At 64.1% G+C, this 52152-nt stretch carries 64 protein-coding genes and 1 riboswitch (1 of these 65 only partly in view); of the genes, 29 read left to right on the top strand and 35 right to left on the bottom strand.

Annotated features, from left to right (window positions below; translation table 11 throughout):
* Positions 1-1790: the 5' portion of a molybdopterin-containing oxidoreductase family protein gene (locus tag RFN28_RS18440; protein WP_320288753.1), read on the bottom strand. The gene continues 319 nt to the left of window position 1, outside the view; 1790 of the gene's 2109 nt are visible here — the first part of the coding sequence; the start codon lies at positions 1788-1790; its stop codon lies beyond the left edge, outside the window.
* A gap of 251 nt (positions 1791-2041) precedes the next feature.
* Positions 2042-3919 (bottom strand): ABC-F family ATP-binding cassette domain-containing protein, encoded by a 1878-nt coding sequence (locus tag RFN28_RS18435; RefSeq protein ID WP_320288752.1) that lies wholly within the window; start codon positions 3917-3919, stop codon positions 2042-2044.
* Between the two features lie 137 nt (positions 3920-4056).
* Here RFN28_RS18435 and RFN28_RS18430 point away from each other — a divergent pair, with 137 nt between their 5' ends.
* The 3 genes from RFN28_RS18430 to RFN28_RS18420 all read left to right on the top strand — a co-directional run bounded on the left by RFN28_RS18430 (position 4057) and on the right by RFN28_RS18420 (position 5709).
* The gene (locus RFN28_RS18430; RefSeq protein WP_320288751.1) at positions 4057-4287 is read left to right on the top strand and encodes a hypothetical protein; all 231 of its coding nucleotides are present in this window, start codon (positions 4057-4059) and stop codon (positions 4285-4287) included.
* A 226-nt stretch (positions 4288-4513) separates the two neighbouring features.
* Positions 4514-5221, top strand: coding sequence for a lysozyme inhibitor LprI family protein (locus tag RFN28_RS18425; RefSeq protein ID WP_320288750.1), 708 nt, complete (start codon positions 4514-4516; stop codon positions 5219-5221).
* Between the two features lie 296 nt (positions 5222-5517).
* The gene (locus RFN28_RS18420; protein ID WP_320288749.1) at positions 5518-5709 is read left to right on the top strand and encodes a hypothetical protein; all 192 of its coding nucleotides are present in this window, start codon (positions 5518-5520) and stop codon (positions 5707-5709) included.
* Positions 5710-5930: 221 nt separating this feature from the next.
* On the opposite strand, the gene RFN28_RS18415 is transcribed toward RFN28_RS18420, so the two are convergent.
* The 5 genes from RFN28_RS18415 to RFN28_RS18395 form a co-directional block, all read right to left on the bottom strand.
* Complete coding sequence (locus tag RFN28_RS18415; RefSeq protein WP_320288748.1) at positions 5931-6098, bottom strand: hypothetical protein; 168 nt, start codon at positions 6096-6098, stop codon at positions 5931-5933.
* A 129-nt stretch (positions 6099-6227) separates the two neighbouring features.
* Positions 6228-6668, bottom strand: coding sequence for a Ros/MucR family transcriptional regulator (locus RFN28_RS18410; RefSeq protein WP_320288747.1), 441 nt, complete (start codon positions 6666-6668; stop codon positions 6228-6230).
* A 350-nt stretch (positions 6669-7018) separates the two neighbouring features.
* Positions 7019-7225, bottom strand: a complete 207-nt coding sequence (locus tag RFN28_RS18405; RefSeq protein WP_320288833.1) for a hypothetical protein — start codon at positions 7223-7225, stop codon at positions 7019-7021.
* 17 nt (positions 7226-7242) lie between these two features.
* The gene (locus tag RFN28_RS18400; RefSeq protein ID WP_320288832.1) at positions 7243-8256 is read right to left on the bottom strand and encodes a DMT family transporter; all 1014 of its coding nucleotides are present in this window, start codon (positions 8254-8256) and stop codon (positions 7243-7245) included.
* A gap of 98 nt (positions 8257-8354) precedes the next feature.
* A complete protein-coding gene (locus RFN28_RS18395) occupies positions 8355-9188 on the bottom strand; it encodes a hypothetical protein (RefSeq protein WP_320288746.1) in 834 nt (277 codons plus the stop codon).
* Between the two features lie 111 nt (positions 9189-9299).
* On the opposite strand from RFN28_RS18395, the gene RFN28_RS18390 reads away from it, so the two are divergent.
* Positions 9300-10268 carry a LysR substrate-binding domain-containing protein gene (locus RFN28_RS18390; RefSeq protein WP_320288745.1) on the top strand — a complete coding sequence of 323 codons (969 nt, stop codon included), beginning with the start codon at positions 9300-9302 and terminating at the stop codon, positions 10266-10268.
* A 209-nt stretch (positions 10269-10477) separates the two neighbouring features.
* Here RFN28_RS18390 and RFN28_RS18385 read toward each other — a convergent pair whose 3' ends face one another.
* Positions 10478-10651 (bottom strand): hypothetical protein, encoded by a 174-nt coding sequence (locus RFN28_RS18385; protein WP_320288744.1) that lies wholly within the window; start codon positions 10649-10651, stop codon positions 10478-10480.
* A gap of 114 nt (positions 10652-10765) precedes the next feature.
* Between RFN28_RS18385 and RFN28_RS18380 the strand changes: the two genes are divergently transcribed.
* From RFN28_RS18380 to RFN28_RS18355, 6 genes are all read left to right on the top strand, one after another.
* A complete protein-coding gene (locus RFN28_RS18380) occupies positions 10766-10921 on the top strand; it encodes a hypothetical protein (protein ID WP_320288743.1) in 156 nt (51 codons plus the stop codon).
* Between the two features lie 228 nt (positions 10922-11149).
* The gene (locus tag RFN28_RS18375) at positions 11150-13231 is read left to right on the top strand and encodes an ATP-dependent helicase (RefSeq protein WP_320288742.1); all 2082 of its coding nucleotides are present in this window, start codon (positions 11150-11152) and stop codon (positions 13229-13231) included.
* A 126-nt stretch (positions 13232-13357) separates the two neighbouring features.
* Entirely contained in the window at positions 13358-13696 is a 339-nt protein-coding gene (locus RFN28_RS18370) for a hypothetical protein (RefSeq protein WP_320288741.1), read from the top strand.
* Positions 13697-13793: 97 nt separating this feature from the next.
* Positions 13794-13976 carry a hypothetical protein gene (locus tag RFN28_RS18365; protein ID WP_320288740.1) on the top strand — a complete coding sequence of 61 codons (183 nt, stop codon included), beginning with the start codon at positions 13794-13796 and terminating at the stop codon, positions 13974-13976.
* A gap of 174 nt (positions 13977-14150) precedes the next feature.
* Positions 14151-14870: an NAD(P)H-dependent oxidoreductase gene (locus RFN28_RS18360; RefSeq protein WP_320288739.1), complete on the top strand. Its 720-nt coding sequence runs from the start codon at positions 14151-14153 to the stop codon at positions 14868-14870.
* 146 nt (positions 14871-15016) lie between these two features.
* Positions 15017-15319 (top strand): DUF982 domain-containing protein, encoded by a 303-nt coding sequence (locus tag RFN28_RS18355; protein WP_320288738.1) that lies wholly within the window; start codon positions 15017-15019, stop codon positions 15317-15319.
* 69 nt (positions 15320-15388) lie between these two features.
* On the opposite strand, the gene RFN28_RS18350 is transcribed toward RFN28_RS18355, so the two are convergent.
* The 4 genes from RFN28_RS18350 to RFN28_RS18335 form a co-directional block, all read right to left on the bottom strand.
* Positions 15389-16210: a sterol desaturase family protein gene (locus RFN28_RS18350; RefSeq protein WP_320288737.1), complete on the bottom strand. Its 822-nt coding sequence runs from the start codon at positions 16208-16210 to the stop codon at positions 15389-15391.
* 116 nt (positions 16211-16326) lie between these two features.
* Positions 16327-17112 (bottom strand): GGDEF domain-containing protein, encoded by a 786-nt coding sequence (locus tag RFN28_RS18345; RefSeq protein WP_320288736.1) that lies wholly within the window; start codon positions 17110-17112, stop codon positions 16327-16329.
* A gap of 273 nt (positions 17113-17385) precedes the next feature.
* Positions 17386-17859, bottom strand: a complete 474-nt coding sequence (locus RFN28_RS18340; protein WP_320288735.1) for a hypothetical protein — start codon at positions 17857-17859, stop codon at positions 17386-17388.
* A gap of 226 nt (positions 17860-18085) precedes the next feature.
* Complete coding sequence (locus RFN28_RS18335) at positions 18086-18595, bottom strand: DinB family protein (RefSeq protein WP_320288734.1); 510 nt, start codon at positions 18593-18595, stop codon at positions 18086-18088.
* A gap of 60 nt (positions 18596-18655) precedes the next feature.
* Here RFN28_RS18335 and RFN28_RS18330 point away from each other — a divergent pair, with 60 nt between their 5' ends.
* Together RFN28_RS18330 and RFN28_RS18325 are read left to right on the top strand one after the other, a co-directional pair.
* A complete protein-coding gene (locus tag RFN28_RS18330) occupies positions 18656-19348 on the top strand; it encodes a glutathione S-transferase family protein (protein WP_320288733.1) in 693 nt (230 codons plus the stop codon).
* A 37-nt stretch (positions 19349-19385) separates the two neighbouring features.
* On the top strand, positions 19386-19682 hold the full coding sequence (locus RFN28_RS18325) for a DUF1905 domain-containing protein (RefSeq protein WP_320288732.1): 297 nt from the start codon (positions 19386-19388) through the stop codon (positions 19680-19682).
* 107 nt (positions 19683-19789) lie between these two features.
* On the opposite strand, the gene RFN28_RS18320 is transcribed toward RFN28_RS18325, so the two are convergent.
* On the bottom strand, positions 19790-20023 hold the full coding sequence (locus RFN28_RS18320; RefSeq protein ID WP_320288731.1) for a hypothetical protein: 234 nt from the start codon (positions 20021-20023) through the stop codon (positions 19790-19792).
* Between the two features lie 175 nt (positions 20024-20198).
* Here RFN28_RS18320 and ndk point away from each other — a divergent pair, with 175 nt between their 5' ends.
* Both ndk and RFN28_RS18310 read left to right on the top strand, forming a co-directional pair.
* Positions 20199-20621 (top strand): nucleoside-diphosphate kinase, encoded by a 423-nt coding sequence (ndk, locus tag RFN28_RS18315; protein WP_320288730.1) that lies wholly within the window; start codon positions 20199-20201, stop codon positions 20619-20621.
* Positions 20622-20789: 168 nt separating this feature from the next.
* Entirely contained in the window at positions 20790-20996 is a 207-nt protein-coding gene (locus tag RFN28_RS18310) for a hypothetical protein (RefSeq protein ID WP_320288729.1), read from the top strand.
* Positions 20997-21014: 18 nt separating this feature from the next.
* Here RFN28_RS18310 and RFN28_RS18305 read toward each other — a convergent pair whose 3' ends face one another.
* Genes RFN28_RS18305 through crcB (RFN28_RS18295) form a run of 3 tightly spaced genes read right to left on the bottom strand, consistent with a single transcriptional unit; the run spans position 21015 to position 22181 of the window.
* On the bottom strand, positions 21015-21353 hold the full coding sequence (locus tag RFN28_RS18305) for a DUF190 domain-containing protein (RefSeq protein ID WP_320288728.1): 339 nt from the start codon (positions 21351-21353) through the stop codon (positions 21015-21017).
* A gap of 14 nt (positions 21354-21367) precedes the next feature.
* The gene (crcB, locus tag RFN28_RS18300) at positions 21368-21784 is read right to left on the bottom strand and encodes a fluoride efflux transporter CrcB (protein WP_320288727.1); all 417 of its coding nucleotides are present in this window, start codon (positions 21782-21784) and stop codon (positions 21368-21370) included.
* A gap of 4 nt (positions 21785-21788) precedes the next feature.
* Positions 21789-22181: a fluoride efflux transporter CrcB gene (gene crcB, locus RFN28_RS18295; RefSeq protein ID WP_320288831.1), complete on the bottom strand. Its 393-nt coding sequence runs from the start codon at positions 22179-22181 to the stop codon at positions 21789-21791.
* A gap of 100 nt (positions 22182-22281) precedes the next feature.
* A riboswitch (Fluoride riboswitch) is annotated at positions 22282-22354 on the bottom strand.
* 244 nt (positions 22355-22598) lie between these two features.
* On the opposite strand from crcB (RFN28_RS18295), the gene RFN28_RS18290 reads away from it, so the two are divergent.
* Entirely contained in the window at positions 22599-23741 is a 1143-nt protein-coding gene (locus RFN28_RS18290; protein ID WP_320288726.1) for a helix-turn-helix transcriptional regulator, read from the top strand.
* Positions 23742-23826: 85 nt separating this feature from the next.
* Positions 23827-24675, top strand: a complete 849-nt coding sequence (locus tag RFN28_RS18285) for a DUF1194 domain-containing protein (RefSeq protein WP_320288725.1) — start codon at positions 23827-23829, stop codon at positions 24673-24675.
* Between the two features lie 54 nt (positions 24676-24729).
* Here the strand turns inward: RFN28_RS18285 and RFN28_RS18280 are convergent, their stop codons facing one another.
* The 7 genes from RFN28_RS18280 to RFN28_RS18250 all read right to left on the bottom strand — a co-directional run bounded on the left by RFN28_RS18280 (position 24730) and on the right by RFN28_RS18250 (position 30542).
* Complete coding sequence (locus RFN28_RS18280) at positions 24730-25227, bottom strand: sulfocyanin-like copper-binding protein (RefSeq protein ID WP_320288724.1); 498 nt, start codon at positions 25225-25227, stop codon at positions 24730-24732.
* A gap of 200 nt (positions 25228-25427) precedes the next feature.
* Positions 25428-25697 (bottom strand): hypothetical protein, encoded by a 270-nt coding sequence (locus RFN28_RS18275; RefSeq protein ID WP_320288722.1) that lies wholly within the window; start codon positions 25695-25697, stop codon positions 25428-25430.
* Positions 25698-26010: 313 nt separating this feature from the next.
* Positions 26011-26490 carry a molybdenum cofactor biosynthesis protein MoaE gene (locus RFN28_RS18270; protein ID WP_320288720.1) on the bottom strand — a complete coding sequence of 160 codons (480 nt, stop codon included), beginning with the start codon at positions 26488-26490 and terminating at the stop codon, positions 26011-26013.
* Position 26491: 1 nt separating this feature from the next.
* Positions 26492-26749, bottom strand: a complete 258-nt coding sequence (moaD, locus tag RFN28_RS18265) for a molybdopterin converting factor subunit 1 (RefSeq protein WP_040972157.1) — start codon at positions 26747-26749, stop codon at positions 26492-26494.
* Position 26750: 1 nt separating this feature from the next.
* The gene (gene pgsA, locus RFN28_RS18260) at positions 26751-27347 is read right to left on the bottom strand and encodes a CDP-diacylglycerol--glycerol-3-phosphate 3-phosphatidyltransferase (protein ID WP_040972156.1); all 597 of its coding nucleotides are present in this window, start codon (positions 27345-27347) and stop codon (positions 26751-26753) included.
* A gap of 334 nt (positions 27348-27681) precedes the next feature.
* Positions 27682-29781 carry an excinuclease ABC subunit UvrC gene (gene uvrC / locus RFN28_RS18255; protein ID WP_320288719.1) on the bottom strand — a complete coding sequence of 700 codons (2100 nt, stop codon included), beginning with the start codon at positions 29779-29781 and terminating at the stop codon, positions 27682-27684.
* Positions 29778-30542 carry an SDR family oxidoreductase gene (locus RFN28_RS18250; protein ID WP_320288718.1) on the bottom strand — a complete coding sequence of 255 codons (765 nt, stop codon included), beginning with the start codon at positions 30540-30542 and terminating at the stop codon, positions 29778-29780. The genes uvrC and RFN28_RS18250 overlap by 4 nt, the downstream gene beginning before the upstream one ends.
* A gap of 410 nt (positions 30543-30952) precedes the next feature.
* Between RFN28_RS18250 and RFN28_RS18245 the strand changes: the two genes are divergently transcribed.
* A complete protein-coding gene (locus RFN28_RS18245; protein ID WP_320288716.1) occupies positions 30953-31603 on the top strand; it encodes an outer membrane protein in 651 nt (216 codons plus the stop codon).
* A 174-nt stretch (positions 31604-31777) separates the two neighbouring features.
* Here RFN28_RS18245 and RFN28_RS18240 read toward each other — a convergent pair whose 3' ends face one another.
* The 5 genes from RFN28_RS18240 to RFN28_RS18220 form a co-directional block, all read right to left on the bottom strand.
* Positions 31778-32203, bottom strand: coding sequence for a GFA family protein (locus tag RFN28_RS18240; RefSeq protein WP_320288715.1), 426 nt, complete (start codon positions 32201-32203; stop codon positions 31778-31780).
* Between the two features lie 85 nt (positions 32204-32288).
* Positions 32289-32666, bottom strand: coding sequence for a TfoX/Sxy family protein (locus RFN28_RS18235; protein ID WP_320288713.1), 378 nt, complete (start codon positions 32664-32666; stop codon positions 32289-32291).
* Between the two features lie 260 nt (positions 32667-32926).
* Positions 32927-33523: a glutathione S-transferase gene (locus RFN28_RS18230; protein WP_320288712.1), complete on the bottom strand. Its 597-nt coding sequence runs from the start codon at positions 33521-33523 to the stop codon at positions 32927-32929.
* Positions 33524-33775: 252 nt separating this feature from the next.
* Positions 33776-34183 carry a hypothetical protein gene (locus RFN28_RS18225; RefSeq protein ID WP_320288711.1) on the bottom strand — a complete coding sequence of 136 codons (408 nt, stop codon included), beginning with the start codon at positions 34181-34183 and terminating at the stop codon, positions 33776-33778.
* A gap of 411 nt (positions 34184-34594) precedes the next feature.
* Positions 34595-35137, bottom strand: a complete 543-nt coding sequence (locus RFN28_RS18220; RefSeq protein WP_320288710.1) for a DinB family protein — start codon at positions 35135-35137, stop codon at positions 34595-34597.
* 70 nt (positions 35138-35207) lie between these two features.
* Between RFN28_RS18220 and RFN28_RS18215 the strand changes: the two genes are divergently transcribed.
* From RFN28_RS18215 to RFN28_RS18205, 3 genes are all read left to right on the top strand, one after another.
* On the top strand, positions 35208-35831 hold the full coding sequence (locus RFN28_RS18215) for a TetR/AcrR family transcriptional regulator (protein WP_430678326.1): 624 nt from the start codon (positions 35208-35210) through the stop codon (positions 35829-35831).
* Between the two features lie 158 nt (positions 35832-35989).
* A complete protein-coding gene (locus RFN28_RS18210) occupies positions 35990-36394 on the top strand; it encodes a YciI family protein (RefSeq protein ID WP_320288708.1) in 405 nt (134 codons plus the stop codon).
* Positions 36391-37638: an RNA polymerase sigma factor gene (locus RFN28_RS18205; protein WP_320288706.1), complete on the top strand. Its 1248-nt coding sequence runs from the start codon at positions 36391-36393 to the stop codon at positions 37636-37638. The genes RFN28_RS18210 and RFN28_RS18205 overlap by 4 nt, the downstream gene beginning before the upstream one ends.
* Positions 37639-37706: 68 nt before the next feature.
* On the opposite strand, the gene RFN28_RS18200 is transcribed toward RFN28_RS18205, so the two are convergent.
* The 3 genes from RFN28_RS18200 to RFN28_RS18190 all read right to left on the bottom strand — a co-directional run bounded on the left by RFN28_RS18200 (position 37707) and on the right by RFN28_RS18190 (position 39081).
* Entirely contained in the window at positions 37707-38159 is a 453-nt protein-coding gene (locus tag RFN28_RS18200) for a hypothetical protein (RefSeq protein WP_320288705.1), read from the bottom strand.
* Between the two features lie 110 nt (positions 38160-38269).
* Positions 38270-38632 carry a DoxX family membrane protein gene (locus RFN28_RS18195; protein WP_320288703.1) on the bottom strand — a complete coding sequence of 121 codons (363 nt, stop codon included), beginning with the start codon at positions 38630-38632 and terminating at the stop codon, positions 38270-38272.
* A gap of 26 nt (positions 38633-38658) precedes the next feature.
* Positions 38659-39081 carry a VOC family protein gene (locus RFN28_RS18190; protein WP_320288702.1) on the bottom strand — a complete coding sequence of 141 codons (423 nt, stop codon included), beginning with the start codon at positions 39079-39081 and terminating at the stop codon, positions 38659-38661.
* Positions 39082-39265: 184 nt separating this feature from the next.
* On the opposite strand from RFN28_RS18190, the gene RFN28_RS18185 reads away from it, so the two are divergent.
* On the top strand, positions 39266-40024 hold the full coding sequence (locus RFN28_RS18185; RefSeq protein ID WP_320288701.1) for an AraC family transcriptional regulator: 759 nt from the start codon (positions 39266-39268) through the stop codon (positions 40022-40024).
* 24 nt (positions 40025-40048) lie between these two features.
* On the opposite strand, the gene RFN28_RS18180 is transcribed toward RFN28_RS18185, so the two are convergent.
* From RFN28_RS18180 to RFN28_RS18170, 3 genes are read right to left on the bottom strand one after another with little or no spacing between them, the layout of a single operon-like run.
* Positions 40049-40897, bottom strand: a complete 849-nt coding sequence (locus tag RFN28_RS18180; protein WP_320288700.1) for a 23S rRNA (adenine(2030)-N(6))-methyltransferase RlmJ — start codon at positions 40895-40897, stop codon at positions 40049-40051.
* 7 nt (positions 40898-40904) lie between these two features.
* Positions 40905-41528: a hypothetical protein gene (locus RFN28_RS18175; protein WP_320288698.1), complete on the bottom strand. Its 624-nt coding sequence runs from the start codon at positions 41526-41528 to the stop codon at positions 40905-40907.
* A 12-nt stretch (positions 41529-41540) separates the two neighbouring features.
* Positions 41541-42188, bottom strand: a complete 648-nt coding sequence (locus RFN28_RS18170) for a TetR/AcrR family transcriptional regulator (RefSeq protein ID WP_320288696.1) — start codon at positions 42186-42188, stop codon at positions 41541-41543.
* Positions 42189-42324: 136 nt separating this feature from the next.
* Between RFN28_RS18170 and RFN28_RS18165 the strand changes: the two genes are divergently transcribed.
* The 4 genes from RFN28_RS18165 to galE all read left to right on the top strand — a co-directional run bounded on the left by RFN28_RS18165 (position 42325) and on the right by galE (position 46140).
* The gene (locus tag RFN28_RS18165; RefSeq protein ID WP_320288694.1) at positions 42325-42798 is read left to right on the top strand and encodes a carboxymuconolactone decarboxylase family protein; all 474 of its coding nucleotides are present in this window, start codon (positions 42325-42327) and stop codon (positions 42796-42798) included.
* A 279-nt stretch (positions 42799-43077) separates the two neighbouring features.
* Positions 43078-43434: a hypothetical protein gene (locus tag RFN28_RS18160; RefSeq protein ID WP_320288692.1), complete on the top strand. Its 357-nt coding sequence runs from the start codon at positions 43078-43080 to the stop codon at positions 43432-43434.
* Between the two features lie 547 nt (positions 43435-43981).
* Positions 43982-45046: a UDP-glucuronic acid decarboxylase family protein gene (locus tag RFN28_RS18155; protein WP_320288691.1), complete on the top strand. Its 1065-nt coding sequence runs from the start codon at positions 43982-43984 to the stop codon at positions 45044-45046.
* Positions 45043-46140: a UDP-glucose 4-epimerase GalE gene (galE, locus tag RFN28_RS18150; RefSeq protein ID WP_320288689.1), complete on the top strand. Its 1098-nt coding sequence runs from the start codon at positions 45043-45045 to the stop codon at positions 46138-46140. Before RFN28_RS18155 ends, galE begins: the two co-directional genes overlap by 4 nt.
* Positions 46141-46269: 129 nt before the next feature.
* On the opposite strand, the gene RFN28_RS18145 is transcribed toward galE, so the two are convergent.
* Complete coding sequence (locus RFN28_RS18145; RefSeq protein WP_320288688.1) at positions 46270-46866, bottom strand: DUF995 domain-containing protein; 597 nt, start codon at positions 46864-46866, stop codon at positions 46270-46272.
* Positions 46867-47162: 296 nt separating this feature from the next.
* Between RFN28_RS18145 and RFN28_RS18140 the strand changes: the two genes are divergently transcribed.
* From RFN28_RS18140 to RFN28_RS18125, 4 genes are all read left to right on the top strand, one after another.
* Positions 47163-48776: an ArnT family glycosyltransferase gene (locus tag RFN28_RS18140; RefSeq protein WP_320288687.1), complete on the top strand. Its 1614-nt coding sequence runs from the start codon at positions 47163-47165 to the stop codon at positions 48774-48776.
* A 142-nt stretch (positions 48777-48918) separates the two neighbouring features.
* Positions 48919-49836, top strand: coding sequence for a lysylphosphatidylglycerol synthase domain-containing protein (locus RFN28_RS18135; protein ID WP_320288686.1), 918 nt, complete (start codon positions 48919-48921; stop codon positions 49834-49836).
* A gap of 5 nt (positions 49837-49841) precedes the next feature.
* Positions 49842-50918: a glycosyltransferase family 2 protein gene (locus RFN28_RS18130; protein WP_320288685.1), complete on the top strand. Its 1077-nt coding sequence runs from the start codon at positions 49842-49844 to the stop codon at positions 50916-50918.
* 37 nt (positions 50919-50955) lie between these two features.
* Positions 50956-51939: an NAD-dependent epimerase/dehydratase family protein gene (locus RFN28_RS18125; protein ID WP_320288684.1), complete on the top strand. Its 984-nt coding sequence runs from the start codon at positions 50956-50958 to the stop codon at positions 51937-51939.
* Positions 51940-52152: the final 213 nt, after the last annotated feature.

The following is a 52152-nucleotide window of genomic DNA, read 5'->3' as shown; positions in this document are numbered from 1 at the left end:
TTGAGGAAGTTGCGCGCCGGCGAGGTTGTCAGCCGGAACGGATGCTCTTCATCCGCCACCTCGATCAGGTCGACATGGTCGGGAAATTCCGGCAGCCGCTCGACCGGCCCGAACAGGCCCATGCTTTTCGGCGGCCGGTTGGGCGCCGACTGTCCGGTCCAGTTGGCGCGGAAGTGGAACTTCTTGTCCGCGTGGCCGAAGCCGCTGATGAAATGCGCGTCGTCGAAATCCGGCTGAAGGTCGACCCACTTCTGTTCCTTCAGGCTGTCGAAACTGCCGAGCCCGCGCTTGCCGAGGATAATGTCGATATGCTCCTTCTCGGTCAGGCCGAAGCCCGGCCGGTCGGCGACGCCGAGCCGCTTCGCCAGTTCCTCGATGACGTAATGGTTGGTGCGCGGCCCTTCCGGCGGCTCGATCAGCTTCGGGCCGAGCGTGATGTGCTGGTTGCCGCCGCCCTTGTAGATGTCGTCATGCTCCAGAAACATCGTCGCCGGCAGCACGACATCGGCGAGCTTCGCCGTATCGGTCATGAACTGCTCGTGCACGCAGGTGAACAGGTCCTCGCGCAGGAAGCCTTGCTTCACCAGCCGCTGCTCCGGCGCGACATTGGCGGGGTTGGTGTTCTGGATCAGCATCGCCGTCACCGGCGGGCCGCCATAGAGCGCGTCCGGCGCTCCGGTCAGCACCGGGCCGATGCGCGAATGGTCGAGATAACGGATGTTGGGGTCGCGCATCGCGGTGCCTTCCAGCACATCCTGGTTCAGCTTGAAGATGCCCGAATTGGAGTGGAAGGCGCCGCCGCCCTCATATTGCCAGGCGCCGGTGACGGCTGCGATGCAAGCAGCGGCGTGCATGTTGACCGATCCGTTGCGCTGGCGGGCAAAACCGTAGCCGAGGCGGAAGTAGGTCTTCTTCGTCGTGCCGACGAGATGCGCGAAAGCCTCGATCTCCGCGACGCTCAATCCCGTGATGGCGGCGGCCCATTCCGGCGTGCGCGTCCTGAGGTGTTGTTCCAGTCCGTGCGGGTCGTCGGTGTATTTTTCAAGATAGGCGCGGTCCGCCATGCCGTCGCGGAACAGCACATGCATGACCGCGCAGGCGAGCGCGCCGTCGGTGCCGGGCCTCAAGACCAGGCCGAGATCGGCCTGCTTCATGGTGGCGTTCTCATAGATGTCGATGACGACGATCTTGGCGCCGCGTTCCTTCCGCGCCCTGGTCGCATGGGTCATGACATTGACCTGGGTGACCACGGCATTGGTGCCCCAGATCACCACGCAGTCGGACTTCGCCATCTCGCGCGGATCGGGACCGCGCAAGGCTCCCGCCCCCATCATCCAGCCCGTCCAGGCGAGATTGGTGCAGATCGAGCCGAAGAAGCCGGAATATTTCTTGGCGTGCCGCAGCCGCTCGATGCCGTCGCGCTGCACCAGCCCCATGGTGCCGGCATAGAAATAGGGCCAGACCGTCTCGGAACCGTATTTCTCCTCGGCCGCGATGAATTTTTCCGCCACGAGATCGAGCGCCGCTTCCCAGCTCGCTTCCTTCCAGGCGCCCTCGCCCTTAGCGCCTGAGCGCACCAGCGGTTTCAGCAGCCGGTCAGGGTGATGGACGCGGTCCGCATAGCGGGCGACCTTGGCGCAGACGACGCCCGCCGTATAGCTGTTCGCATTGGCGCCGTGGACGCGGCCGATGCGGTTATTATCGAGCAGCTCGACCTCGAGCGCGCAGGTGGACGGGCAATCATGCGGACAGGCCGAATGGCCGATCCTGAGCTTGGCGTGCTGGTTCATGCGGGCGTGTGTAGCGGGTTTTGAGGACGGCGTGTAGGGCCAGATGGGGCTCCCCCTTCTCCCCTTGTGGGAGAAGGTGGCCGAGCGAAGCTCGGTCGGATGAGGGGTGTTGGAAGGATCACTGCGATGAAGAAAATTGGCGCTTGAAGCATCCCATTCTTCAGCCCCTCGTTTCTTCCAACACCCCTCATCCGTCTCGGCGCTGCGCGCCGATCCACCTTCTCCCACAAAGGGGAGAAAGGGGAGTTCCCCTACTCCGCAATCCCCTCCTCATACTCCGCCGACATTGTCAGCCACTTGTCCTCGTTGAGCGCCAGGGTCTGCGCAAGCTGCGAGCGCTCCTTGGCCAGCCGCGTCGCGGTCGAGGGGTCCTTCTCGTAGACGGCCGGGTTGGCGAGTTCGTCCTCGATCAGGTCGATGCGCTTGCGGATGCGATCCATCAGCGCCTCGGTGGCGCGGATTTCCTTGGCGAGCGGCTCGAGCGCGGCACGCCTCGCAGCCGCCTCGCGGCGACGGTCGGCCTTGGACGTCTTGTCCGCCTCCTTCTGCTCGCGGCGGTTGGACGAAACGCCGGTGACCAGGGTTTTGTAATCCTCCAGATCGCCGTCATAGGGATTGACCGCGCCGTCCTTGACCAGCCACAGCCGGTCAGCCGTCGCTTCAAGCAAATGCCGGTCGTGCGAGATCAGGATCACGGCGCCCGGAAAGTCGTTGAGCGCATGGATCAGCGATTCACGGCTGTCGATGTCGAGGTGGTTGGTCGGCTCGTCGAGGATGAAGAGGTTCGGCCCCTCGAAGGCCGATAGCCCCATCAAGAGCCGCGCCTTCTCGCCGCCGGAAAGATCCTTGGCGGCGGTGTTCATCTTCTCGGTCGACAGGCCGAACTGGGCGACGCGGGCGCGCACCTTGGCTTCCGGCGCGTCCGGCATCAGCCGGCGCACATGCTCGTAGGCGCTTTCCTCGGGGCGCAAATCGTCGAGCTGGTGCTGGGCGAAGATCGCGACTTTCAGACCAGGCGCGATTGTCATGGTGCCGGTCTCGGCCTTGAGGCGGCCGGCGAGCAATTTGGCGAAAGTCGACTTGCCGTTGCCGTTGGCGCCGAGCAGCGCGATGCGGTCGTCGGCGTCGATGCGCAACGTCATCTTCTTCAGCACCGGATTGTTCTCGGCATAGCCGACATTGACGCCGTTGAGCGCCACGATCGGCGAAGCCACGGTCTTCACCGGTTCCGGGAAGGAGAACGGCCGCACCGTGTCGTTCGCCACCGCGGCAATCGGCTTCAGCTTCTCCAGCGCCTTGAGCCGCGACTGCGCTTGCCTGGCCTTGGAGGCCTTGGCGCGGAAGCGCTCGACGAAGGATTCCATGTGCTTGCGCTGCGCTTCCTGCTTGACCCGGCTCTTCTCCTGCAATTCGCGCTGCTCGGTCAGCTGGCGCTCGAACTGATCGTAGCCGCCGCGCCAGAAGGTCAGCTTCTTCTGGTCGAGATGGACGATCGAGTTGACGGCGCGGTTGAGCAGGTCGCGGTCGTGCGAGATCAAAAGCACCGTGTGCGGATATTTGGAAACGTAATTCTCCAGCCAGAGCGTGCCTTCGAGGTCGAGATAGTTGGTCGGCTCGTCGAGCAGCAAAAGGTCGGGCTCGGAGAAAAGCACGGCGGCCAGCGCCACGCGCATGCGCCAGCCGCCGGAGAAGGACGAGGCGGGACGTTTTTGCGCGGCGTCGTCAAAGCCGAGGCCGGCGAGGATGGTGGCGGCGCGGGATTCGGCGGAGTGCGCGTCGATGTCGGCGAGCCGCGTGTGGATCTCGGCGATGCGGTGCGGATCGGTCGCGGTCTTTTCCTCTTCGAGCAGCGCGGTGCGCTCGACATCGGCCTTGAGCACGATCTCGATCAGCGGCTCCTCGGTGCCCGGCGCTTCCTGCGCCACCTGGCCGATGCGCGTATTCTTCGGCAGGCTGATCGAGCCGGTCTCGGAAGGAAAGTCGCCGGTGATCGCCTTGAACAGCGTCGTCTTGCCGGTGCCGTTGCGGCCGACGAGGCCGGCCTTGGTGCCGGCCGGCAGGGTCAGCGAGGCATGGTCGAGAAGCAGGCGCCCCGCCATGCGCAGCGAGAGGTCGTTGATGATAAGCATGGGCCGCGCTTTTGCACGGGACATTGGCGCTTCGCAAGAGCCAGGCCCCGGATGAGGCTCGCCGCGCGCGACCACGGACCACTCAGCAAAAGCCTGACGGACCGGAACCAGTTGCCGGCCCGAGCGTTCTGGAGCCCGTGATCCGCTATTTCGCCCTCGCCTTCATCTTCTTCCAGGTCGCCACGACCGCCGCGCTGGCGACGCAGGTGGTGTTGTTTGAGGGCGATACCGCTGCAGCGCTCGCTCCCGCCGAATCCGTGAGCGGGGCGCAGGCACAGCCAATGTCCCCCCTTGTGGGGGAGATGGCCGGCAGGCCAGAGGGGGGCGCGACGGAACACCTGCTGATCCAAATCAGTAGCGGAAGATAGCCTCAGGCGTCGCCTATGAATGGCTGAGAGGCCGGCGGGACAGCGCCCCCTCTGCCCTACCGGGCATCTCCCCCACACAAGGGGATTGCGCGCTCGTCCGCTTTCGCCAATCACCACCTACTCACACTTTGCTTGCCACGTCACCGATTTGACGTTGATGGCGGCCATCTTCTCAACCTATGCTGGCGCGAGCGGCTGGGGCCTATTCACGCAAAGGACAAATCCGATGACGTGTAAGACCATCCTTCTTTCGGCCGCCGCGCTGGCAATTGCGGTTGCCGTCATGCCCACGGCCCGTGCTGCGCCGTTGGACTGCGCCGCGGCGAAGACGCAAGCCGATCTCGCCACCTGCACAGCCAAGGACGCAGCCTCGGCCGACACGGTGCTCAACGCCGTCTACAAGGCGCTGTCGGGACGCCTCGCGGCCGCGGACCTCGAGCGCCTTCGTGACGCGCAGCGCGCCTGGATCTCGTTCCGCGACAAGGAATGCGCCTTCCGCACCAAGCCTTATGCCGACGGCTCGGTGTATTCGAGCCTTGTCGAGACCTGCAAGGCGGAGGTGACCAAGGCGCGCCTCGCTCAGTTGCAGCACCAGTTGCAATGTCCGGAAGGCGATCTCTCCTGCGTGCCGCAAACCGGCGGCGCCAAGCCTGTGGCGGCGGCCCCGGGCACCAAGCCCAAGCCTGCCACGGCTGGCGCCGCGCCTGCGGCATCCACCCCTGCTAGCCAGAACGACACGAGGCCGTGCGTACAATCGGCCGGCAAGGCGAAGTCGGATCAATATGTCTCGCAATGCATCCAGGTGTCGACGGCGACACACCCGCCCTGCAACGGGCAGAACGCGTGCAGCATGATGATCGAGGAGATCAGAAGAGGCTGCGCCATGATCGGCAACGACAATCCGCCGGCTTTCTGTTCCGCCTACAAGGACTGAGCATCGGGCTCACTGCCCCTGCCCGCTCGCCGCAAGGGATGACAATTTCCCTTGCGGAGGATCACATCAGCGAAGCAAGACGACCGGAAGTCGCACTTCGGGTTTTATTGGCGCGACGGATGCTGATACCACCAAGAAAGGCGCCGAAATCTTTTGGCCCAACCATGATGCTTACCGAAAATTGACTTCAGTTTTTGTCGTGACCCTGCGAATTTAGCAATGCGCTGTGAGTCGCGCGTAGGCGCCAATAACGATCAACAATAACAACAACAACTTGGCTTGTTTAGGAGCTCTCGATGGATGGGGCGGCAAACGATCTGCGCATGCTGAAATATGTCGCGGAGATCACGCGCAGGCTGGCGAGGATGCTTTCGCGCACGCGCTATCAGATGCTTGTCTATTTTCTGGAGATGACCGCCGTCGAGGCGGACAGCCTCGCAGCCGAGCAGGATCACCGCGCGGAGGCCGGCAAGCCACCTCGCAACTGACGGCGGCCCGAGCGGGTCAGCACTCGCTGTCGGCAGGTCGTAAATGATGGAGGTTGGCTGAGACGACTATCGCGTCATCTTGGGGCGGAGCAAGGAGCGAAGCGACGCGGCGCAGACCCCAGGATGACGACGCTGGGGGCTACGAGCCAATCTCGAACGTCCACCCCCAGAAAAACCGCTGCGCAGATTTCCTGGAATTGCCGTGGGCACGGCGCGCTTTTTCATCCGCCGATGATGCCATCCAGGATGGCGAGACACTTCAGCCGTCGCGTCTCGACGACGAGCCGATTGTCACGCTCGACGATGGCGCGCTCGAAGCTATCGAGCGCGGCGAGCGCGGCGAGCGCAGATCGGCGGCCGGCCTGCTCAGCGAGAACAGGACGCGCCACGCCTTGACCCCCTCGCCCCGCGTCGGGCGGAAGACTGGATAGCCACCCTGCGACGCAGCGCTTCGAGGGCAGCCAAATGGTCGGCCGACGGCGTTGCGTCGTCCGTTGCAGGCAGCATGAGCGCCGGCGTTAGGCCCTGGGCTTGCGCTTGCCCTTGCCGGAGTCCGCGGCCGGCTTGCGGCCGAGGCCGGAAGACTTGGCGAGCGCCGAGCGGGTGGCCGAATAGCTCGGCGCCACCATCGGATAGTCTGCCGGCAGGCCCCATTTGGCCCGGTATTCGTCCGGCGTCAGGCCATGGTCGGTCGACAGGTGCCGCTTCAGCGACTTGAACTTCTTGCCGTCCTCGAGGCAGACGATGTGATCGGGGAACACCGAACGCTTCGGATTGACGGCCGGCGTCAGCGGCGCGCTCTCCTTGACGGCGGCGCCGCCGGCGAGCTTGCGCACCGATGCGCTGACGCTGGCGATCAGATCAGGCAGGCCGGAAGCGGGAAGCGGATTGTTGCCGACGTAGGCCGAAACAATGTCGGCGGTCAGCTCGATTGCAGTCTTGTCGTCGATGTTGGACAATTTTTTCACCTTCTGCTGGCTCTCAAGTGACCAGCTGTTTTTAAGACTTTGGTCTAGGTATCATGTTGGACCTGTCCCCCAACGGACCGTCCAGAGTCAGTAAACGCACGAGACTCAATACCAGATGCACATTTTCACTGCGGCTGCGACCGTGCAAGTTAGGAATTCTAATACCTACAACAAACAGTTTAGAGCGCCGGAAATCTACGCGGGCGTGTAAATGACGCTAAAGCACTTCAATTTTTGCGAGTATTTCCAGCAAAAAACGAAATTAATGACGAAAGCCGACACTGGCGAGCCGCCTCGGCGCTCCAATGGCCGATCATGACCGATTCGTTACGGCGAGTCGCTTATTTCGCGGCGCCGCGCCGCAGCTCTGCCGCCCCGCTGTCGGCCAGGATCTCCAGCACGCGTTTCCAGCGCGCGCAGCGGCCGAAATCCTTCTGCTCGATGGCCTTCTCGGCCTTCATGGCGGCATAGAGCGGCGCCTCGGCGCCGAATTCCTTCACCAGCCAGTGCGCCTCCTGCCGGGCGCGGCGTTCGTCCTCGTCAAGCATGCTTCCTGGCATGGTGCTCAGGCCTCCGAACGTTCGATGCCGACGGCAATGCAGCTGCCGATGACGATGACGGCGCCGGCAATGGCCGTCCTCGACAAGCTTTCGCCCGACAGCGCCAATAGAAGCGTGGACGCGATCGGCGTCATATAGGCGACGACGGCCAGCCTGCCACCCTGGTCGAGGCTCAAGGCCCGCGACCAGAAGTAATAGCCGAGCCCCATCGGCCCGGCGCCGAGATAGACGCCGAGCAGAAGGTCGACACCACTGAGGTCGAGCGCTTGGTCATGCAGGCACCAAACGAAGGTCAGCACGACGCCGATCAGCGCCGAAGGCAGCAAAAGGCGGTCGGGCGGCACGGTAAGGCGGCCGACGGCGAGCGAGTAGAAGGCCATGCACAGCGCGGAGCCGAAGGCGGCAAAATAGCCGACGAGGCTGCCTTCGAACCAGACATGGGCGCGCCCGCCGGTAATCACCAGCGCCACGCCGACGAAGCCGAGTGCGGCGGTGAAGCCCAGCAGCAGCGGCCGCCGCGGGCGACCGAGCGCGATGACCGCGGCGGCGACCATCAGCGGCCAGGTGTAGGCGACGAGATTGGCCTCGATGACCGGCATCGAGGCGAAGGCGATATATTGCAGCACCATGGTGCCGACCAGGCCGATGAAGCCGACGGCGAAGGCGGCGAGAGCCGACCTCCCCTTCTCCCCTTGTGGGCGCGACATTTCCTTCTCCCCTTGTGGGAGAAGGTGGATCGGCGCGCAGCGCCGAGACGGATGAGGGGTGCTGGAAGAAACTCCAGCGTCGGCGATCCGTCCAGCACCCCTCATCCGACCTCGCTTCGCGAGGCCACCTTCTCCCACAAGGGGAGAAGGAGAGGCGCCAACCAGCCTGATCAGCGCAAAGACCAGCGCGGCGCCTGAGAACTGCAGGAACTGCACATGCGATACCGGATGGTTGGCGAGAAGCGTCTTGCCGACCAGGGCGTTGGTCGCCCAGAGCGCCACCGCACCGATGGCGAAGGCCAGCGCCGCCATCGAGGCGGCGCCGGACCGGGATTGGCGGTTTCCGATCATGACCGGAGCCAGGCTCAGCGACGCCGAAGGCGGCTGGCGCCCGGCTGGATCATCAGCCACTACCACGACTCCCTGGCTCCGCCCGAGACCGGCTCCACGGCCGGCTTCGGCATGGGATGCTCCTGCGCATGGCGGCGATAGGCCGGCAGTTGGTTGGTCCAGACGTCGTCGGCTAGCTCGTTGACCCATTCGCGGTCGTGGTCGTTGTCGGCGGCGAGATAGAACATGCGGTTGTCGTCGACATAGGGCTTCGCCACCGAGCGCTGGTTGAGCACGAGGGTGACGCGCGAGCCGAGCTGGATCGGCGCGGTGCGGTGGAGCACGCCGAGGAACTGGCCAAGCGTAGCGTAATACATCTTGTGGTCGATGCGCATGATCTTGTTGCGCGGCAGGTCGCGGCCAGATTCGAGGATGGCGCGACCGGTCTCGGAATCGTCGCAATAGATTTCAAGATGGCCGCCGATCAGAGGATCGCTGATCGACAGCGGAACGAGCTCCGTCACCGGAACGCCGTCGCAATGCCATTCGACCGCGCCGTCCCTGGGATTCATGAAGGTGACGGTCGAGCCGACGATCGACAGCGGATAGGGTTCGAGCTTGGTGCCCATCATGTCGGACAGCCGTTCCAGGCGCAGCTTGTCGTTGAGCAGTTCCTTGATCTCCGGAATGTAGCGGTCGGCGCCGGTGATGAAGGTGAGATCGAGATGCTTGTGCACGGCGTGGCTGGCCTTGAGCTTGAGCGCCGCCTCCTCGATCGCGGCAAGCAGCTCGAGGTCGTAGCCATGCAGATACTGGGCGACGCCGAAGCTCGACACTTTCCACGCCGTATCATGGCCGATGATGGCTTCGCGGCTCATCGCATAGCGCAGTTCGGGGATGGTATGGGCGTTCATTCTACTTCTCCAAGGGTGGGGGCAACACTTGGTGAACAGTCGATTAAGCCGCCCGCCTCTGTAAATTTAGGAATGCTGGTGCTACTTTAAGCCCAGCTAAAGGTCGAACCCGTGCGTCTGCTCAGTCAGGTCAACTTAAACTCGCTGAAAATCGTGGAGAGCGCCGCCAGGCACAGGAACTTCACGCGCGCCGGCGAGGAGCAGTTCATCACCGCCTCGGCCGTCAGCCAACGGGTGAAGAGCCTCGAGGATCAGCTGCGCTTCAAGATCTTCCAGCGCGGCGGCAATGCCGTGTCGCTGACGCCGGAGGGCGAGACCTATGTGGCGCGAGTGCGCGAGGCGCTGGAGCGGATCGTGGCGGCCAGCATGGAGGCGACCGGCCAGTCGCAGGCGCATGTGCTGAGAATCTGCGTTTTGCCGACCTTCGCGGCGCGCTGGCTGTTTCCGCGGCTTTCAGCCTTCCAGCGGCAATATCCCGACATCGAGATGCGGGTGTCGACCTCCTATGCCACGCATGAATTCTCGACCTCCGAGTACGACCTCGAGATCCGCTATGGCGACGGCAATTTCCCCGGCCTCAAATCCGAGCTCCTGTTCAAGGAGGACCTGACGCCGGTGTGCAGCCGCAAGCTGTTCCACGAGGTGCTGGGCGACATGCCGCTGTCCAGGGTGACGCCGGAAGATCTCAGGTATTTCACCTTGCTCCACTCCGACACATGCACCCAGAACTGGCAATCGTGGCTGAGCTTTGCCGGCGCGAGCTTCGTGCTCGGCGAGACCAAGAGCATCTATTTCGATTCCTGCATGATGTCCTACGAGGCGGCCAATGCCGGTATGGGCTTTGCCGTCGCCAACCGCGCCTACATGGCGAGCGACATCCGCGCCGAGCGGCTGGTGGCACCCTTCGCCGTCCATCACCCCAACACCGCCGGCTGGTATTTCGTCAGCCCTATCAAGGCGCTCGGCGCGCGCAAGGTGGAGCTGTTCAAGCAGTGGATCATGGCCGAGGCGGCGCTGACTCAGCGCCAGCTGGACATCGAGATCGCCGGCCTGCCGGTGCGGCGGGCGGCGATGGTGTGAGACGACAATCCACGCTTTACATAGCCGGCTAGCGCGATCGCACCATGACGCGGCCGAGAGACTCAGCTATCTTTAACTGCGCGGCGGGCCTGATTTTCCCGCTTGGCCGGCGCTTTCCCAGCTTCCTCCCAAGCAGCGCCGGCCTTCTTCTATGGTGATGACGGCTTCCAGTCATCTCACTCACCCGAATTCCAAACTGACATCGCCAATCACTGCTTCGGCGGCGTGCTAGGCTGGTAGCCGCCGGTGGTCGATTTCGGCACCGGATTCTTGTCGACCTGCGGGTTCTGATCGACGGGCGCCTTGGTGGGCTGCACGCTGTTGTCGCAGGCGGCGAGCGCGAGCACTGCCGCAAGGGCCAGCAGCATAGGAAGCTTCTTCATGACGACCTCCTCTCGTTCGCCCCTACATGAAGGCAAACGACGCGGTGGCGGTTTGGTTGCCTGGCCGGCGGAACCAACCGCCACGTGCCCGGTTGAACCGATGAGGAGGTGGCCATGATCCGTTTGCTGCTTGTCGGCCTGTTCGCCTACACGGCCTACCGCGTCACCAGGAGGATCATCGACGAGGTGTCCGGGACTGTGGCGCCGGCGGATGAACGGCGGACGCTGCGGCGCCAGTCGGCAGCGATGGGGGTCGAGCCGAAGCGCTGACGCCCTTTCCTCGCCCCCACGGACGTGGGGCGAGGTGGCTCGGGCGAAGCCCGAGACGGAGCGGGGGAAGGCGCCGGCCTTGAATGGTACAAGAGAACCCGCCGACGTCGCAGGCCCTCTCCGACCGCTTCGCGGCCACCTGTCCCCGCTTTGCGGGGGCGAGGAAAGGCGTAGCGAAGCGGCGTAGCGAAGCATTGCGAACAAAGCGGAAACGATGCTTGATGGGCGATGAACATCGCTGCCCGTGATTCGTCCTTCGAAGCTCCCGCCTATCTTGCCCGGCTCAACGACGCGCAGCGGCTGGCGGTGGTGCATGGCGACGGCAAGGTGGCCACACCCCTGCTGGTGATCGCGGGCGCCGGATCCGGTAAGACAAACACGCTGGCGCATCGGGTGGCGCATCTCATCGTCAAGGGCGCCGATCCGCGCCGCATCCTGCTCATGACCTTCTCGCGCCGCGCCGCGTCGGAAATGGCCAAGCGCGTCGAGCGCATCGCAGGCGAGGTGCTGGGGCGCGATGCCGCAATCATCGCCGACGCGCTCGCCTGGGCCGGCACTTTTCATGGCATCGGCGCTAGGCTGTTGCGCGACTATGCCGAGCAGGTAGGCCTCGATCCCGCCTTCACCATCCATGACCGCGAGGATTCCGCCGACCTGATGAACCTTGCCCGCCACGAGCTCGGTTTCTCCAAGACCGAAAGCCGCTTTCCCACCAAAAGCACCTGCCTGCAGATCTATTCGCGCGCCGTCAACGCGCAGGCGCCGCTGGGCGAAGTGCTGGGCTCGGCCTTTCCCTGGTGCGCGACGTGGGCGGATCAGCTGAAGGAGCTGTTTTCGGCCTATGTCGAAGCCAAGCAGGCGCAGAACGTGCTCGATTACGACGACCTTTTGCTCTACTGGGCGCAGATGGCGGCCGAACCGGAGATCGCCGCGCATCTTTCCAGCCGCTTCGACCATGTGCTGGTCGACGAATACCAGGACACCAACCGGCTGCAGGCATCGATCCTCTTGGCGCTGAAGCCGGATGGCGCCGGGCTCACCGTGGTGGGCGACGACGCGCAGTCGATCTATTCCTTCCGCGCGGCGGAAGTGCGCAACATCCTCGATTTCCCAAAACAGTTCTCGGAAGGCGCCGAGATCGTCATGCTGGAGCGCAACTACCGCTCGACCGAGACGATCCTTGCCGCCGCCAACGCGGTGATCGGTGAGGCCACCGAGCGCTTCACCAAGAACCTCTGGACCGAGCGCCGATCCTCGCACAAGCCGCAGCTGGTGAGCGTGCGCGACGAGGCCGAGCAGGCCAACTATGTCTGCCAGGCGATCCTCGCCGAGCGCGAGGCGGGCACGGCGCTGAAGGCGCAGGCGGTGCTCTTCCGCGCCTCGCATCACAGCGGGCCGCTGGAGGTGGAGCTCACGCGCCGCAATATCCCGTTTGTGAAATTCGGCGGGCTGAAATTCCTCGACGCCGCCCACGTCAAGGACGTGCTGGCGATGCTGCGCTTCGCCGAGAACCCGCGCGACCGCGTCGCCGGATTCCGCGTGCTGCAGCTTATGCCGGGCATCGGTCCTTCCGCCGCCTCGCAGATCGTCGAGGCGATGGCCACCTCGCTGGACGAGACGCTGGGCCTTGCCCGCTTCCGGCCGCCGCAGCGCGCGGCTGACGATTGGCCGGTCTTCCTCGACATCTACAGCGGGCTGCGCGCCGGCCCCAGATGGCCGGCCGACCTCGAGCGGGTCAGGCTCTGGTACGAGCCGCATCTGGAGCGCATCCACGAGGACGCGATCACGCGCCGGGCCGACCTGCTGCAGCTCGAGCAGATCGCGTCCGGCTATCCCTCGCGGGAGCGCTTCCTGACCGAGCTCACGCTCGACCCGCCGGACGCCACCAGCGACCAGGCCGGGCCGCCGCATCGCGACGAGGATTATCTCATCCTGTCGACCATCCATTCAGCCAAGGGCCAGGAATGGAAGAACGTCTTCGTGCTCAACACCGTCGACGGCTGCATCCCGGCCGATCTCGGCGTCGGCACCAAGGAGGACATCGAGGAGGAGCGACGGCTGCTCTATGTGGCGATGACGCGTGCCAAGGACAGCCTGCATCTGGTCGTGCCGCAGCGTTTTTACCCGCACAACCAGCCGGCGCGCGGCGACCGCCATGTCTATGCCTCGCGCACCCGCTTCATCCCCGCCTCGATGCTTGGCGCTTTCGAGCAGACGTCCTGGGCAAGTGCCGCTCTCAAGGACGACCCGCGCCAAAGGCCCGGCGTCAAGGTCGATCTTGGCGCCCGCATGCGCGGCATGTGGAAATAGCGCGCCTAAAGCGCGTCGTGTCCGAACGCCAAACCAACCCGCGACAGCCGGCCTGCTGCCTTCGCCATGGAACTTTTCACCCGGTAACGGATTTTCGTTAGTAAAATCTGATGCAAGGAGGCCATAATGAAGAATCTCATTCTCGCCGCCATGCTGGGCGTGGCTACCTTGGTGCCGGTATCGGTTCCGGCGCAGGCGACAAGCCTGACCATCACCACCGATGACGGCATGGACAGATACAATGACGGCTACTACTGGCGCCGCCACCACATGCGCGACGAGTGGCGCTACAGAGACCGATATGAGATGCGCGACTGGCGCTACAGGGGCCGCTACGAGATGCGCGGGTACCGCTACGGCCATAATCGCGACTGCATGGTCAGGGTGCACAGGCGCTGGCATCACCATCATTGGGTCGTGCACAGAGTCTGGAGCTGCGGCCTCCACAGAGGCTGGTACCGGTAAGGCCGATTGGCACCGGCAAGCCGTCGCCTGAGCGGTGACGGCGGCCGGATACCTGCAGGCTCGGCCGGAACGGAAGCTGCCCGGACTGGAGGTTGGAATGCGTTTCAAGTCCTCGGCGCGGAACCACCAGCAAGGGCTGGCCCGGTCCGCCGGAACGCTGTTCGTCAAAGCCGTAGCCGCGTTGGTCGCAGGCCTCGCCATCCTATTCCTGGTGCTCTCAACCCACTACCAGGGGCAGCCATCCAACCCGATTGAGATCACGACCAGTTCCGCGCGGTAGTGCGGCCGCCGCTTTCCTCTCGCGGGCTCGGTCCGCGATAATCACCGGGCATGCAATTTGAAAGGAAAAGGCATTTTTGATCGCGGGTGCTCGCGGGTAATAGTCCGATGAGCAGCACCGCCGGGGCGGTTTCCTTATCCAGCGAACCCGGCCCGCTGCGCCTCGGATCAGATCATGCGTATCTTCATCGTGCACGCCCACCCGGAAGAGCAAAGCTTCAATGGGGCAATGACCCGGACGGCCCAGGCGGCGCTTGCGGCAGCCGGCCACGAGGTGGTGATCTCCGATCTGTACCGCATGGGCTTCAATCCAGTATCGGGGCGTCACAACTTCATCACGGTCCACAATCGCGATTATTTTCGCCAGCAGGCCGAGGAGTCCTTCGCGGCGCTCAACGATGGTTTTGCCCCGGAAATACAGGCGGAACAGGACAAGCTCTTCTGGTGCGACGTACTGATCCTGCAATTTCCGCTGTGGTGGTTTGGGCTACCCGCCATTCTCAAAGGTTGGGTTGACCGGGTCTTTGCGGCCGGCGGCCGCATCTACGGCGGCGGCAAGTGGTACGATCAGGGCGTCTTTGCAGGCAAACGGGCGATGTGTTCCCTGACCATTGGCGGCGCCCCTCCGATCTATTCGGAACACGGTTTGAACGGATCGATCGCCTCGATCCTCTATCCCATCAACCACGGCATGCTGTACTTCACTGGCTTCGACGTCGTCGAACCCTTCCTGGTGCATGCGCCGGTCCGCCTGTCCGTGGAGCAGCGGGCCGTCGAACTAGCCCGCTATCGGGAGCGAATTACGGGCCTGTCGACCGCACCGATCATAGCCTATCCCAAGCTCGCCGAGCATGACGAACATTACGTCCTGAATGCGTCGGCCAAGCGTCGGTAGGAAGCCTGCCTCGCTGTCGGCAAGCCGGGCGGCGCAATAAGTCCCGCCGACCTGGAACCTCCCGCCCCAGGGCGCGTTGAGGGGCGTCCTACCCCAAGACCGAGGGTGGCAAGCCTTGCCGCCCTCCCCCCATTCGAGAGGTCCAGATGCACGAGAGGATGTTCTTCACCCCGGTCGCGGTCAGCGCCGGCGCCGGCCACAAGCGCATGATTGCCTCGCTGTCCGGCATGCATGAGTTCCTGACCGAGTTCCCGCCGTCGCGCCGGCGGCTGAGCTACGGCGCCGCGGTGAAGGCGTGCGAGGCGGCGCGGGCCGGCGACATCTCCGCAGAATCGGCGCGCGACGCGCTGGTCACTTTCGCGGTGACGGCCGGGATTCTCTGGCCGTCGGACCAGCCGATCGTCTCGGTGAAGCCGGTCGCGCGCGGCCAGGGCGGCTTCGCCGCCTGAGGCAGCCCACGGAAAAAAAATCGAGCAGGAAACCCGCCGGCAGCGGCGGGTTTCTTGCTTTGCTGCCGCTCAATCCGGCTTGGCGGCGGCCGGCACTGCTTCGACGGCCGGTGAAACCGGTCCGGCATCCGTCTCCGAAATAAGCGGATAGACAAGCTGCCTGTGGTAAAGCTGCGGCACCGGCGCGTCGACGCCGTATTTTTCCGGCATCCGGTCCGGCATGTACAAGGTGCAGCAGAGCAGGTCGAGCAACGGCAACTGGCCGGCGAAATTCTTGTCGAAGGCCCGGCGTTCGTTGGCGTGGTGCCAGTGGTGGAACTGCGGCGAGGCGAGCAGCCATTTCAGTGGCCCGAACCTGATGCGCGTGTTGGAGTGGATGAACACCGACTGCCACTGGTAGATCAGCACATAGATGAAGATCGCCTCGCCAGAATAGCCCAGCGCCAGAACCGGCAGGAGCGAGGCTGACTTGGTCAGGATCTGGTCCACCGGATGCACGCGATGGGCGGCGAGCCAGTCCATTTCCTCGATCGAATGGTGGATGGCGTGGAAGCGCCACAGGAACGGCACGGCGTGGAAGGCGCGGTGCGCGAGATAGAAGCCGATATCGGCAATCACCAGCACCTCGAGCGCCTGCAGCCAGACAGGCTGCGACCTGATGGCGGCGGGCAGCGCCGGAGGAATGAGACGCTCGACCAACAGCATCGCGGCGCCGACAACGACAAGCAGGCCGAATTTGATGACGATGCCGTTGAAGAGAAGGTAGAAAACGTCATTCAGCCAGTGCCGGCGCGTCAGCGGCTGCTCCGCGTGCAGCGGCAGGAGCTGCTCCAGCGGAATGAAGATGAGGGCGATGACCAGCATCGCCTTGAAGTCGATGAGATCGAACACGTTCTCTCGCGGACCGGCCGAAATTGGCCTCGCAGCCTAGCGGCCAAACCATGAACGGATTGTTGATGCGCCCTTGGCTGCCCGGCGCCGGCGCGCGGGCGGCCGCGAAGCGCCCTTCAATGGACCGTGCCGGCGGCGTCGCCCGGGAACATGCTGCGCGGGCTTTCGAAGCTCACCTGGTCGCGTCCGTTCGACTTCGCCTTGTAGAGATGCCTGTCGGCGACCTGGAACATGTCGTGATAGGTAGTGGGTCCGCTGAAGGCGATGCCGCCGATGCTGACCGAGAGCGGCCATGGCTGCCCGCCGGGCGCGAACTCGGCCTCGCGGATGCGCAGCCTGATCGATTCCGCGACCAGGAAGGAACGCGTCGCGTCGGCGCCCGGAAGGAAGATCGCGAATTCCTCGCCGCCGATGCGGCCGACAATGTCGGCGCCGTGAAGTTGGCCCCGGATCGTGCTGGCGATCAGCTTCAGCGCCTGGTCGCCGCAATCGTGGCCGAGACGGTCGTTGATCGACTTGAAATGGTCGGCGTCGACGATCAGCAGCGCGCCGGTATCGGCGACGACATGGCTGCGGGCCTTGTCGAGATAGGCCTCGACCAGCATCGAGAAGGCGCCGCGGTTGAAGACAGCCGTCAGGCTGTCGGTCGCCGCGACGATGCCAAGCTCCTTCTGGGCGATCGCCAGCTGGCGCATCTTCCACATCAGGAAGAACAGGAAGGAGCCGCCAAGGACGAGCGGCAGGAACAGGTCGGTGAGCTTGGCCCAGAGCAGCGCGTCGGGCGACAGCGAGGGAAAGTTGAACGAATCGACAAAGAAGGCCGCAGCAATGAAGAAGGCCGTTCCGGTGACGGTGACGGTTACGACCCTGCCCCAGCCCATGGGGGACAAATCGATGCGCATTTTCATTGCTCCCGCTGCAACTGGCTCATTGTGCAGCGCGGGCGCAAACGAAGTCCTAATACGTTAGCTTCAATGCAGGCTTGGTTAACCGGCGGTCAGGGACCGGAGATGCCGGGCGGCCAAAAACCCGCCACCGTAGCGGCGGGCTTTCCCACACCGAACCGCGCGGGTCGGAGATCGTGCCGGAGCGCTTCCGCTTTGGTGGGATCGCTCCAGGCGTTTGTTTCACGCAATTCCGGACGGAAGGCCGCGGGGCGCCTTTCCTGATTTGCGTTAGGGGGCGGTCATGTCGTCCGTGCCGCCCAAGAAACCGCCGACGCCGCCCGCCGTACCAAACGACGTACCGGTGCCGGTGGTTGTGCCCGTGGTGCCGCCGATCGAGGTGCCCGTGCTGAGGCCGCCGGAGCCGCCCATGGTGCCAGTGCCGCTGATGCCGCTCGTTGCACCGAACGAGGTGCCAGTGGTTGTGCCTGTGGTGCCGCCGATCGAGGTGCCCGTGGCGGTGTTCAAGCCGCCCGTGCTACCGACGCCGACGCCGCCTATATTGCTGCCAAAGCCCGTGCCGAGACCGGTTGAACCGCCGACCGAGCTCTCCGCGCCGGCATTCGAGCCGCCCGAGCTACCCAGACCGACGTCGTTGTTATCGATGCCAAAACCGATGTCGAGCCCGGCGGCGTTCGCCGGCACGGCGAGGATAGCGATGCCGCCGACAAATGCGCCGGCGATTTTCTGAACGATACCATTCATCGTTTTCTCCTTCGTTGCCACATTTTTCCGCACTGCATCCCCCGGAGCGCTGTGTCCGTGTGCATGCCTGTGCGAGATGGAATGAGGGGAATACGAACGGAGTCCGTCAGGGTTCCATTTTTTTTCAGGGAAAAATTCGTTGTTTCCAAAACGATATACGAGTTTTCCTTGATGTTTGAACTTGATCGACAATCGGCGACCGGAAAGCTGTGGCCATGCCCCAGTCTCAGGCGTAGGCGCGGCCTTCCTCGGAACGCTGGAACAGCATCAGGTCGAGCGGTACAGAGGGCCGGCCGAGCACGGTGAGGCACATATGCGCCTGGCCGCGGTGGTGGGTCTGGTGGTTGAAAAGATGGCTGAGCGCTGGCGCCAGCCGCTGCGAGACGGTGCGCATGTCGGTCGTCATATAGGAAAAACGTCCGGTGAACGCCTTGTCGGTCATGCCGCCCACCCAGTCGACGATCCTCCTGTCCTCGGCCTCGCGTGCCAAACGCAAGCCTGGGAAGGCGCGATAGAGGATTGTCGCAAGGTTTGAGGGCGCGTCACCCTCGCCGGTAAAGCGCTTCATCCAGACGCGGTCGGTAACGAGCAGGTGGTTGAGTGTGCCTAGCATCGAGCCAAAGAAGGCGCCGACATCGCGGCCGAGTTCTTCTTCGTTGAGATCGGCGGCGGCATCGTAGATGCGCGTGTTGGCCCATTGATTGTAGGCCGCAAACATCATGAAATGCTGTTTCATTCTTCCATCCGGCTCGCAACGAATCCCGGCTCTTCGTAAACCTCAGGAACCGACCCGCCAATGACCATTCTTTTCTACGACCTCGTCGGCCACGACGCCCAACGCCCGTTTAGCCCGCATTGCTGGAAGACGAAGATGGCGCTGGCCCATAAGGGGCTCGCCGCCACCAAGGTGCCGACGCGCTTTCTCGAAGTGCCGAAGGTCGAAGGCGGTGTGTCGAAGACGGTGCCGGTGATCCGCGACGGCGAGCGCGTGGTGGTGGATTCCTTCGCCATCGCGCTTTATCTCGACGAAGCCTATCCGGAGCGGCCGGCGCTGTTCGGCGGCGAAGGCGGCAAGGCGATGGCGCGCTTCATCGAGCGCTGGTCGCAACTCACCATCCACCCTTATGTCGCCACGGTAGCGCTCACCGACCTGCATGGTATGCAAGACGAGACGAATGGCCGCTACTTCCGCGAGGATCGTGAACGGCGCTACGGCAAGCGGCTGGAAGAGGTGGTGGCCGGACGCGACGCGGGGCTCGCCGGCTTCCGCGCCTCGCTGGAGCCGCTGCGCGCGATGCTCACCTACCAGCCCTTCATCGGCGGAGCCTCGCCGCTGTTTGCCGACTACATCGTCTTCGGCGCGCTGCAATGGGCGCGCATCGCCTCGCCCTACCGGCTGCTCGACGACAGCGACAGCGTGGCCCAGTGGTTCGAACGCTGCCTCGACCTGCATGGCGGGATCGGCCGGCAGGTTGCGGCAGCGGCGTGACGAGATGCCCCCAAGGCCGCAACCGGCAGGGATCGCCATGTTGCGCTATGAGATGCAGGCCGAGATCTGGGTCTATCCCGGCAAGGGCGGCTGGCATTTCGTGACGCTGCCGGCGGAATTCGCGACGCGGATCAAGGTGGCGATGGCGGGGCTGGCACGGCCTTGGGGCTCGCTCGGCGTGACGGCCGTCATCGGCAAGACAAGATGGAGCACCTCGCTCTTCCCCCACAAGGCGTCCGGCAGACTGCTTCTGCCGGTCAAGGCTGCTGTGCGGCAGCGCGAAGGCCTCAAGGCCGGCGACACGCCAGCATTGACCATAGAGGTCGAGCTCTAAAGCATGTCTCCCGAAAGTGGGAACCGGTTTCGGGATAAAGACATGCGTAAAATCAAAAACCTAAAGCGCATGGAGCGAATCTGAAAGATCGCGACGCGCTTTAGCACCTACCTTGGCGCGTCCTTTGGCGGCGCGTCCCTATTCGGCGCGCTCTTGTCGACCAGCCTGACGCAGATCGGATCGCCTTTTTCCATGCGCGCGCATTGCCATTCCGGCCCGAAGCCGAAATTCTGCTGTCCGGCCTGCGGAAAGAACAGCAGGATGAAGGCGAGGACGGCAAGAACCACGGCCATGAGGAGAATGCCGGCGATATCGTCGCGTCTGAGGTAGGGCCGGTTCATGGCCTCCTGCTCCGCCGCTGCGGCGCCCCGGACTTGAGCGAGGCGCGCTCGCAGCCGTCTAATTATCCCGCAAAGAGCCAGCCTTGACCAGAAGCCGCCGCCCCTTGGCAAGCCGCCGAGCGACTTGTATAGAGCCCGCCACTCCAATTTCCATTCCCAGAACAAGGACGACCCAATGGCGATCGAACGCACCTTCTCCATGATCAAGCCGGATGCGACCAAGCGCAATCTGACCGGCGCCATCACCAAGATGCTGGAGGATGCCGGCCTGCGCGTTATCGCATCGCGCCGCGTGTGGATGAGCCGCCGCGAGGCCGAAGGCTTCTACGCCGTGCACAAGGAGCGTCCGTTCTTCGGCGAGCTCGTCGAGTTCATGTCTTCGGGTCCGACCGTCGTGCAGGTGCTGGAGGGCGAGAATGCCATTGCCAAGAACCGCGAAGTGATGGGCGCCACCAATCCGGCCAGCGCCGCCGAGGGCACCATCCGCAAGCTGCATGCGCTGTCGATCGGCGAGAATTCGGTGCACGGCTCGGACGCGCCGGAAACCGCCGCGCAGGAGATCCGTTACTGGTTCTCGGACACCGAGATCGTCGGCTGAGAAGCTTCGGTTTTGCAATGAAGGCGGCCCCCGGGCCGCCTTTTTTGTTGCAGTGGGGTGGGCGGGCAGGCCGACTGCCCTAAATCCGCATCATCGGTGGCAGTTGGCACTGGGCGCCACCGGCTGTGAGCGAACATCGTGCTTCCGCCCGAGAATAGGGAGGGAAGCATGATCAAAGCCCATGTTTCCACAAGCGGCGTTGCATATCCGGACGATCTCGTCCTGTTGAAGCGTATCTATGATCAGGTCTGCGAGGAGCGGGGCATTCCCCGCGGCAGTCCCGAGGCCTCAGAACTGGCTATCGAAGCCATGAAGCTCTTTTCCGCAGGTATCTTCGACGAAGACACGATCGGCCGCCGTCTTCGCTGCGGCTGATGGAGCGGCCGGCCGGGTTCAATCCCCGTCGCCGTAGCGGATGACCTCGACCTTCTCCCTGGTGATCAGGCAGCTGCTGGTCAGGGCCTTGATCGCGGGGATGAGCGCATCGATCTTCTCCGGCGCATCGACGATCTCGACGACGATGGGCAGGTCCTGCGACAGCCTCAGGATCTTGGCGGTGTGGAGCACGCTCGAACGGCCGAAGCCGAGCGGTCCCCTGAGCACGGTCGCGCCCGCCATGCCGGCCTCGCGCGCCTTGATGACGATCGCTTCATGCAACGGCGTGCCGTCGGCCGCCCTGTCGTCCTCGCCGAAAAATATCCTGAGCAGCACGCATTGACTGGGAAGTTCCATGTTCTACTCCCTGACTACCGATTGATCCTGATTGCCATGGCATAGCCAAGCCAGGCGGACGCCAACGACAACAGGACCGCGCTGACAAGATAGGTTGCCGCAAGGCTGAGGTCGCCCTCGAAAAGCAGGATGAAGGTATCGAGGCTCATGGCCGAGAAGGTGGTGAGGCCGCCGCAGAAGCCGCCGGTGACGAACTGGCGGCCGACAGAGCCGACCATCAACCGGCCATCCGGCCGGGTCAGCGTGGCGAAGAACATGATGATCCAGGAGCCGACGATATTGACGAAAGCGGTGGCGTAAAGCGCGCTCAAGCCGAGCAGCGAGATGATAACAAAGTCGGCCAGGAAGCGCGTCAGCGAACCGATCGCCGCGCCGCAACCGACCGCGAGATAGAGCCGCAATGCCGCCTGCCTGTCGTTTTTTCCGGACATGAGCCTACCCCGCCATCCAGACGATGGCCCAGAAGCCCAGGGCGACCGACAGCACGCAGAGCGCCGAAGAGGCGACGACGTTGAAGACGGCGAGCCGCTGCTCGCCCTCGAGCGCCAGGTTCAGTGTCTGCAGGCAGAATGAGGAGACGGTGGTGTAGCCGCCGAACAGGCCGACCACGATCAGGTCTCGCACCGGCTCGGCGGAAAAGACACCGCCGAGCGCCCGCCCCGCGCCGGCGAAGGCGCCGATGGCCAGCGCGCCGGACACATTGACCAGCAGCGTGCCCCAGGGAAAGGTCTCCCCGACGCTGCGGCCGACCAGACCCGAGAGGAAGAAGCGGCAAATACCGCCGAGGAAACCGCCGATCAGGACCAGGGCGCAAGCCGCAAGGGTCATCGCTTCAAATGCCTTCTCCAAGGGCGACTTCCGAGCGGGAATCGCCTTACCAAAAAGAGGCATGATGCGAGCAGAAAACAAATCCCGCCGCGCGAGAGCACGCCTGGCAGGAGTCATCAGCCCAGATACGAAAGCTCGGGCGGTTTCGGGGGAACCCCATCCCCATTTTTCGAGGGAAACTAGGTGGTCGCGCGCATCCGGTCAATCGGCTGGGGGAAGTTGGCCGGCGCGTCGAAACGGCGATGCTGTGAATTCGCAATGGCACGACGGGGTCCGCTTGACCGCTCGCTCCCCGAGAATCTCGCAGTTTGATTCCGGCCGCCGCTTCATCGCCTTGTTTGCTTGTGATTTTTCGCATCCGTAAGCTTATGCTAATATGGATGCGTGGTAGCCCGTCCATCACGAAGGTTAGTTCGAATGGCTGCCAACCGGGGAATCGCGTCCGCGATCGAGGATTGCTACGACGCCGCCTTCGATTTCGGGCGGTGGCCGCGAGCGCTGCAAAACCTGGCCGATTCCCTTGGCGTGACGAGTTGCGCCATCCGCACCCACGACAACACCCATCCATTTCGCAGCGATCAACGCCAGCGAACCAGGCCGACGCCGGACTCGCTCGAACACGCCGAATTCACGGAGCTCTGGGTCGAGAACGCCCGGGACGCGCCGGACCCGCATCCGGAAAGGGAGCCGCGGCTGCCGAAACCGGCGCCCTGCTTCACCGTCGAAGACGAAATCTCCACGCCGGAGGAAAGAAGGCTCCTGCCCTATTATCAGGAGATAGCCCGCCCAGGGCATCGCGAGTTGTGGGCCGCCGTTGTTTTCACGGTCAAGCGACGCAAATGGGTCCTGTCGATGTACCGCGACGCCAAAAGCGGGGGGCCCTTTGACATGTCCGAGGCGGACCATTTCCTGCGCGTGGCGCCGGATCTGGCCCGCATCATCAGCCTGGCGGAGAAGATCTGGGAGGTTTCGCTCGAGCCGGCACTGGCCGTGTTCGAGCAGTTCCATTGCGCAGCCGCGCTGCTCGACAGTCGTGGCTGTCTGAGACGTTGCAACAGGCGCGCGGATGCCCTGTTCGACGCCGGCCTCGCGGTACGCAATGGCCACATCCACGCGGCTGATCGTGAGAGCGATTCACGTCTTCAAAGGATGATCCACGCTGCCGTCGCAAGTGCGCAGGACGGAACGTTTCTGGCGGAGCCGGAAGTCGTCGCCCGCGACGGATCGTTCTGGCTGCTGGCCGAAATCGTGCCGATGACGGCCTTCGTGCGCGACCTGTTCAATGGCGGTGACTTCCTGCTTTGCTTCACCGATCTCGTCAGCGAAAAGGTGCTGTCGGAACGGTTGCTTGGCCAGGCTTTCCAGCTGACGGCGGCCGAGGCGCGGCTGGCTTCCAGCCTCACCACTGGCGGCGGGATCGAGGCGGCGAGCGCGCAGCTGGCGATCGGCCGCGAAACCGCGCGGACCCAGCTCAGGGCAATCCTTGCCAAAACAGGGACGCATCGCCAAGCCGAGCTCACGGCACTGCTGTCGCGCTTCCAAGCGTCTCCACTTCACTGATTGACAGCTTCACCCGTTCGGGTGAAGCGCGCAGCCGCCTGCCAGCGCACATTTCTCCTCCGAAACCGTGTTGCGGATGGCAGCAATGTGTGGCTGGAAAAACAGACTCGCACCACCAAAGAGATCGGGGCTGGCGGCATCCTCACGTTTCCTGGTGCTGGCGCTCCTCGCCAGCAGCCCCTGTTCGCCAATAGCAGCCGACAGCCTCCGAAAGCCCGGCGTCGACCTCGAACTGGTTCTCGCCGTCGACGTCTCTTCCTCGATGAATCTCGCCGAGCAGCATGTTCAACGCGATGGCTATGTCAGCGCATTCCGCCATCCCGACCTTGGACGGGCCATCGCATCGGGCACGCGCGGCGCCATTGCGGTTTCTTACCTTGAATGGGCCGGGCCAGGATATCAACGCGTCGTCCTGCCGTGGACGATTGTCGGCAGTGCAGAGGATGCAAAGCGCTTCGCTGATGCGCTCTCCACGAAGCCGATCGTCGCGGAAGCGGGCACGTCCATTTCCGGTGGGCTGCTGGCGGCGGCCGGTCTGTTGGCGCACGGTCAAGCGACAGGTGAGCGCCGGGTAATCGATATATCCGGTGATGGCCCAAACAATGCCGGCCTGCCGGTCGGGCCCATACGGGAGATGCTGACAGGCCTAGGGGTCACCATCAACGGCCTGCCGGTATCCCTGCCGCATGATGGCTCCAACGGCTTTCAATCCTTTGCCCCGCGATATCTCGCCTCGTACTACGAGAATTGCGTCATCGGCGGGCCGGGGGCATTCGTGATCGGAATTGACGATCTCGCCATGTTTGAAGCAGCGATCCGCCGAAAGCTGCTTCTGGAGATCGCAGGGCTGCCCGCGCGACCTAGAGTCGTTTCCTATACCCAGCCCAGCTCCCCGGCATTCGACTGTTCGATGCCCGGAACTGTCTCGCGCTAGCTGGTTATGGCGAACTGCTCCGCTGGCGGGCAGACGCCCCCATCAGAGCCGGGCCTACGGATCAACTGTGAGTTCGGTCCACATGCCGGCTGCAAAGTGACCTTGCTGGTTACAGATCAGCAGATACTTTCCAGCCTTGAGATTGACATTCAACGTGCCTGATACGCCGGGTTTGAGATCCGAAACCTCGCCCTTGTCACCGGCCTTGTCTTCGTCAACGCGGTTCTGGGCGTTGATGTACGGAAGCTGCCGACCGGGATTGGCAAGGTGTATGACGATCATTTCGTGGACCCTGTCCTTGGAGTCATTCTTCACATTGAATGTGACTTTTCCGGCCTTCACTTCTGGGGGCGAAACCTTGATGCCCATGGTCGCCTTGGCGGTATCGACGCTTGGCGTCGCATAAGCGAGCCCAACCGCCATCGGCATCGTCGCGCCTTTGTCCCACAGCGAGACATTGACAACCGATGCCGCTTGAGTGGGGCTTGCGCCTCCGGCAATCAGCATTGCGGCAGTCAGGCCGACCACCGCTCGTATTGATGTGCGTTTCATGGTGACCTCCATCTAAAACGACAGCGGACTCGGCTTTCGTCAATCTGCAAACGTCGCAGAGCCAGCAGGATGCTTCGGCTGCCAACCCCCCAAACGAAGGGGTGTCCGGCAGAACACAGGGGGCGCTCTCCTGCCGGCATCAAAGTTTCTGCACCGCCGCTTAGCCTTCGCGGCAGGGGTATGACGTCACTTCGTTGGCGTCATTTCGGTTGGCGCTCTTTCACGTTGGCATGGAGATTTGCCGCGTCCGTGTCGGTCGCCGGCGTCTTGGTCTCCTCGCCGGTAAACGGGCTGCCCTGCCCAGGCGCGAGGTCGCCGCTATGGCCGGCCTTGTTGGTCTGGTAGGGCTGGCTGTCAAGACTGAGGCCATGCTCTGTGGCATTGAACAGGTGATCGTCCGCCTTCGCAATGCCGGCGAAGGCAAGGAGCGACGCACCTGTGGCAGCAAGGATGAGCGCGTGCTTTTTCATATCTGGTCTCCTTTGAGTGGCCAGATCGATCCGCGCATTCGGTCTGGCGGTTTGGGACGTTTCCGTGAACATCCCTTTCGCCTGCCCGCCATATGGAAACGTCAACGCTTCTTGTGCCTGGATTATTCCCAACAATCGCGGCCGGAGGAAGTTTCGGTATTCCGCTGCCGTCGCGCGGCGAAGCCTCAGGACGCCGCCATCTTCAGCACGACGGTCTCAATGGCGCCGGAGTGCAAATTCCCGCTGGCCCCTCGCCTGCGCAGCGGCCGGATGAGCGGGATTCTCAATGCCTGCACCGAAGATGGAGCGTCGACTATTCGCCTGATTTCTTCCAGCGGTCCGCCGCTTCGTCGTCGGCTTCCTTGGCTTCCACCCAGCCGCCTTCGGAGCCGTCTGCACGATGCTCCTTCTTCCAGAAGGGCGCGCGCGATTTCAGGTAATCCATCATGAAATTCGCCGCCTCGAAGGCCGCCTGCCGGTGCGCGGAGGCTGCCACCACCAGCACGATGTTCTCGCCGGGCGCTATCTTCCCATGGCGATGGATGATTGTGAGCCCCTGCAGCGGCCAGCGCAGAACCGCCTCGGCGGCAATGCGGCCGATCTCGGCCTCGGCCATGCCGGGATAATGCTCGAGCTCGAGCGCCGCGAGCGCGCCCTCTTCGTCGCGACAGAGGCCGGAGAAGGTGACCACGGCGCCGATATCGGTGCGACCCCTGGTCAGCGCGGCAATCTCGGCTGCGACGTCGAAATCCTCGCGCTGGACACGGATGGCCGGCGCGATCGTGCTTGCCATCTCAGCCCCCGGTCATCGGCGGGAACAGCGCGATCTCGCGCGCGCCCGCGATCTTCTCGCGGTGGCCGACATGTTCCTGGTTGATGGCGACGCGGATGACATCCGGATATTGCAGCGCGTTTTCGTATTCCTCGCCGCGCGACTTCAGCCAGCGCAGCAGGTCGGCGACCGTCTCGATGCCGGCCGGCAGCTCGACATGCTCTTCCGGCTTGCCGATCCGCTCGCGTACCCAGGCGAAATAAATAAGCTTGGTGGACATCTCACTCGTCCATGATGTGTTTCAACCCGGCGCGGAAATAATCGTAGCCGGTGTAGAGCGTGACAAGTGCCGCGATCCACAACAGCACCAGGCCGATCTGGGTGGTCAGCGGAAAGATCTTGTCGCCGGCCGGCCCGACGAGCAGGAAGGCGATGGCGACCATCTGGATCGTCGTCTTCCATTTCGCAAGCTGAGTGACCGGCACCGAGACTTTCAGGGCCGCCAGATATTCGCGCAGGCCCGAGACCAGGATCTCGCGGCACAGGATGATGATCGCCGCCCAGAGCGACCAGCCGGCGATGCCGCCGTGGCGGTCGGTGTCGGCGGCAAGCAGCAGCAGGCAGGTGGCGACCAGAAGCTTGTCGGCGATCGGATCGAGCATCTTGCCGATGTTGGAGGTCTGCTGCCAGGCGCGCGCGAAATAGCCGTCAAAATAATCGGTGATGGAGGCGAGCAGGAAGATGGCCAGCGCCGACCAGCGGGCAAAGTCGGACGACTTCAGATGGCCTTCCAGGAAAAAGCACAGCACCACCAGCGGCACCGCAATGATGCGGGCGTAGGTGAGGATATTCGGCAGGTTGAAAGCGCGCTGGGCCATATCTGATCGGGAACTCTCCGCCTCCCGTACTCAAATCAGAAGCCAATGTGGGGGGTCAACAGGCGAGATTCGATTGGCCAGGTAAAAAATGGCGCGAGTGCGTCGAGAATGTCGAGAATGAGGACGATGCCGGATTTCATTTCGCCGAGCGGGTGATCGCGGACGTTGGAGATTGGTCGGGGCCCTCGCAACTTCGTCATCCTCGGGCGGAGCAGGAGCGAAGCTCCGTCGCGAAGACCCGAGGATGACGACGCGACAAGCGGCTCGGCTACTCTCCAAGGCGCAGCACCTTTGACACGACCCCGCGTCAAGCTTTCGCGCAGGAAACCAACTCTCAGCTCTCATGAAAATGGTTATAGACCAGCTTCGCCATGTGCTCGGAAATGCCGTCGACCTTGACCAGGTCCTCAACGGCGGCGCGGCTGACTGCCTTGGCGGTGCCGAAATGGTGGAGCAGCGCGCGCTTGCGGCCGGGGCCGATGCCGGCGATCTCGTCGAGCGGGCTCTTGACCATCTCCTTCTTACGGCGCGCGCGGTGCGAGCCGATGGCGAAGCGGTGCACCTCGTCGCGCAGGCGCTGGACGAAATAAAGCACGGGATCGCGCACCGGCAGCATGAAGCTTTCCCTGCCCTTGACGAAGAAGCGCTCGCGGCCCGCATCGCGGTCAGGGCCCTTGGCGATGCCTATCGCCGCGACGCGATCCTCGATGCCGAGATCGGACAGGATCTTGCGCACCGCCGTCATCTGGCCCTGGCCGCCGTCGATCAGGATGACGTCGGGCCAGGCCGGGAAGCTGCCGTTTCCGCCGACAAGATCCTCGGCCGCATCGTCCCCGGCCTCCGCGCCAACCGCACCCGAGGTCTGCTTGTCGCCATGCTCCCGGAGCAGCCGCGAGAAGCGCCGTTCCATCACCTCGCGCATCATGCCGAAATCGTCGCCCGGCGTGATCTCGGTCGAGCGGATGTTGAATTTTCTGTACTGGTTCTTCACGAAACCTTCCGGCCCGGCGACAACCATGGCGCCGACGGCGTTGGTGCCCATGATGTGGGAGTTGTCGTAGACCTCGATGCGCACCGGCGGCTTTGACAACCCGAAGGTCTCGGCGAAGCCCTGCAGCAGCCGCGCCTGGGTCGAGGTTTCGGCCAGCCTGCGGCCGAGCGCCTCGCGCGCGTTCTGCAGCGCGTGGTCGGTTAGGTCCTTCTTCTCGCCGCGCTGCGGCACCGAGATCGCTATCTTGCGCCCGGCGCGGGTGGAGAGCGCCTCGGCAAGCAACTCCTGCTCCTGCACGGCCTGGGAGAGAAGCAGCGTCCGCGCGGGCAGCTTGTCGTCATAGAACTGCGCCAGGAAGGAACCCAGCACCTCGGCCGGTTCCATCGCCGGATCGGCCTTGGGGAAATAGGCGCGGTTGCCCCAGTTCTGGCCGGTGCGGAAGAAGAAGACCTGGATGCAAGTCTGGCCGCCTTCCTGGTGGATGGCGAAGACGTCCGCTTCCTCGACCGTCTGCGGGTTGATGCCCTGATGCGCCTGCACATGCGAGAGCGCCGCGAGGCGATCGCGATAGATGGCGGCGCGCTCGAAATCGAGCTCCTCCGCGGCCTGCTGCATGGCGGCCGAAATCTCGGTCTTCACCTTCTGGCTGCGGCCCGAAAGAAAATCCTTCGCCTCGGCGACCAGCTCGGCATAGCCTTGATGCGAGATCTCGCCGGTGCAGGGACCGGCGCAACGCTTGATCTGATAGAGCAGGCACGGCCGGGTACGGTTCTCGTAGAAGGAGTCCGTGCAGCTCCGCAGCAGGAAGGCGCGCTGCAGCGAATTGATGGTGCGTCCGACGGCGCCGGCCGACGCGAACGGTCCGAAATAGTCACCCTTGCGCGAGCGCGCGCCGCGATGCTTGTAGATGCCGGGCGAGACATGGTCGCCGGTAAGCAGAATGTAGGGGAACGACTTGTCGTCCCGCATCAGCACGTTGAAGCGGGGCCTGAGCCGCTTGATGAGGTTGGCCTCGAGCAGCAGCGCCTCGATCTCGGTGCGGGTGACGACGAACTCCATCGTCGCCGTCTCGCGCACCATGCGGCCGATGCGCGCCGTGTGGAAGCGCCCCTGCGCATAGTTGGTGACGCGCTTCTTCAGGCTGCGCGCCTTGCCGACATAGAGCACGTCGCCGGCGGCGTTCATCATGCGATAGACGCCGGGCTGATTGGGCAGCCGCTTGACGAAGGCCTGGATCACCTCGGCACCGACCAGGCCGTCGGCATCGCCGGCATGCGGCGTCCAGTCGATCGCGGTGAAGGCGACATCGGGGCCGGCGAGGACCGCCTCCGGCTCGACGATCTCTTCGGCCGCCTCGTCCTCGATGTCGATTTCGGGGTCGACATCGGGCGGCAGATCGTCGGCGGCGCCGTTGCGCCTATGCTTGTGGTCTGCGGGACTCATTCCACCATGCCTGTCACATCGGGCGTCTGCCATGCAAGATGCTGGCCGCCATCGAGCGCGATCATCTGGCCGGTCACCGAGCGCGCTTCCCAGAGGTAGCGGATGGTAGCGCCGAATTCCGACAATTGCGGGCCGCGCTTCAGGATCAGGCCCTCGACCTGCTTGCCGAAATCGTCATCGTCCTGGCGCTTGTTCTTGAGCGTCGGGCCGGGACCGATGGCGTTGACGCGGATGCGCGGCCCCAGCGCCTGCGCCAGCATTTGGGTCTCGGTCCACAGCGCCGATTTCGATAGCGCATAAGAGAAATAGCGCGGTGTCGGCCGCCAGACACGCTGGTCGATGATGTTGACGATCAGCCCGTCGGCGCCTTCCGGCAAGGCGCGGGCGAAGTTCTGCGCCAGAAGCGCCGGAGCCTTCACATGGATGGCGAAGTGGCGGTCCCAGGCCTTCCAGTCGAAATCCTCGATACGGTCGTCGACGAACAAAGAGGCGTTGTTGACGAGCAGCGTGACGGGCCCAAGCGCTGCCTCCGAGCGGCCGACGAGATCGCCGACGGCGTCCATGTCGGTCAGGTCGGCGACAAGCGCGGCGGCGCGACCGCCCTCGCCCCTGATGCGGCCGGCCAGGGCCTCGGCCTCTTCTCCCGAGCGGTTGGCGTGGATAGCGATGGCAAAGCCATGCGCGGCAAGATCCTCGACGATCGCCTTGCCGATCCTTTTCGCTCCACCCGTCACCAGCGCCACGCCTGCGGCTTGTCTCATCTATCAATCCTTAATCGGCGCCACGATTCCGACAGCCGGCACAATGTGACGGGCCAAGCGTTAAACGCCGTTTCCACCTGGGGCAGGAATGTGGCGAAGCGACCCGTACGCACGCTTGCCCAATCAGGATTCGGGTATCTCATAGCGCAATATATGTCGCTGAACCCCTTGAACCAAGCGGTGTGCAGCGCAACATGATTAGCCTGCTGACATTCGCTGTTGCGAAGATGCAACGTCAAGTTTCGGCCTCAATCGTGCCGGGGAATGACCCAAGTTCAGGTTCGCTTCAGCCGTATTTCAACACGACATTTGGAACCGTCGAACGCCAAGCCCGTTTATCCCCCCGGACGGGCCGGGGCGCTCATAAACAACAAGCCTAAAGTGTCTTGTGGCTTAAGGAGTAAACAACAATGCAAGCCAATCTCAAGTTTGCGCGTCCGCTCGCGGTTGCGCTCGGGCTCTTCGCCCTCGGCGGTACTGCTTATGCCGCAGACGTCGTCCAGGAAGAGCCGCCGGCTCCCGCCCCGGTTGCTGAACTTCCCGTCGCCTCCTGGGCCGGCCCCTACGTCGGTCTGAGCGCAGGCTACGGTTTCAGCGGCCATGCCAACGCCCGCGACATCGGCACCAATGTGAAGACCAAGGGCTTCGTCGGCGGCGTCTTCGGTGGCTATCAGTGGCAGCAGGACAACTTCGTCTACGGCGCTGAAGCCGATCTCGGCTACAACGGCACCAAGGGCTCCAGCAACGGTATCGAGGCGAAGTCGGGCCTCGAAGGCTCGCTGCGCGCTCGCCTCGGCTATTCCGTGACCCCGGAGATCCTGCTCTATGGTACTGGCGGTCTCGCCGGCAAGAACCAGAAGATCGATGACGGCGTCACCAGCGACAGCAAGGCGATGTTCGGTTGGACGGCCGGTGTCGGTTCTGACATCAAGATCACCGACAATGTGTTCGGCCGCGTCGAGTACCGCTACACCGACTACGGCAGCAAGACCTTCGACAATGTCGGCAGCGTCAAATCGAAGGACAACCGCGTCACCTTCGGCGTCGGTATGAAGTTCTAAGTCGTCCAAGCCACGACACGGAAAAGCCGGGCCTCGCGCCCGGCTTTTTTTGTTGGACTGAACCTGTCTCCCTTGTGGGAGTTCGGGAAGATCAGGCCACCCTCGCCATCCGCCCTCAAAACAGCCTTTGCAGCTTTATCGCCACCCAGGTTGCCTGGCACCTTCGCCCAGGCCTTAACGCGTTTCGGCGGGCGAATGACCTGAGGGCTGTTGCTGGAAGCCCTCATGGGCAGTAATCGACGGCAGCCGGTCGAGCCATTTCGCGCGTGAGGGCATGAAGACCTGCGCGTCCGGCAGGTAATCCTCCGGATTCGCCATGGTGGCGGCGTGAACGTGAATCTCGTGAGGCCATCTATCGGAGCGGAAGTAGAGCCGCGAGCCGCAGGACGGGCAGAAACCGCGAAACGTGTTCGGGCTGCTTTCATAGTGCCTGATTTCGCCCGTCCATCTCAGTTGCTCCGGCCTCATGCCCAGGAAGGCCGTGAAGGGAGCGGATGTCGCCCGCTGACAGTCGGCGCAGTGACAGACCAGGTTGCGTGTGACATCACCCGAATAGGTCCAGGTCACGACCCCGCACATGCAATGCCCATCGAGTGCCATTGCTTCCTCCCCTGGCCTTGCGTTCGCCAAAGCCAGCTCGACAAATACTGGCACATCACAGTCCAGACGGTGGCGGGCCAGCGGCTTACGCGCGCTTCTTTGCGACTTTGGCGGATTTGACCTTCGGCGGCAAAGTTTCAACGAAGGCCAGAGCGCGATCGAGCCAGGCTGCGAGTTCGGCTTCGCTCGCCGTGCCCTCCGGCGCGACATGGACATAGCCTTCCATCAAGCGCCCGCCCATTTCCATCGGGCTCGCACAGGGCTGCGCGGCGGCTGCCGCATGCGCGTCCTTGCCGACGCGCACCAGCAGCCCGCGCTTCGAGGTGCCGATCAGCATGTTGCCGTTGAGCATGAAGCAGGTGCCGCCGAACATCTTTTGTTCGGTGAAGGCGCGCGGGCCGAGGGCGGCGCGCAGGCGCTCGACCATGGGATCGGTGCCGGTTTGGGTGACTGACTTTGCCATGCTCAGCCCTCCGCGATTTGGGTGGCGTCAGGCAAGCACGAAAACGGGTAGCGGTTCAAGGCCGCCTCCCCTTCTCCCCTTTGTGGGAGAAGGTGTCGCCGAAGGCGACGGATGAGGGGTGTTCCAGCTTGAGGCATACCTTCGTCAGCGTTCTGCACAGCGCCGAGTTCACCACCGCCTCATTCCTTCCAACACCCCTCATCCGTCTCGGCGCTACCGCGCCGATCCACTTTCTCCCGCAAGGGGAGAAAGTGGTGCCCTCACCCCGGCACGCAGCCCTTCAGCTCCGGAAACTTCTCATCGAAGCGGGCGGCCCAGCGGGTAAGCCGGCCGCGGCCTTTTTCCCATTGGCCGCCGAAACGCAGCGCGAGATAGCCGAGGCAGGCGCGCAGCGCCATATGGCCGGCGGTGATCTTCTTCGGCAGCTTCGGCGGGTTGGCGTTGAGCAGGTCGAGCGCAACGGTGATCTTGCCCCACTGCCGGTCGAGCCAGGGCTGATAGACCATAGCCTCGGGGCGGGTGCGCCGCTCATAGACCATCGACAGCGCGCAATCGCAGATGCCGTCGGCCAGCGCCTCCAGCACCTCGGCCTCGAGCCGCTTGTCGGGATTGCGCGGGAACAGCGCGTTCTTCGACAGCCGGTTGAGATGCTGGGTAATCGCCCGGCTGTCGTGCACCGTGCGGCCGTCCTCCAGCACCAGCACCGGGATCTTGCCCAGCGGATTGGCCGATATCAGCTCCGCCGGTTTGTCCTCGGTCTTGACCGGCACGAGGTCGACGGCGATGCCGGCATAGGCGGCGGCCATGCGGACCTTCGAGCTGTAGGGTGACGTGGAGGCGTAGAGCAGCTTCGGCATGGTCGGTTCCTGGTTGTTTGCGCGCACTGTTGACCGAAAGAGCTGCGCAGAGCAACGGCCAGCGATGCCAATCCAAGCAGCCAACAGAGGCCGGGCAACAAAAAGCTCCCGGAAATTTTGCTGTGACAAAACTTCCGAGAGCTTTAAGGGGAGCGTCCGCTCCAACTTCGCGCGCTGTCACCTCGAACTGGCGAGAGGGGCGCCGACGGCGCCCACCCTCACCTGCTGCGGTTCGCGAGCGAAGCTACGCGATTACTTCTTGGCAGGCGCCTTGGCGGCCGGCTTCTTTGCCGGTGCTGCCTTCTTCACGGCTGCCGTCGACTTGGCCGCCGCTGCCTTTGCCGGAGCCTTGGCGGCTGGCTTTGCTGCTGCCTTGGCGGCAGGCTTCGCCGCGGCCTTCGCGGCCGGCTTCGCCGCTACCTTGGCCGGAGCCTTGGCGGCTGCCTTCGGTGCGGCCTTGGCGGCTGGCTTCGGTGCAGTCTTCGCGGCTGGCTTCGCCGCGGTCTTCGCGGCCGGCTTCGCCGCTGCCTTGGCCGGAGCCTTGGCGGCTGCCTTCGGTGCTGCTGCCTTCTTCACTGCTGCGGGTTTCGCGGCAGCCTTCGGTGCCGCTTTCTTTGCCGGCGCTTTCGCCGCCGGCGCCTTGGTTGTCGTCTTTGCCATGCGATGCCCCTTGCGTTTTGCCCAAGGTCGTGAGTGACCCGGCGCGTTCATGCATATCTGACTCGCGGCTATCTAGCCAGCGAAGCAACACAATGATTTTCAGTTATTGAATTTTGGTTACATGAAACGCGCTGACAAGGGTATAGGCGCAAAAAACGACGGCGAATCTTTGGCTGTCGAAGTGAAACCGTGCCGTCGAGAATTCCCTATGCTGTCTATCGCCGGATCATCCAGACGTATTCGCACCGCGCAGAACCCAGAATGTGAGCACTATGCTCACAATATATAACGTACCGCTAATCGCGCGCTTCATCTTGTCCAGAGAAAACATCTACAGAATAGAGCGAAGCAACGCCACGCAACCGCCGCAACAAAGCTTGATCTCCGGAATGCGAGCTTGATGCTCGCGTTCTAAAATCCGCCCCGGATGCGGAGCGGCCGCGGCACCGTCAGCAGGCGGCGCGACGGCTCGGCCCGGTGCAGATGCACGGCATAGGTATCCCAGGGCGGCGAGACCGCTATCCCGGCCAGCATACGGCCGACCTCGCCGCGGTGGTAGCTGCCGTGCAGGACGACATGGGTCAGCGTCTCCTGCCTGGTCATGCAGCCCTTATCGCCGTCGGTGAAGGTGAAGGAGACCGGCTCCGGAAGCCGTTGCTCCGGAACGGTTTCGACATAGTCGAGATACCAGCGGTCGCTTTCCGCGATAGCGGCGCGCAGCTCGGCCGGCTCCGGCGTCTCCTCGGTGTTGTCGCTCGCATAGCCGTGCGCCACGCCGGCGAGATGCGCCGCAAAGATCCGCGACACGACATGGATGTGGTTCATCAGCCTCAGCGCGGCGCGACGTTCCTTCGCGTTGCGGTGCGGATCGAGACCGGCGAGCTTCTCCAGGAACTCGTCATTGGCCCAGGCCTGGTAGACAAGCAGGCTCTTCAGCAACGTCCTGGCACTCATCCGTCCGGCTCCGTTTGCGCTGCAATTAAATGTGAGTATCTTGTTTATATTCTCGGGAGACCCGGCCAGGATGTCTACTCGCATTGCAAAGCCATTCCCGCGCATGCGCAAGGAGCCGCGCCAGGCGCGCTCGGTCGCCACCGTCGAAGCAATAATCGAAGCAGGTGCTCGCGTTCTGAGCGAGATCGGCTGGGCGGGCTTCAGCACCAACAAGGTGGCCGAGGCGGCGGGCGTTAGCATCGGCTCGCTCTACCAGTATTTCCCCGACAAGCTTGCGCTGGTCGACGCAATCCGGCGCCGCCACTTCGACCATGTGCTGTCTGTCATCCGCGAAGCCGCCGCCGAAGAGAAGCCGCTCAGGCAGTTCGCGCGCGAGCTGGTGCGCGGCATGATCGCCGCGCACAGCATCCACCCGACGCTGCACCAGGTGCTGCTCGATGAGGCGCTAGGCGACCGCGGCTCACGCGCCGCGCATGCCTCGTTCCAGGCCCGCTATCTCGAGCACTACACGGCGGCGGTGACGCAGTACCGCCGGCGCAGGAAGGATACCGAGACCATGGCGCGCGTGCTCTCGTCCGCGATCGAGGGTGTGATCCACAACGCGGCGCGCCGCAACATGCTCGACGCGCCGGAGCTGCAGAAGCAGCTCGGCGAACTGATCTGCGCCTATCTGTCGGGCGCCAAGGCGACCTGAGCTACGGCACGGCCGAGGCGCGCAGAGCGGGCCTCAGGGCTCGGCCCCCTTCGACGACGTCACGCATCGGGCAAACATCTAACTTTTCAGCTTCTGTCGATTCCGCCAGCCTTCGTTCGTCGTATGATCGCAACCAACCCAACCGAAGGAACCCACCCATGCGTTTCATGATGCTGATGATCCCCGGCGGTTACGCAACCGCTGCCCCCGACGCCGTGCCCAGCGCCGAAGCGGTGGAGGCGATGATGAGGTACAATGAGGAGCTGAAGCGGGCCGGCGTGCTGCTGGCACTCGACGGACTGCATCCGCCGTCCACCGGGGCGCGAGTCAGCTTCAAGGGCGGGAAGCCCGCCGTCACCGACGGCCCCTTCCCGGAGGTCAAGGAGGTGCTGGGCGGCTACTGGATGATCGACGTGCGCTCACGCGAGGAGGCCATCGAATGGGCCCGCCGCTGCCCCGCTTCGGAAAATGACATCATCGAGGTCCGACGTGTCCAGGAGATGAGCGATTTCCCCGAGGACGTCCGGAAGGCGGCCGAAGGCTTCAGCGGGCTGAAGGGTTGACCGCCACCGCAACCGTTGAAGCGGTCTGGCGGATCGAGCAGCCGAAGCTCGCCGCCAGGCTCACCCGGTATCTGCGCGATGTCGGGCTGGCCGAGGAGATCGTGCAGGATGCGTTTCTGCTCGCGCTGGAACGCTGGCCCCGGGACGGCATCCCGCGCAACCCGGCCGCCTGGCTGGCCCGGGTTGCCACCAACCGGGCGCTCGACCGGCTGCGCCGCACCGTGATGCTCGACGGCAAGCACCGCGCACTGGCGATCGACCTCACCGAACTGGAGCGCACGATGCCCGACATCGAGGCGATGCTCGACGAGGACATCGACGATGACCTGTTGCGGCTGATCTTCACCGCCTGCCATCCGGTGCTGCCAGCTGAGCAGCGCGCAGCCCTTGCCTTACGGCTGCTGGGAGGGCTCTCGACGCCGGAGATCGCCCGCGCCTTCCTGGTGTCCGAAGCCACCGTTGCCCAGCGCATCGTGCGCGCCAAGCGGGCGCTGCGCGAGGCGGCAATCGCGTTCGAGACGCCGCGTGGGCAACAGCGGCGCGAGCGCCTCGCCTCGGTGCTGGAGGTGGTCTATCTGATCTTCAACGAGGGCTATGTGCCGACAGCCGGGCCGGACTGGCTGCGCGCGGATCTCGGTAGCGAGGCGATGCGCCTTGGCCGCCTGCTGGCTGCGCTGATGCCGGAGGAGCCCGAGGCGCTCGGGCTGTTGGCCTTGATGGAGCTCAACGCCTCGCGCTTTGCCGCCCGCACCGACAAGGCCGGCAATCCGATCCTGCTGCTCGAGCAGGACCGCAGCCGCTGGGACTGGTCGCTGATCCGGCGCGGCCTGGACGGCCTCGATCGCGCGATGACGCTGACGCCGACGCCCGGCCCTTACCTGCTGCAGGCGATGATAGCCGCCTGCCATGCCCGCGCGGTAAGCGCCGTCGACACCGACTGGATAGCTATCGCCGCCTATTATCAGGCACTCTCGCTTTCGGCGCCCTCGCCCATCGTCGACGTCAATCGGGCGGCGGCGGTGGGCATGGCCTTCGGACCGGCCCAGGGCCTAGCCGTCGCCGACGCGCTGAGAGACGAGCCGCGCCTCAGGGACTCGCATCTCCTGCCCACGGTGCGCGGCCACCTCCTGGAAAAGCTCGGACGGATGGCAGAAGCGCGCGCCGAATTCCGCCGGGCCGCCGAGTTGACCGGAAATGAAAGGGAGCGGGCGCTGCTGCTTGCGCGGTCTGGTGCGATCGGCTGAGACCAGCATAATTACCTGATCTCCCCCTTGCGGGGAGATTGGCAGCCTCGGCAGTAGCGCCTCTCCCCTTACCGCAGCACGCGACAGCGGCCGTTATAGACCATCCAGCGGTCGAAGCCCGAGACGCAGAACTCGACATTGTCGCCGATCGAGGCAAAGCCCTGGCCTTCCTCGATCAGGTACCAGATGGTGCGGTCGCGGCCATCTGAGAGGCTGACGGTTGCGCCGCAATAGCGCCGGCCGATCGGCCATTCGTCGCTGGCCGGCAAATAGCGATGCTGGTGGATACGATGGAAGTCGGTGATCGCAACATCGGGCAGGTGCGGCACGTGACGCACCTGATAAGAGAAGCGGCTGGTTATCTTGCTCAGCACCCAGGGCTGACCGCAGACGCCACCGTCTTCCTCGGTGTAGACGGCAAGGTCGGCGGCGTGCGCAGCCTGGGTGAAGCCAAGCGACGTGCCAAGCGGCGTCAAAAGCGAAATCAGCGCGGCAAGGGCGGAATGAGCGAAGCGAGTCATGACAGCCTCTCGAGGTCGGGTGCGCGCACTGTGCGGATTCGCTCGACGGCGGTCAAGCGGTTGCGAAAACAATGGTTTCCGGAAAGCATCGTTCCGAAGGTGCGCGCTCGCTAGCCCGCGCCGGCCAGCAGCAGTCCGCCGATGACGGCGAGGTTAATCAGAAAGGCGTTGCGCAGCACCTGCCGCTCCGGCTCCTCGGAGGCCCAGAAGCGCAGCAGCATGAAGTTCGCCGTCAGCGTGAACAGGATGAGCGCGCCGGCGGCGAAAGGCATGGCGAGGCCGATGACAAGCATCAGGCCGGCGATGATCTCGAGCGCCGAGCCGGCCGCAAGCATGAGGGCGGGAGCCGGGAACTTCCGGCTCGCCAGATAGCCGCACATCGCCTTGAATTTCACGAAGTGCTCGATACCGGCGAAGACGAACACGCCGCCGATGAGAAGCGCGCCTATCGCCTGGACGGCATGAAGGGTCATGTCGGCCTCCTCGTTCTGCCTGGGGCTCAGTCCGTTGGGACAAAAGCCGGGTTGTAGACGACTTCCCAAAGATGATCGTCGGGATCCTGGAAATAGCCGGCATAGCCGCCCCAGAAGGTCTTTTGCGCCGGTTTGACCACGTGCGCGCCGGCCTCGATGGCCTCGGCCATCACGGCGTCGACCTCGGCCTCGCTCGCCACATTGTGGCCGATGGTTAACTCGGTTGGGCTGCGGCCGCTCTGCGGCACCGTGGCGTCATGGGCGATGCTCGAGCGTTCGAAGATGGCGAACTTCAAGCCGCCGGCGAGATCGAAGAAGGCGACGGCGCCATGCTCGAACTCGCGGCCGATGATGCCTTCGGTCGGCAGGCCCAGGCCGTCGCGGTAGAACTTCAACGACGCCTCGAGATCGTCGACGCCTAGGGTGAGAACGGTGATGCGGGCTTTCATTTCTCCTTCTCCTTTCTATATTCGGACCCACGACCGGCAGCGGATGCAGTCCGGAAGAGGCGCTGACGGGGCCAGCAGATTGCGTCCGTTTTGCCACGGCGGAAGCGGCCCGCATTGAAGATTTCGGCCAAAAATGGCCGACGCGTCGATCCGCCGGGAACGCCGGAAGCAGATCGGAGAACACATGGAAGCGGTACTGGCCCAGTCCACCGGCTTGTTTCGGGTAAGGCCCGCTGCCGCTGCCTTGGCCACCGCTTTTTCCGCGGTCTGGGTGCATCGCATGGACGATCAGGCAGCTCCGCCGATCGTGATCACGCCGGACGCGACCATCGACCTTCAATGGATCGACGGCCGGTTCCGCATCGCCGGGCCGGACAAGGAACTACAGATCGAGAGGCCGCTGGCCGGCGCCGTGATCGTCGGCTTCCGCTTCCGGCCGGGAGCTGCCGCCGGCTGGCTCGGCGTGCCAGCCGGCGAGATCGTCGGCGGGCGGCTCGATCTCGGCGAGCTCTGGGGCACGCGCGCGCGAGAACTGTCGGACCGCATCAAGGCGGCGCCCGACCTCGCCGGTGTGGTGCGGCAATTGGAAGAGACGGTCGGCATGCACACGGAGGGGCGCGATGCGCTCGATCCGCTGATGGGCAGAGCCTTCGAGGTCATCGACGAGGGTCTGCCGCCCGAGACGCCCTTGGTTCCTTTCCTGCAGCGCCACTTGCATATGAGCGAGCGGACGCTGCGCCGGCGCTTCGAGGACGCCTTCGGCTACGGCCCGAAGACGCTCGACCGCATCCTGCGCTTCCACCGCTTCCGCCGCCTGCGCGAGAAAGCCGGCGACAACGCTTCGACCGCCGTGCTTGCGGTCGATGCTGGCTATGCCGACCAGGCGCATCTGATCCGCGAGAGCCGGCGGCTGACGGGCGTCACGCCGACAGCGCTGGCATAGCTCAATCTTGGCGCGGCCCCCGTCTTACTCGCCGGCCAGCCATTCGATCGTCCAGCGCGACGGCACCTCGACGACCAACGCTTTGTGCAGGGCCGGCAGCATCACCCGCAATTCGCCCTCCAGCGTGAAGGGTGGATTGACCACCACGAGGCCGCTGCCGTCGAGGCTGGGCTCGTTCGAGGCCGGACGGATCTCGAAGCCGATGTCGAGCAGTTTTGGAATGCCTGTTTCCCGCAGCGCCGTTCGGAAAGCGGCGACGGCCTTGCGGTCCTTGATCGGATACCAGAGCGCGTAGATGCCGCCTGGCCAGCGGCGGTGTGCCCGCCGCAGGTTCTCGACCAGGCGCTGGAACTCGCCCTCCTCCTCGAAAGGTGGATCGACCAGCACCAGCCCGCGCTTTTCCTTCGGCGGCAGATGCGCGCCGAGCGCCAGCCAGCCGTCGAGCTCGATCACCCTTGTCTGGAAGTCACCGGCGAAGACCACCTTCAATCGCGCCACATCCTCGGGATGGAGCTCGATCGCGGTCAGCCGGTCCTGCTTGCGCAGGAGGTGGCGCACGATCAGCGGCGAGCCGGGATAGCGATTGACGCCGCCATCGGCATTTTCGGCGCGCACGGCATCCAGATAGGGTTGGAGAAGCGTCGCCGCACGAGGCTCGATCGCGGCCTCGAACAGCCGGCCGATGCCGCCCTGCCATTCGCCGGTCTTGCCGGACTCGACCGAGGCGAGATCGTAGCGGCCGATGCCGGCATGGGTGTCGATGACGCGGAAGGCCTTGTCCTTCTGCTTGAGATACTCGACCAGCCGGCTGAGCACGGCGTGCTTGACGACATCGGCGAAATTGCCGGCGTGATAGGCGTGATGATAGTTCATGCCGCCCTCACCTCGGCGCACCGTTGCGGCCCCAGCGCGGCGCTGGCGGCTGCGAGTTGGGGTTTTGCGGACGCTCTCCGCCGCGACCGAAGACCAGCGAGAGCATCAGCCCGACGAAGCCCACGCCCATCAGCGCGTAGCCGGCCGGGCGCGCCCGCTCGTCGATCGCGCCGGCGCCGGCGCGCAAGATAAGATCGACGGCGCGCATGTCGATGCCGTCGGCATCACCCGGACCGACGGTAAAGACGTAAGCACCAGGCGCGACCTTATCGATCACGCCGGCCTCGTCGCGAAAAATCTTGTCGGGCAGTTGCGGGCTCACCTGGCGCGGATTGTCGGTGTGGTTGAAGGAGAGCGTCGAAGCGAGCGCTGTGCGGCCTCCGCTTGCCGCCGTCAGCGTCAGCACCGTGCGCTGCTGCGAGGCGACGCGCTCGGCCCGCGCGGTGAGGTCGACCAGCACCCGGACCGGCGCATCGCTTTCGCTGAGCTGCACCGTCACCGGCCGGAAGCGGCCGCCCTCATAGACGCGAAAGCTGCCGATCGCGTGGCCGGAGAAATTGCTCATCACCCAGGGGTAGAAGACACCGATCGCGGCGCCGGCAACGAGGACGAGGACCGAGAGGAAGCGCATGGAGGGCCCTGGTTATTTCTTCTTCTGAACGCGATCGCCGCCAACTTTCGCGGTCTCGTGGCGGGCAGCGTCGCGAATTCGCTCCATCTCGTCCAGAAACATCTCCAGGCCAAGTTCGAAAGTCTTGTCGAAACCGCTGGTGCCGAAGTAGGCGCCGGCGGCGCTGACGCTCGGATAGTCGCGCGCCAGATCCTCGTCGCTGACCGTGGTGACCGCCGAGGGTCCCTTGGCGTAGCCCGCGGTCTCGTCGAGGATCGCACCCATCAGATAATAGCCGGCTGCGCGGAAGAGACGAGCGCTGAGCTCGGGGCCGAAGCCGCCATCCTCGAACAGGCCAATGATGGCGTTCAGCTTGGCGAGGCAGGGCGGCGAGTTCATGCGGTAGACGACGATGAACGGCGCGAAGGCCGGGTGCTCGGTCGCGACACGGCGGAATTCCTGCATGCCGATGCGCGCCCGCTCGCGCCAGGGCAGGCTGTTGTCGGGAACGACAAGCCCGCTCATCTGCCGGTCGACCAGCGCCTCGTAGAGATGCGCCTGCGAGGGGAAGTGGTGGTAGATGCTCATCGCCTCGCAGCCGAGCGCGGCGGCGAGCTTTCGCATCGAGAAGCCGGAGAGCCCTTCCCTCTCGATCACCTCGAAGGCGGCGTCCTCGATCATCTCGCGGGACAGCCGGCCTCGGGGTCGCTTTTTTTTGATCGATGAGTCCATGGCGTCGCTTGACAACTTACACTGTAAGGTTCATGTTCCGAAATACCTTACACCGTAAGGCTAACAAAGACCAGAGGAGAAAACCATGTCCTTCCTTCGCATCGTTTCGAGCGTGCATTCCTGCCTTCGTTCCGCCTCGTTGCTCGCAGCCGCCGGCACGCTCGCCACCATGCTGACCTCAGCGCCGGCCAGCGCCGACGACTACGACGCCGCCATCAAGGACATCCAGTCGACGATGGGCGGCGTGCCGAGTTTCGTGAAACAGTTCCCGAAGGCCGGTCTGCCCGGCGCGTGGGCGGAGGTCAAGGCCATCGAACTCAGCGACAAGACGGCGCTGCCGCCGAAGGTGAAGTCGCTGATCTCGCTGGCGGTCGCCGCGCAGATCCCCTGCAATTACTGCATCTGGTCGGACACCGAGAATGCCAAGCGGGCCGGCGCCACCGACGAAGAGATCCAGGAGGCCGTCGCCATGGCCGCCCTGACCCGCCACTGGAGCACCATCTTCAACGGCATGCAGGTCGACTTCGCCCAGTTCAAGAAGGAGATGGGCGGGGAGTGAAATCCCACGGCAATGCAGCCGACAGCGGCCGCATGGCCCGCGGCTTGGCGGGCCATGCTTTCATCGTGAGCATGACGATCGCCGCGCGCCCGCCTGACAACCGGCGGATGTAAACGGTCTCGCTGGCGCCCCTCCGGTGCTCTCAGCCGCGCATCGAAACTCCACTGGGCATTTAAGCAGCTATCGCTAAATTAACCATGTTCGCCATAATATCCCTTGAGTGGGTTCCTGGTCATGATTCGAAACGCAGGGTGCTTTGTGTGCCCGGAAGGATTTTGAATGCTCACGGTTCAAGGGAAGCAACAAGGACCATCCTCGAGCAGCCAATTTTTTCTACCCGCTAAATTTCTTTATAGATTTATGATTTTTGGAACAATTCTGGCGATTTCCGGCTGCCAGTACTTCAATTCCGGACAAACTGCTGCATTTAGCGTATCCCAGAGCGGCAGCGCCGCCTTGGTCAACTTGAAACCAGATCGCATTGCGCCAACAAGAACCGCGCCCGCTCCGATCACCAGCGTGAGCGCCAACCCCCATTTTGGAAGTGCCGCGTATATCTGCAGCCCGAGCGGTTTCGGGCAGCAATCGCATTGCTTCCTGAGAGGCGTTGGACCGCTTTCAGCACAGAATATCTAATGGTCAATCCAGCGCCGAAATAAAACCGAACGCGTTAAACGTCTGCTCGGAACCTCCTTCTTCGCGCATTTCTTCCAACCATCACGACATCCGCGACGGCTTTTCGCAGAACGGCTCCAGCGAGCCAGCCGGATACGCCGGCCCATTGCGCACGCGCAAGCAACACGACAGCAATACTTCCGGCCGCCGACACCCCCTATTCGCCCCGATCACGGTTAACCGTTCACAAACAAGTGGGATTAACAAAACGCTAATTTAGTTGACTACGCCATCCACAAGTATATTTTTATATGCGTTGGGTGTGCAATTTGGGCGAGCAGTCTGCGGTGGTGGCAACCATCTTCGTGGAATCGCGACCTAGGGGCGAAGGGATGCTGAGCGGCAGAAAATAAGCCGCAAGCAAAAGCTCCGCGAACTCAGAAAATTACGACGCACACATCGTGCAGGCGGTTCCGCGCATGCGGAGGATCGCCTTTGGCTTTGGCCTGGTCGGGCAACGCTGTTGTCCTGGCCCGGATCGGTGAAGTGTGCGCGTACGAGGGTTGCGATGAGCGGGGTCATCAAGGTTTTGAAGCTGGACGGCGGGCCGGATCGCAGAGGTCTTGATCGCGGCCGCGCACTGGTCGCCGGCGGAGCGGGATTTCTGGGCTCGCATTTGAGCGAGAGACTGCTCGCCGACGGCTATGAAGTCATCGCGCTGGACAATTTCCATACCGGCAAAAGATACAATCTCGCCGGCATAGCGCGCGACGCTTCCTTCACCTGCATCAGACACGATATTGTCGACGAACTGCCGGCGGATTTCGCCGTGGACGAGATCTACAACCTCGCCTGCCCCGCCTCTCCGCCTCACTACCAGGCCGATCCGATCCACACGTTCAAGACGAGCGTGCTGGGCTCGATCAACCTTCTGGAACTCGCCCGGCGCCACAATGCCAAGATCTTCCAGGCCTCGACCTCCGAGGTCTATGGCGATCCGCTGGTGCATCCGCAGCCGGAAGGCTATTTCGGCAACGTCAACACGCACGGCCCGCGCTCCTGTTACGACGAGGGCAAGCGCTCGGCCGAGACGCTGTTCTTCGACTATTCGAGGACATACGGCATCGATGTGCGCGTCGCGCGCATCTTCAACACCTATGGCCCGCGCATGCAGCCCGACGACGGGCGCGTGGTGTCGAACTTCGTCGTCCAGGCGCTGCGCGGCGACGACATCACCGTCTATGGCAACGGCACGCAGACCCGCTCATTCTGCTATGTTGACGACCTGGTCGAGGGCTTCATCCGCCTGATGAACACCCCGGCGGCGCCGCAGCATCCGGTCAATCTCGGCAACCCTGTCGAGTTCACCATCATGGAACTGGCCGAGCTGGTCGTCGACTATACGAATTCACCCTCGCGCATCGTGCACAGGCCGCTGCCGGTCGACGACCCCAGGCAGCGCAAGCCCGATATCTCCTATGCCAGGCAGTATCTCGGCTGGGAGCCGAAGGTGGCGCTCAGCGAAGGGCTCGCCCGCACCACCGCCCATTTCGACGCCCTGCTGGGCGGCCGCCGGTTCGTCGCTCCGCGGAGCGCCGGCGTTTCCTCCGCCAGGGAGGCCGCCTCGCCATGAGCCACCGCCGCGCCGTTCTGGTGACGGGTGGCGCCGGTTTCATCGGCAGCCATACCTGCAAGCTGCTCTCGGCGGCCGGCTACCTGCCGGTGGTCTATGACAATTTGAGCCGCGGCAACCAGACGGCCGTCGCCTGGGGTCCGCTTGTCGTCGGCGACATACGCGGCCGCAATGCACTGCAGCGGGCAATCGAAGCCCACAGGCCGCAGGCGATCGTCCATTTTGCCGCCCTTGCCTATGTCGGCGAGTCGGTCAGCGAGCCGGCGGAGTACTACGCGACCAATGTCGGCGGCACGATTGCGGTGCTGGACGCGGCGCGGGCCAACGGCATCGACAAAATCATCTTTTCCTCGAGCTGCGCGACCTACGGCGTGCCTGAAGCGCTGCCGGTCAGCGAGGCCGCGTCGCAGAAGCCGATCAGCCCCTATGGCCGCAGCAAGCTGATGGGCGAAGAGATCATCAAGGACTATGCCTCGGCCTATGGGATGAAATACGCGATCCTTCGCTACTTCAACGCTTGCGGCGCCGACCCCGAAGGCGAGCTCGGCGAGTGGCACACGCCTGAGACCCATCTCATTCCAAGGGTGCTGATGGCGGCGTCCGGCATGATCGAGGCGATCGAGGTCTTCGGCACCGACTACGAGACGGCGGACGGCACCTGCGTACGCGACTACATCCATGTCAGCGACCTCGCCCGCGCGCATCTCATGGCATTGATGCATCTGGAAACCGGCGGCGCCAGCCTGGCCGTCAATCTCGGCACCGGCCGCGGCATCTCGATCAAGGAGATCCTCGAAGCCGTCGGCCGCATCACGTCGCGGCCGGTTCCGGTCGTCTACAAGCCGCGCCGGCCCGGCGATCCGGCCGGGCTTTTCGCCGATCCCGGCCTTGCGCGCGAGAAACTGGGCTTCGTGGCGGAACTTTCCGATATCGACACCATCATCAGGACAGCCGCGCCCTTCTTCGGGCTGGCTGCGGCCTCGACGCCAAAGGCTTTCAACGCGTCCGCACCGCTTTGCGCGCAGAGCGCACGCCGCACGGCACGGACGCCACGAAAAAACGCCAGCCCGCAAGGCTGGCAGTCGTCCCTGTGAGTAATGTGTCGGGGCGCGGGCTCGCTGAGCTGGGCCGAGGGCCTGTCTCAGCGAGCCTCTTCTACTCGGACGCAAGGCTGAAGCGATTCAGCTCTCATGGAATTGTCGAAGCACCGCAAATCTCTGTTCTTACCCCTTGCTGTCGACCAGCTTGCGGGTTTCGTCGAACTGCGCGCCCTTGGTATTGCCGGCCTCGAACTTCTGATGCTCGTCGGCTGGATCGTCCTTGGCGTGCTTGAAATCGTACCACTCGCCATCCGGGTCCTTGCGCTGCTCGATGTTGCCGCTCTCGATGCGGTGGCTGTAGCAGGTGCGTTGCGGCTTGGTGGTGTAGGTCTTGGATCTCCAGGCAAGCTCCATGCACATCTTGCCGGTGTCGGTCACCAGCCAACGGCCTTCGGCGACGGCGGACTTGTCCTGCCCTGCCGTCCAGGCCTGCAGGCGCCTGTCCAGGCTGAAATAGGCCGCTCCATTCTTCCAGTTCCAGGTGCGGTCGGCATAGAGAAGCTGCAATTCGAAGGCGGTAGGAGCGGCTTTGGGCTTGGCGGCGGCCTCGACGGGCGCGCTGTTCTTCGCGGCGGCCGCGTCGGCGGCGCCGGCAAACGCAAGCTGGCCGCAGGCAAAGAGGAGCGGCACGAGCCAGCCGCGCGCCGCAAGCCGGCGGACGCTCATGCCGGGTCCAGGCGGAAAGGTGATCTGATCTGTCGTGCCGATGAGCGAACGCATGTCAATAGCCCCCTCTCGACCCCGATGCGGCCGGGTCGAGAAACCATGGTTTGGAAGATTTTTCTTCGGGGCTTTCCGCGTTCCGTCACATGCACCGGGCCCGTCAACCCGGTGCGGCGCGATCAGCGCCCTTAAAACCATTAACAGCTGCGAGAGGCGCGATGTCAACCGAGTCCAAATCCAAGCAACACTACAAGCCGTTATTTAACAGTGGCTATTACAATCTTGTGATAGTCTGACGGTGTTTGGCAATTGCGCTGCGCCACAGTAGCTTGGGGTGGAAGGGGCGGCTCCAGATGACAGGCAACACGGAAACGGCCGACGTCCAAGGCGTGGCGCTGGCCGGCCGGCACGCGGCGGCCGGCCAGCGTATCAATCTCAATACGCTGATCTTGCTGGCCATACTGCTGGTGGCAGCAATCGCGCGTTTTCACAACATCACCCAGCCGCTTGTCGATGCCTTCAGCTGGCGCGAGACGAGCACCGCCATGATGGCCGACAATTTCCAGCAGCACAGCTGGAACATCTTCTTTCCCGAAGTGAGCTGGACCGGCCCCGGGCCGAGCTATCAGGGGCGTGAATTCCAGATCGTCAGCTATCTCACCGCCCTGCTCTATCAGCTCTTCGGCTGGCACGGCTGGTTCGGCCGGATGGTCGCGGCGACGTTCGGCATGGTGAGCGTGTTCTCGCTGCACAGGCTGACCGCGCTCTGCTGGGACGAGGCGCATGCCCACGCCGCGGCGCTCGCCTATGCGCTGATGCCGGGCCCGGCGATGATCGACAGCTCGTTCCTGCCTGACCCCTCGATGCTGGCGCTGGTGACGCTCGGCGTATGGCTGTTCGCGAAATACTGGGCCGGGGGCAAGGCATGGCTGCTGCCGCTGGCGACGCTGAGCTTCACGCTGGGCGCGCTCGCCAAGCCACCCGGCCTCGCCGCCGGCGCTGTCATCTTCTACCTGACGGTCTGCTGGATCCTCGAGCGGCGATACCGGCAGGCTTCGCGGGTGCTGGTCAACGGGCTGATCAGCCTCGCCATCATCGCCGCCTATTTCAGCTGGGCGATCTATCTCGGCCGCTCCTACCCGCCGTATCATATGGCAGGCAGCGGCTACATTTGGGATTCCGGCTTCCGGACGTTCTTCAGGAACAGTTTCTACTTCAAATCGGTGTGGAACACGTCGGTCTGGTGGTTCTACGGCTATCCGTTCATGGCGTTGATCGCCGTCGGGTTCTGGATGCCGCCGAGGCCCGCGCAATCGGCCGAGCGCGCGCTTGCTGCCGTTCCCTATGTGTGGCTGGCGGCGGCATTGGTTGTCTATGTCGCGGCGGCGCGCGAAATCACCAGCAATCCGTGGAACTACCATATCTTCCACGTGCCGTTCGCGATGTTCTGCGGCCGCGGCGCGCTGGTGCTGGCAACTCTCGGCACCGGAAGCGCCCTGTCCCCGGCGGTCGTGCTGCGCTCGATCTGCATGGCGGCGCTGGCGCTGGCGCTTTCGACATTCCCGCTGCTGAAGACGATGAAGGCACCGGTCGCGATGAACGGCAAGCTGCTCGGCGAGGAGCTGGCGCGTTTCATCCAGCCGGGTGAGCTTGTCGTCGCCGTCGCCCCGGAAGTCGGCGATCCCGTCGCGATCTACTACAGCCGGGCGCGCGGCTGGGTGTTCCCGCCCGGCGGCGGCGATGTGGAATGGTCGAAATTCGTCGAGGACGATGCCACCGCGATCGCCCAGCTCGAGGACCTGCGCGCCCTAGGGGCAGATTATTTCGGCGCCGCCAAGGAGGCCGCCGACCATCAGGACCGGCTGTTCGTCGAACATCATGACGGAGTGATCGACTACCTCGACAAGACCGCAACCAAGCTTGTGGATTCGGACAAGCTGCTGGTCTATAGGATCACCCGCCCGTGAGGGAGCCGTCGAGGCCGGGCCATAGAATGGACGCGGTCGGCTGCTCGGCGGCAACCGGCGGACCGGGCGGCCGGCGGACGGCCGCGTGGCGATGAACCTGCGGCAGCCGCTGAGACGGCAAGGAAAGCCGGCGGAGAACTGGTTGAAAAGAGCATTCTCGATAATCGTCACCCTGGCGCTGCTGGCATGGCTCGCCAGCGATTCGCGCTGGAAGATGGTGGGCGATGCCTTCGCCAGCATCACGCCCGGCGCTTTCGCGGCGGTGACGGCAGCGCTATTCATCACCTATGTGCTGCGTGCGCTGCGCGTCTGCGACGAGTTCCGCGACGAGATCGGCGGTCGCTTCGGCGCCTGCCTGCGCGTCATCCTGATCCACAACGCCATGATCAATGTGGTGCCGTTCCGCGGCGGCGAGACCGCCTTCCCGATCCTGTTGCGGCAGGTGTTCGGCGTTTCGATCGTGCGCGCCGGCGCCTCGCTTTTGTGGTTCAGGCTGCAGGATGCCTTCGTCGTCGGCGTGCTTGCCTGCCTCGTGTGGCCCGGCCTTCACTCGGCGCTGAGGGCCGCCGGCATCGCGGCGCTGATTGCCGCTGCCTGGTACCTGCCGCGCTGGGCGCGCGCGCCGCATGACTGGGCCGGGCGCGGCAGCATCGTTTCGAAGCTCGGCAAGCTGCGCGACATCTTCACCGAGGCGACCGGGCGCTCCCGCTACGGCTGGTGGTGGACGCTCGCCAACTGGGCGCTGAAGCTTGCCGTGCAGGGATGGCTGCTGGCCATGCTGCTCGGGACCTCCTTCCAGACTGCCTTTCCCGGCGCCGTCGGAGCAGAAGCCGCCGCGATCCTGCCAGTGCAGGGCGTCGCCGGCTTCGGCACCTATGAAGCGGGCGCGGCAGCGGCGCTGCTCTATTCCGGCATCGCCATGAAGGACGGCCTGCAGGCCGCACTCGCACTCCATCTCTTCATCCTCTGCTCGGCCGTCGCCACCGGTGCGATCGCCTGGCTGTTTCCCTCGAAATCGACGCTGCCGGAGACCCCGGCCGCGGGACCCGCAAGGAAATGACCGCCATGGACATGCTTCCCATCCTTCAATCGGGCCTGCCCGAGGGCGCCGTCATGCCCGAGCACAAGCTTTCCATTGTCATTCCGATGTACAACGAGGCCGACAATGTCGCGCCGCTGCTTGCGCGCATCCACCAGGCGATGGCGAGCTACAGCCAGCCCTGGGAAGTCGTGCTGGTCGACGACGGCAGCACCGACGCCACGCCGAACGAAATCCGCAGGCTCGCGGCTCAGTACGGTCCGCATGTGCACGCCGTGGAGCTGGTGCGCAACTACAAGCAGACCGCCGCCATGCAGGCCGGTCTCGACACCGCGCGCGGCGATGTCATCGCAACGCTCGACGGCGACCTGCAGAACGACCCGTTCGACATACCGCGCATGGTCTATCGGCTGCTGACCGAGGATCTCGACCTGGTCGCCGGCTGGCGCAAGAACCGCCAGGAAGGCTTCTGGATGCGCAGGCTGCCCTCGCGCATCGCCAATTCGCTGATCGCGCGCGTCACCGGCGTGCGGTTGAAGGATTATGGCTGCAGCCTGAAGGTTTTCCGCGGCAGCGTCATCCGCAGCGTCCGGCTCTATGGCGAAATGCACCGCTTCATACCAGCCTGGCTGGCGACGGTGACGACGCCGCGCCGCATCGCCCAGGAAGTGGTGACGCATCACGCCCGCATCCACGGCCAGTCGAAATACGGCATCTCGCGCACGTTCCGCGTGGTGCTCGACCTCGTCTTCATGTTCTTCTTCATGCGCTATCGCACCCGGCCCGGCCATTTCTTCGGCGGCATCGGCATCGTGCTCGGCGTGCTCGGCTCGCTGGTGCTCACCTATCTGTTTGGCCTGAAGGTGTTTTTCGGACAGGACATCGGAACCCGCCCGATGCTGTTCACCGGCTTCTTCCTGGTGATTGCCGGATTGCAGATGGTGACGTCCGGCGTGCTCGCCGAGATGCTGTCGCGCGTCTATCACGAGTCCAACGGCGCCTCGGCCTATGTGGCGCGCCCGCAGCCAGCGCATGGCGATGGTGACGGCTGGCACCAGCCGGCCCCGCCGGCGAACAGCAAGACAAGATCGCGCCGAAAATGATGCCGTTCGTTCCCTTCCAGCAGGAGGATATGACCGCATGACCATCCTGGTGACCGGAGCCGCCGGCTTCATCGGCAGCCATGTCTGCCACCGCCTCCTCGGTCGCGGCGACGCGGTGATCGGCGTCGACAACATGAACACCTACTATGATCCGGCGCTGAAAGAAGCGCGGCTGGCCCGGCTCTCCGGCCAGAAGGGTTTTTCGTTCCACCAGCTCGACATCGCCGAGCCCGGCGCGTTGGCGGCGAAGCTCAAGGGAGTGCCGGTCAGCGGCATCGTGCATCTCGGCGCGCAGGCGGGCGTGCGCTACTCGCTGGAGAATCCGCGCGCCTATATCCACACCAACATCGGCGGCCACCTGGAGATGTTGGAGATTTGTCGCGCATCGCCCGACATTCGGCACCTCGTCTATGCCTCCTCGAGCTCGGTCTATGGCGGCAACAAAAAGGTGCCGTTCGCGGAGACCGACCGCGTCGACCATCCGGTGTCGATCTACGCGGCGACCAAGAAAGCGGACGAGCTGATCAGCTCGACCTATTCGCACCTCTACGGCCTGCCGCAGACCGGCCTGCGCTTCTTCACCGTCTACGGTCCGTGGGGGCGTCCGGACATGGCTGCCTGGATCTTCACGGAGGCGATGCTGGCGGGCAAGCCGATCCGCGTCTTCAACCATGGCGAGATGTGGCGCGATTTCACCTTTGTCGACGACATCGTCGACGGCGTTGTGGCGATTCTCGACAAGCCGCCGGCGGCCGGCGGCGAGCGCCACAGGATCTACAACATCGGCAACAGCCAGCCGGTGCATCTCGGCCGCTTCATCGAGACCCTGGAACGCCTGCTCGGCGTCAAGGCGATCCGCGAGGACCTGCCCATGCAGCCCGGCGAGGTCGAGAAGACCTATGCCGACACCACCGCGCTGGAGCGCGACTTCGGCTTCAGGCCGAAAGTGTCGATCGAGGAAGGGCTGGCGAAATTCGTCGACTGGTACCGGCAGGAATGGCGGCCGGAGCACAAGAGGTAGCGCACGCGGTCGCGCGCATCCTCTTGCCTCCGGCCTGCGCCCCCGGCGACGGCGCCTTTGCCGGTTCAGCGCGCGGCAAGCCGCGCGTGATGCTGATTTAACGCGCGCGGCAAGCCGCGCGTGATGCTGATTTAACGCGCGCGGCAAGCCGCGCGTGATGCTGATTTAACGCGCGCGGCAAGCCGCGCGTGATGCTGATTTAACGCGCGCGGC

It is taken from the genome of Mesorhizobium album (assembly GCF_033977205.1).
Taxonomy (GTDB): domain Bacteria; phylum Pseudomonadota; class Alphaproteobacteria; order Rhizobiales; family Rhizobiaceae; genus Mesorhizobium; species Mesorhizobium album.
Note: the sequence above shows the minus strand (reverse complement) of the source record. Positions and strands in the feature narration are given on the sequence as shown.

Bases quoted from the DNA above. Each gene is read 5' to 3' on its own strand.
- RFN28_RS18435 (WP_320288752.1), bottom strand. From the start codon at position 3,919: ATGCTTATCATCAACGACCTCTCGCTGCGCATGGCGGGGCGCCTGCTT.
- RFN28_RS18425 (WP_320288750.1), top strand. From the start codon at position 4,514: ATGACGTGTAAGACCATCCTTCTTTCGGCCGCCGCGCTGGCAATTGCG.
- RFN28_RS18420 (WP_320288749.1), top strand. From the start codon at position 5,518: ATGGATGGGGCGGCAAACGATCTGCGCATGCTGAAATATGTCGCGGAG.
- RFN28_RS18405 (WP_320288833.1), bottom strand. From the start codon at position 7,225: ATGCTTGACGAGGACGAACGCCGCGCCCGGCAGGAGGCGCACTGGCTG.
- RFN28_RS18400 (WP_320288832.1), bottom strand. From the start codon at position 8,256: ATGGCGGCGCTGGCCTTCGCCATCGGTGCGGTGGCGCTCTGGGCGACC.
- RFN28_RS18395 (WP_320288746.1), bottom strand. From the start codon at position 9,188: ATGAACGCCCATACCATCCCCGAACTGCGCTATGCGATGAGCCGCGAA.
- RFN28_RS18385 (WP_320288744.1), bottom strand. From the start codon at position 10,651: ATGAAGAAGCTTCCTATGCTGCTGGCCCTTGCGGCAGTGCTCGCGCTC.
- RFN28_RS18380 (WP_320288743.1), top strand. From the start codon at position 10,766: ATGATCCGTTTGCTGCTTGTCGGCCTGTTCGCCTACACGGCCTACCGC.
- RFN28_RS18375 (WP_320288742.1), top strand. From the start codon at position 11,150: ATGAACATCGCTGCCCGTGATTCGTCCTTCGAAGCTCCCGCCTATCTT.
- RFN28_RS18370 (WP_320288741.1), top strand. From the start codon at position 13,358: ATGAAGAATCTCATTCTCGCCGCCATGCTGGGCGTGGCTACCTTGGTG.
- RFN28_RS18365 (WP_320288740.1), top strand. From the start codon at position 13,794: ATGCGTTTCAAGTCCTCGGCGCGGAACCACCAGCAAGGGCTGGCCCGG.
- RFN28_RS18360 (WP_320288739.1), top strand. From the start codon at position 14,151: ATGCGTATCTTCATCGTGCACGCCCACCCGGAAGAGCAAAGCTTCAAT.
- RFN28_RS18355 (WP_320288738.1), top strand. From the start codon at position 15,017: ATGCACGAGAGGATGTTCTTCACCCCGGTCGCGGTCAGCGCCGGCGCC.
- RFN28_RS18345 (WP_320288736.1), bottom strand. From the start codon at position 17,112: ATGCGCATCGATTTGTCCCCCATGGGCTGGGGCAGGGTCGTAACCGTC.
- RFN28_RS18340 (WP_320288735.1), bottom strand. From the start codon at position 17,859: ATGAATGGTATCGTTCAGAAAATCGCCGGCGCATTTGTCGGCGGCATC.
- RFN28_RS18335 (WP_320288734.1), bottom strand. From the start codon at position 18,595: ATGAAACAGCATTTCATGATGTTTGCGGCCTACAATCAATGGGCCAAC.
- RFN28_RS18330 (WP_320288733.1), top strand. From the start codon at position 18,656: ATGACCATTCTTTTCTACGACCTCGTCGGCCACGACGCCCAACGCCCG.
- RFN28_RS18325 (WP_320288732.1), top strand. From the start codon at position 19,386: ATGTTGCGCTATGAGATGCAGGCCGAGATCTGGGTCTATCCCGGCAAG.
- RFN28_RS18320 (WP_320288731.1), bottom strand. From the start codon at position 20,023: ATGAACCGGCCCTACCTCAGACGCGACGATATCGCCGGCATTCTCCTC.
- ndk (WP_320288730.1), top strand. From the start codon at position 20,199: ATGGCGATCGAACGCACCTTCTCCATGATCAAGCCGGATGCGACCAAG.
- RFN28_RS18310 (WP_320288729.1), top strand. From the start codon at position 20,790: ATGATCAAAGCCCATGTTTCCACAAGCGGCGTTGCATATCCGGACGAT.
- RFN28_RS18305 (WP_320288728.1), bottom strand. From the start codon at position 21,353: ATGGAACTTCCCAGTCAATGCGTGCTGCTCAGGATATTTTTCGGCGAG.
- crcB (WP_320288727.1), bottom strand. From the start codon at position 21,784: ATGTCCGGAAAAAACGACAGGCAGGCGGCATTGCGGCTCTATCTCGCG.
- crcB (WP_320288831.1), bottom strand. From the start codon at position 22,181: ATGACCCTTGCGGCTTGCGCCCTGGTCCTGATCGGCGGTTTCCTCGGC.
- RFN28_RS18290 (WP_320288726.1), top strand. From the start codon at position 22,599: ATGGCTGCCAACCGGGGAATCGCGTCCGCGATCGAGGATTGCTACGAC.
- RFN28_RS18285 (WP_320288725.1), top strand. From the start codon at position 23,827: ATGTGTGGCTGGAAAAACAGACTCGCACCACCAAAGAGATCGGGGCTG.
- RFN28_RS18280 (WP_320288724.1), bottom strand. From the start codon at position 25,227: ATGAAACGCACATCAATACGAGCGGTGGTCGGCCTGACTGCCGCAATG.
- RFN28_RS18275 (WP_320288722.1), bottom strand. From the start codon at position 25,697: ATGAAAAAGCACGCGCTCATCCTTGCTGCCACAGGTGCGTCGCTCCTT.
- RFN28_RS18270 (WP_320288720.1), bottom strand. From the start codon at position 26,490: ATGGCAAGCACGATCGCGCCGGCCATCCGTGTCCAGCGCGAGGATTTC.
- moaD (WP_040972157.1), bottom strand. From the start codon at position 26,749: ATGTCCACCAAGCTTATTTATTTCGCCTGGGTACGCGAGCGGATCGGC.
- pgsA (WP_040972156.1), bottom strand. From the start codon at position 27,347: ATGGCCCAGCGCGCTTTCAACCTGCCGAATATCCTCACCTACGCCCGC.
- uvrC (WP_320288719.1), bottom strand. From the start codon at position 29,781: ATGAGTCCCGCAGACCACAAGCATAGGCGCAACGGCGCCGCCGACGAT.
- RFN28_RS18250 (WP_320288718.1), bottom strand. From the start codon at position 30,542: ATGAGACAAGCCGCAGGCGTGGCGCTGGTGACGGGTGGAGCGAAAAGG.
- RFN28_RS18245 (WP_320288716.1), top strand. From the start codon at position 30,953: ATGCAAGCCAATCTCAAGTTTGCGCGTCCGCTCGCGGTTGCGCTCGGG.
- RFN28_RS18240 (WP_320288715.1), bottom strand. From the start codon at position 32,203: ATGGCACTCGATGGGCATTGCATGTGCGGGGTCGTGACCTGGACCTAT.
- RFN28_RS18235 (WP_320288713.1), bottom strand. From the start codon at position 32,666: ATGGCAAAGTCAGTCACCCAAACCGGCACCGATCCCATGGTCGAGCGC.
- RFN28_RS18230 (WP_320288712.1), bottom strand. From the start codon at position 33,523: ATGCCGAAGCTGCTCTACGCCTCCACGTCACCCTACAGCTCGAAGGTC.
- RFN28_RS18225 (WP_320288711.1), bottom strand. From the start codon at position 34,183: ATGGCAAAGACGACAACCAAGGCGCCGGCGGCGAAAGCGCCGGCAAAG.
- RFN28_RS18220 (WP_320288710.1), bottom strand. From the start codon at position 35,137: ATGAGTGCCAGGACGTTGCTGAAGAGCCTGCTTGTCTACCAGGCCTGG.
- RFN28_RS18215 (WP_430678326.1), top strand. From the start codon at position 35,208: ATGTCTACTCGCATTGCAAAGCCATTCCCGCGCATGCGCAAGGAGCCG.
- RFN28_RS18210 (WP_320288708.1), top strand. From the start codon at position 35,990: ATGCGTTTCATGATGCTGATGATCCCCGGCGGTTACGCAACCGCTGCC.
- RFN28_RS18200 (WP_320288705.1), bottom strand. From the start codon at position 38,159: ATGACTCGCTTCGCTCATTCCGCCCTTGCCGCGCTGATTTCGCTTTTG.
- RFN28_RS18195 (WP_320288703.1), bottom strand. From the start codon at position 38,632: ATGACCCTTCATGCCGTCCAGGCGATAGGCGCGCTTCTCATCGGCGGC.
- RFN28_RS18190 (WP_320288702.1), bottom strand. From the start codon at position 39,081: ATGAAAGCCCGCATCACCGTTCTCACCCTAGGCGTCGACGATCTCGAG.
- RFN28_RS18185 (WP_320288701.1), top strand. From the start codon at position 39,266: ATGGAAGCGGTACTGGCCCAGTCCACCGGCTTGTTTCGGGTAAGGCCC.
- RFN28_RS18180 (WP_320288700.1), bottom strand. From the start codon at position 40,897: ATGAACTATCATCACGCCTATCACGCCGGCAATTTCGCCGATGTCGTC.
- RFN28_RS18175 (WP_320288698.1), bottom strand. From the start codon at position 41,528: ATGCGCTTCCTCTCGGTCCTCGTCCTCGTTGCCGGCGCCGCGATCGGT.
- RFN28_RS18170 (WP_320288696.1), bottom strand. From the start codon at position 42,188: ATGATCGAGGACGCCGCCTTCGAGGTGATCGAGAGGGAAGGGCTCTCC.
- RFN28_RS18165 (WP_320288694.1), top strand. From the start codon at position 42,325: ATGTCCTTCCTTCGCATCGTTTCGAGCGTGCATTCCTGCCTTCGTTCC.
- RFN28_RS18160 (WP_320288692.1), top strand. From the start codon at position 43,078: ATGCTCACGGTTCAAGGGAAGCAACAAGGACCATCCTCGAGCAGCCAA.
- RFN28_RS18155 (WP_320288691.1), top strand. From the start codon at position 43,982: ATGAGCGGGGTCATCAAGGTTTTGAAGCTGGACGGCGGGCCGGATCGC.
- galE (WP_320288689.1), top strand. From the start codon at position 45,043: ATGAGCCACCGCCGCGCCGTTCTGGTGACGGGTGGCGCCGGTTTCATC.
- RFN28_RS18145 (WP_320288688.1), bottom strand. From the start codon at position 46,866: ATGCGTTCGCTCATCGGCACGACAGATCAGATCACCTTTCCGCCTGGA.
- RFN28_RS18140 (WP_320288687.1), top strand. From the start codon at position 47,163: ATGACAGGCAACACGGAAACGGCCGACGTCCAAGGCGTGGCGCTGGCC.
- RFN28_RS18130 (WP_320288685.1), top strand. From the start codon at position 49,842: ATGGACATGCTTCCCATCCTTCAATCGGGCCTGCCCGAGGGCGCCGTC.
- RFN28_RS18125 (WP_320288684.1), top strand. From the start codon at position 50,956: ATGACCATCCTGGTGACCGGAGCCGCCGGCTTCATCGGCAGCCATGTC.